We start from the raw sequence: 56155 nt of genomic DNA, 5'->3' as shown, positions 1-56155 counted from the left end.
AGCAGGCTGTATTTAATAATTTTCACAAGCTTGTTATTGAATTGCTAAAATAACAAACTCAAACAACTTGCCATAGGCCCATGGCGGCAATCGACCTTTACCTACGCCCCAAAAGCCTGTTTACCAAAGCCCATGCGTTGGTTATGCTACCTTTGTACAGGCACAAATTGTTGTGTAGGTGTTTATGACTATAGATAGATTGAGGAGATTTAAAGGTTCTCGTTAAGAACCAATCGCCGGCTTTTGGTGCTTCCATCGCCTGTGGCTCCATAGCCAGTAGGCAGGTTCTTCCAAAATGATCTGCTCAAGCAGGCGAACATGGAGCTCGGTGATTTCAAATTCGGCAGCCGCCGCGGGATCTAAACAAAGTGGCACGCACTCTACCTCGTAATATCCTTTTTTGAGCACAGTGGTTTTCAGGTAAAACACCGGTCGATTTGTTTTCTTGGCAATCTTCTCAATGCCCAGCTGCACCGCACTTGGTTGGCCCAAAAAGGTTGTCCAGTAGTTGAGTTCATCTTTAGACGGCGACTGGTCGTTGCCAAAACAGAATACATTGACTTCTGTTTTATTGGCCTGCAAAGCCCTTAGGGTTTGATTCATGGCAATGAGCTTGTTGCCAAACCTGCTACGTACCTTGCGTATCCAGCAATCGAAAACCATATCCTTTAAAGGCTTATAAATGGGATAATTTTGCGCCGAAATAGCTAAGCCAAATGACATTGTACCCCACTCCCAATTGCCATAATGCGCCGAACAAATCAATACGCTTTGACCTTTTTTAAAATATTCTTCCAGCACCTCGATATTCTTAAAACGGAAACGGCGTTGCAGTTCGGCCTTCGAAATAGACCTCATCTTGATGATTTCTACGACCAGTGCCGTGAGATAGGCATAGTACTTTTTCTCGATACACAACAGTTCGGCCTCGCTCTTTTCAGGAAAGACGTTACGCAAATTTGCCCTGACTATCTTTTTTCGATAGCCAAAAACAAGGTAAACGAAGAAATAAAATATCCATGCAATGATATAAAGTATAGATAACGGCAATAAAGACAATAGGGTTAACAGGAATATTCCAAAATAGGACAGGGCCCTTGCAAGCATAGATGTTAATAGTCTAGGTGAATGTTTAGCTTTAAAACCAAAAACAGATTTTAAGCATCATTGCAATTAAGTTACACAATATGATGCATATAAAATCGTTTTAGAAGCTTATGCAATTACCATGCCCAAAAAGCTTAAGGGTAAACGGAGACTAAAACAGGGATAGCGGGTAGAAAGGTTGAAGGTATGATCAAAAGGGCAAAACAGATAGCAGCCTGGTTAATTACGCACTATAACCTCGGTTTTCCGATTTCTAGGCTAAACACGAAGGGCTAACCCCGCTTATATTTCCAGCGGCGATGGCTCCAAAGCCAATAAGCCGGCTCTTCGATGATCATTTTTTCTAAAAAACGGATGTGCAGTTCGGTGATTTCGTATTCGGCTGTATTGGCTGGTTCTAAACAGATCGGCACACAGTCCATTTCATAATAGCCTCTTTTAATGACCTTGGTTTTGAGGTAAAACACCGGCCGGTTGGTTTTTTTGGCTATTTTTTCGATACCCAGCTGCACCGAGCTCTCCTGGTTGAGAAAGGTGGTCCAATAATGCGATTCGTCTTTAGAAGGCGCCTGGTCGTTGGCAAAACAGAATACACTGGCCTCGCCCTTGCTGCCCTGCACAGCCCTTAAGGTTTGCCTCATAGCGATGGCCTTGTTGCCGAACTTGGTTCTTACCTTATAAAACCAATCTTCGAAAGTGGCGTTGTTTAGGGGCTTATAAATGATATAGTTTTGGGCGCTCCCGGTCAGTCCAAGGCTCAGGCCCGCCCATTCCCAGTTGCCGTAATGTGCGGTACAAATCAGCACCCCTTCGTTTTTTTGCCAATAGGCCTCCATCAGGTCGAGATTTTTGAACTTGAAGCGCTTTTGCACCTCCTTTTCAGAAATGCTATCCATCTTCACGATTTCTACCATCAGCGAAACCAGGTAACGGTAGAACTTCTGCTCTATGGCAATGATCTCTTCTAGTTTTTGATCAGGAAATACGTTTTGCAGGTTTTCGCGGGTAACCTTTCTGCGGTAGCCAATTACATAATAAAGCAGCAGATAAACCCCATCGGCCAGAAAATAAAGTACCGACATGGGCAAAAGCGCCAGCAGTTTTAAAAAGAAAAGACCAATGTGGGTAAATGCCTTTTGTAACATGGAACTAAATTCAAGGCCCCAAAATTAAACATTTCTGTTGCCTCGTCCATTGGTTTAGGCCCCATGATGCGGATAACCCTCAATTTTTTACAATTTGAAGAGATTTGCTTAAAAGTTAAATGCTAAGGCGGGGAGGCAGAAAGCGAAATAGAGGATAGACAGCAACGCTGTACCAAGCCCCTGACTTCCGATGATGAACTACTCACTATACACCGTCAACCGGCTTTTTATGTTTCCACCGGCGATGGCTCCACAGCCAATAGGCAGGTTCTTTACGGATCATTTTTTCCAAAAACCGGGTGTGCATTTCGGTAATTTCAAACTCGGCAGTTTCTTGCGGATTTAAACAAAGCGGTACAAATTCTGCCTCGTAATAGCCTTCTTGTACTGCGGTTACATTAAAATAGAAAATTGGCCGGTTCGTTTTCCTGGCAATTTTTTCGATTCCCAACTGGATGGAGCTTTCCTGATGAAGCAAGGTGGTCCAATAGTGCGATTCGTCTCTTGAAGGTGCCTGGTCGCTGCCAAAGCAAAAAATACTGGCTTCGCCTTTGCTGGCCTGTATGGCCCTTAAGGTTTGGCGCATCGAAATGAGCTTGCTTCCAAACCGGCTTCTCGCTTTTTGAAACCAATTGTCAAATACCGGGTTGTTTAAAGGCTTATAAATAGGATAGTTTTGACCCGAAACCGCAAGTCCGATAGCAACCGAGCCCCACTCCCAGTTGCCATAGTGCGCTGCACACAGCAATACTCCTTCTCCTTTTGCGAAGTAAGACTCCATCAATTCCGACCGCTTGATCCGGAAACGTTTTTCGAGCTCTCTTTTCGAAATCGAACTCATTTTAACAATCTCTACCACCAAGGCAGCCAAATATTTGTAGAATTTCTTTTCGATCAGCCTGCGTTCTTCAGGGCTTCGCTCGGGCAGGGCCAGCTGCAGATTTTCCCTAACCACGCTGAGGCGGTAACCGGTTACACGGTAGAGGAGAAAATACATTGCCTTGGCCAAGCCATACAAAATCGGCATTGGCAACAGCGACAGCAAGTTTAAAAAAAATATACCGATATGGTTAAGCGCTCTTCGAAACATAAATGATTTAAGGCCACAAAGTAATGCATTTACTTGCCACATTTGCCAGCTTGTAGGCCCATGATAACATTGCCTCACAATTTTTACATAAAAAAGCCCCAATCGCGATATAAATCAGGATTGGGGCTGATATGGTTTTTTAATCGTTTACTTACGATTGGAACTTTTTAGCATTGATTTTGCGTTCGTTCTCGGTAAGGTAGATCTTGCGTAAACGCATGCTTACCGGCGTAACCTCGATATACTCGTCGGCCTGGATATATTCCATCGACTCTTCCAATGAAAATTTGATGGCCGGAGCGATACGCACGTTATCATCGCTACCCGAAGCACGCATGTTGGTTAGGGCTTTTCCTTTAACCACGTTAACTACCAAGTCATTGTCGCGGATGTGCTCGCCCATGATCTGTCCTTCGTAAACATCAACTCCTGGATCAACAAAGAAACGGCCCCTGTCTTGTAACTTATCAATTGAATAAGCCGTAGTTTGACCTTTTTCCATCGATACCAATACCCCATTCAAACGTCCAGGGATCGTGCCTTTCCAAGGCTCGTAAGCTTTGAAACGGTGCGCCATAATCGCCTCGCCAGCAGTTGCGGTTAATACGTTGTTACGCAAACCGATGATACCACGTGAAGGGATTTCGAATTCTAAGTGTTGCAAATCGCCTTTTGGCTCCATGATCAACAATTCGCCTTTACGTTGCGTTACCAACTCGATTACTTTACCAGCAACATCGCCAGGTACATCAACAATCAGGGTTTCGATAGGCTCGTGTTTCTTGCCATCGATTTCCTTGATGATTACCTGTGGCTGGCCAACCTGGATTTCGTAACCTTCGCGACGCATCGTTTCGATCAATACCGACAAATGCAGGATACCTCTTCCGTATACCAGCCATGAATCTGGAGATTCGGTTTCAACCACTTTAAGGGCCAAGTTTTTCTCCATTTCCTTATACAAACGGTCTTTGATACGTTGCGAGGTTACCAATTTGCCCTCTTTACCAAAAAACGGCGAGTTGTTGATGGTAAACAACATGTTCATGGTAGGCTCATCGATTTTGATTACCGGTAGTTGTTCCGGCGCATCGAAATCGGCAATGGTGTCGCCAATGTCGAAACCATCAATACCTACCACGGCACAAATATCGCCCGAGCCTACTTCGGTTGTTTTTACTTTACCCAAGCCTTCGAACGTATACAATTCTTTTACTCTCGATTTAACCATTTTGCCATCGCGCTTGATCAAAGTAACCGGTTGGTTTTCTTTGATGGTGCCACGGTGTACACGGCCAATGGCAATACGGCCTACAAATGAAGAATAATCCAATGAAGTAATCTGCATTTGCAAAGTGCCTTCGTTTACTGGTGCCGGAGGGATGGTTGCAACAACGGTATCCAATAAGGCAAAAATATCTGTAGTTGGAACTTTCCAATCGGTACTCATCCAACCTTGTTTAGACGAACCGTAGATTACCGGGAAATCCAATTGATCTTCTGTAGCCTCCAAGTTGAAGAAAAGTTCGAAAATCTGCTCGTAAACTTCTTCCGGACGGCAGTTTTCCTTATCAACCTTGTTGACCACCACAATTGGCTTCAACCCTAGCGAAAGTGCCTTTTGGGTTACGAAACGGGTTTGTGGCATGGCGCCTTCAAAGGCATCGCAAAGCAAAAGTACCCCATCGGCCATTTTAAGTACACGCTCTACCTCACCGCCAAAGTCGGCGTGGCCCGGTGTATCAATGATGTTGATTTTTACATCCTTGTATTTTACAGAAACGTTTTTTGATACGATGGTAATTCCTCGCTCGCGCTCCAAATCATTATTATCAAGTATCAACTCGCCTGTTTGTTCGTTATCACGAAAAATTGAACAAGAGTGTAAAATCTTATCAACCAAAGTGGTTTTACCGTGGTCAACGTGTGCTATAATAGCTATGTTTCTAATCTTTTGCATACAATGCGCCTCTAAATTTGGCGCAAAGATAAGGTTTTTTATTGATTTTTTATCGCAAATGCAGGCAGTTTAGCGGATTATCTTTTTGTTAATTTTTGAAAATCAGCGTTTTGTAGCCAGGGCCATCAAGGCAGTTGCTTTTAAGCGCAGCAATACAAGACTGGCCAAGGCTACAATCCAGTCACTAGGCTACATAACAATTCTGATTGGTATCGTCTTCGATAAAATCGCCATAGGGGCCCATGGCTATACATCTACACCAAGTTATAGGCGCACCTTCTTGAATTGATGAGCCACATTGGCCGGCATACTCAATACCCATAAATTCAAAAGAACAGTTTTTAGTTTCGCAAACTCCTCTTCCAATAGAACCGCCAAGCACTTTGCGCAGGTCGGCCTTGCTTAATAGATTTTCTTTTTTCATTGTTCCGGTTGTTTTAGGTTAAATAATGTTTTAGCCAGCCCTTAACTGGCCATCAGTTAAATTACAAATTTCAACCTGTAAAACCCGCAAAAACCTATCAATGAACAAAATAAACAAAAGACTGGCACCATCATGCACCACTCTAAAGGTCACAAAAACAAAAAAAAGAAATCGGAAATTGGCTTTACCTGCCGAAAGCCCAGCTTAGAAAAGCAGGCATAGCCTTGGCCCAGGTAGGCACATCGTGTTTGCCACCCACCATTTCGTAATAGAAAATATCGTTCGGACGCTTGTAGCCTTTCTGCATGAGCTCTTTCACCACGTCGATGGTATCGTCTATCGAATCGATAATGAAGTTATGGTTGCGATCAGCCAGCTCGTCGTCGGTTCCGGTCATGAGCCAAAACTTAAGCGCCGGATTGGTCTTGCTTTCGCGGATCATTTGGTGCAGAATGCGGTCGTTGTCGGTATAACCCGCACTCAGGTCTTTTTTGCGCCACCAGAACGAGCCCGAAAACACACCAACCGCATCAAAGTAATTGTCGTTGTTCCAGGCAATATCAAAAGCAGTTAAGCCCCCCAATGAGAATCCTGCGATGGCCCTTTTACCGTTAATGGTTGCCTTTACTTCGCTTTGCACATAGGGCAGCAACTCTTTGATCACAAAATCGGTATAGGCTTGGGCTTTCGAGCCACGCTTTTTAAAGTCTGGCCGGCCAGCCACACCATATTCTTGCACGCGCTCTGCGCCTGCCTTGATACCCACCACAACCGTTGGCTCGATCTTCCACTTCTCATAAAGATTGTTCAGCATCGGCTCCATTTGCATCTGGCCGAGGTCTTGGCCATCGTTTAGCAGCAAAAGGTTGACCCTTTCGTTGCCCATTAAATGATCGGGGCTGAAAATTTCGATTTCAACCGCCCTCTTTAAATAAACCGATTGGAACTGGTGAAGCGTTTTAATAACAGTGGGTAGTAACAAGGTGGTGTACATGGTCAACAAATAGCGTTCTCACTAAATCAGGCGCAAAAATACGAATCTTGAAAAACAATTAATCCACATTGCCCATTTTTTACTTAACATACAGATTTGCAAGCTTTAATTGATTTTATTTTTTTGTGTTTGGTTCCGATTTTCATATCTTAAAGCAATCTAAATACAATACCGTGAAAGAAGAACTCAAAAAGTGGCATAGTCCTAACCTGAACCTCGACATCGAAACCCTGGTCTTCGGACATGGCGGTTACCCTATCCTGCTTTTTCCAACGAGTATGGGCAGGTACTATGAAAACAAGGACTTTAAATTAATCGAATCCGTACAGGGCTTTATCGATTCGGGCAAAGTAAAAATCTATTGTCCCGATGGCATCGATAAGCAGAGCTGGTACAATAAAGACATCCATCCGGCAGATAGGGTGAAAAACCATATCTGGTACGACAAGTTTCTGCTCGAAGAGCTGGTGCCCTTGGCCAAACACGAAACCGGCCACCACAAGGTGATTACCTCTGGCTGTAGCTTTGGGGGCTATCATGCCGCCAATTTCGCCTTTAGGCACCCTTGGGCAGTAAGCCACTTGTTTAGCATGAGTGGCGCATTCGACATTAAGAGCCAGCTAGACGGCTTTTTTAATGACGACGCCTACTTCAACAACCCGGTTGATTTTCTGCCCAATGACATGAACCCCGAATTATGGCAGATGAAAATCGTATTGGGCACCTCCGACCGCGACATGTGCCGTGCCGACAACGAGCGCCTTTCGGGCATATTGCACCAAAAGGGCATCAACCATTGGCTAGACATCAGGCCCAATGCCGACCACGACTGGCCAATTTGGAGGGAAATGTTCCCCAACTATTTAGCACAACTTTAAAACATAGATATTAACGATCATGATTCCCAAATTGCTCTAATCATGATTTGGCCTGACCACAGGCTCCATCACCATTGAAAATCAAACTATAACAAGATGAAAAAGATTGGAATTTTATTTGGCCAGGAACGCTCGTTTCCACAGGCCTTTGTTGACAGGGTTAACCAAAAAGGCGAAAAAGACATTAAGGCCGAGTTTGTCAACATTAGCAAGGTGTTTCAGGCCGAACAGCCCGAATACGCAGTAATCATCGACCGCATTTCGCAGGATGTGCCTTTTTACCGCGCCTACCTCAAAAATGCAGCCATGGGCGGTACGGCGGTCATCAACAATCCCTTTTGGTGGAGTGCCGACGAAAAGTTTTTCAACAATGCACTGGCCGAAAACATTGGTGTTCCAGTACCCAAAACCGCGCTGATTCCCTCGCGCGAACACCCCGACGACACGACAGAAAAATCGTTCAGCAACCTGGTGATGCCCTTAGATTGGGATGCTATTTTCGAATACACCGGCTTTCCGGCCTATATGAAACCTTTTGACGGCGGTGGCTGGAAAGAAGTATACAAGCTGCACGACAAACAAGATTTTTTTGATAAGCACAGCCAAACCAAGCAGGCCGTGATGATGCTGCAGGAAGAAATCATTTTTGAAGAATATTTCAGATGCTATTGCATTGGCGGCAAGTATGTGCGCATTATGCAGTACGAACCCCGCAACCCGCACCACCTGCGCTATGTAATTGACGGGCCAAAACCTGATGCAAAATTGCTCAAAACCATCGAAGACTACACCCTAAGGCTAAACAAATACCTGGGTTACGACTTCAACACCGTCGAATTCGCCGTTCGCGACGGCATACCTTACGCCATTGATTTCTGCAATCCGGCGCCAGATGCCGCTTTAGAAAGCGTGGGTGCAGAAAACTTTGAGTGGGTGGTTGAAACCGCCGCCACCTACGCCATAGAAAGAGCCAAGGCGCAAAAAACAGGAAAAGACAACCTGACCTGGGGCGAGTACATCAGAACCTCGGCCACAGGAACCCCTTTAACCGGTGCGGCCAAGCCTGCAAGCAGCGCAAAAGCTAAACCAGCCACCAAATCATCCCCTAAAGAAACCACAAAAACAAGCACCGCAAAACCAAAAAAAGCACCAGCAAAAAAATAATTGGGATTTTTTATTTAACAAGGAGATATGATGATGAACGAATTTACGCTCGGAATTGAGGAAGAATACATGGTAGTTGATCCCGTTACCAGAGAATTGACCTCCCACGAACAGAAAATTGTAGAATCGGCACAGAAGATTCACAAAGACCAGGTAAAGGCCGAAATGCACCAGGCCGTAGTAGAAGTAGGCACTGGCATTTGCCACAACACCGCGCAAGCGCGGGAAGAAATTTCACAGCTGCGCTATACCGTATCGCAACTGGCCGGCGAACAAGGCCTGCGCATCGGCGCGGCGGGCACACACCCTTTTTCGCATTGGGAAAAGCAGCTCATTACCGAACATCCACGCTACAGCGAAATTGTAAACGAACTGCAGGAAGCTGCCCGTTCGAACCTCATTTTTGGCCTCCACGTACACGTAGGCTTCCAATCGCGCGAAATGGCCATCCACATCGCCAACCAAGTACGCTATTTCCTGCCACACGTATTTGCGCTTTCTACCAATTCGCCATTTTGGGAATCGAGAAATACGGGTTACAAATCTTTCAGGACAAAAGTGTTCGACAAATTTCCACGCACAGGCATACCCGACATCTTCAACAGCATAGAAGATTATGACAACTATGTAAAACTGCTCATCAAGACCAAGTGCATAGACAATGCCAAGAAAATCTGGTGGGACATCCGCGTACATCCTTTCTTCGACACCATCGAGTTCCGCATCTGCGATTGCCCGATGCTCATTGACGAAACCATGGCTTTTACGGCACTGTTTCAGGCATTGTGCGCCAAACTTTATAAATTGCGCCTCCAAAACATGGAATTTATCAGTTACTCGAGGGCACTGATCAACGAAAACAAATGGCGGGCAGCCCGCTATGGCATTGATGGCAACTTAATCGATTTTGGCAAGGAGATGGAAATCAACTGCCGTAACCTTGTGCTTGAGCTATTGGATTTTGTTGACGATGTAGTTGACGATTTGGGCAGCCGCGAAGACATCAATTATGTACACCAGATCTTGGCCAATGGAACCGGAGCCGACAGGCAACTGGCCGTTTACGAAAAAACAGGCAGCTTCGAGTCGGTGGTAGACTACATCACTACCCAAACTTTAATAGGCGCAAAATAAAAAATGATTAAAAGACAGATAAAAGTAGCAGTTATCGACATGAACAACGGCTTTCCCAATCAGGGAATGCGAGGCATACAAGAACTGCTGCGAACCTACACCAAACAAAACCAGTTAAATTTAACCTTTGATTTATTTGACCTGAGGCAAAAAGGAGAAATACCAGGCACCGAATACGACATCTATATTTCGAGTGGCGGCCCAGGCAGCCCCTTTGATGGAGAAGGCGAAAAATGGGAACATGACTTTTTTACCTTGCTAGACCGCATTGAAACCTTCAATGCACAAAACGAGCATAAAAAGCATGTTTTCCTGATTTGCCATTCTTTTCAGCTGGCCTGTCGCAAATACGGATTAGGAACAGTAACCAAAAGGAAATCGAACGCTTTCGGCATTTTCCCGGTTAGCCTGACCGAAGATGGCATGCACGAACCGGTATTTAACGGCCTGCCCGACCCATTTTATTCGGTTGACAGCCGCGATTGGCAAGTGGTTGAGCCCAAACAGGAAGATTTTGAAGCCAAAGGCGCACAGATTCTGGCCATCGAAAAAGAACGGCCACATGTAGCTTTAGAGCGCTGCATTATGGCCATACGCTTTTCCGAGCAGGTGATTGGCACGCAGTTTCATCCCGAAGCCGACCCGATTGGCATGAAAATGTACCTGCTACAGGAAGAAAAGAAAACAGCGATTAGCAACAACCACGGCGAAGAAAAATACCATGACATGCTGAATAGCTTGGAAGACCCCAACCGGATTACCTTAACCCAAAGCATTATTTTACCTAATTTCCTAACCCAGGCCATCAAGACTTTGCAAGAGGCGTAGAAGATAAACCATAAGAAAGCACACAAAACATTCAATTCTATACACCTACGTGGTCAATTATTACGCATTAGGAGAGTTTTAACCGAACTCTCCTTACTAAAAACCTATAACTGAAACCTGCCAACTGAAACCATGATCCAAAAATATCGCCAAGCATTTAACGCCGCCTTTACGGCCGAAAAATATCAGCAGTTTTTACGGGAGCTCGGAAAAGGATTTCCAGAAATTCCATTCCGGGTAGCAGAAACGCCTGTTTTTATACCAGCAGCGCTTCAACAAAAGCTGATTGCCGCGGGCGAAGAGATTATCGCACTGATTAAGCAACCCAACTTTAAGGAACTGACCCAAAAATCGATTCCTGCCGAGTGGAACGTACCCCATGAAACCGGTCATCCGCATTTCTTGACTTTCGACTACGGCTTATGCAAAGACGAAAACGGTGAAGTGGTACCCATGCTGATCGAAATGCAGGGCTTTCCTTCGCTATATGGCTTCCAGACTCACCTGAGCCATACCTTTAAACGTATTTTCGCACTTGATGAGCAACTGAGCCCTTACTTTAATGGCTTAACCCAGGCTACCTATTTCGAACTACTCAAAAAGGTAATCATCGGCCAGCATGAGCCTCACCAAGTTGCCCTGATGGATCTGGATGCCCCGAACCAAAAAACGGCCATCGACTTTTTTGTAACCGCCGAACATCTGGGCATACCGGTTTTGGCACTGGAAGAAATCAAAAAAGAAGGCAGGCAGCTCTTTTACGAAAAAGACGGGCAAAAAATCCAGCTGAAACGGATCTACAACCGCTTGATTTTTGACGAGATTGGCCAAAATACGGCAATTTTCGAGCAATCCTTCGATCCTCGCGAAGAACTGGACATCGAATGGATTACCCATCCCAATTGGTTCTACCGCATCAGCAAATACACCATGCCTTTCTTGCAGAGCAAGTTTGTACCCGAAACGCATTTTCTCCATACCTTGAAAACCATACCCCCCGATTTGGAAAACTATGTGCTCAAACCCCTGTTTTCTTTTGCCGGCATGGGCGTCATTATCGATGTAACCTCAAACGACGTTGCACAGATCAAAGATCCCGAGAATTGGATACTGCAGCGAAAGGTAACCTATGAACCAGTTATCCAGGCACCCGATGCCGGCGTAAAAGCCGAAATCAGGATGATGTACCTTTGGCCCGAAGGCGAAGAGCCCCAGCTGTGCATTAACCTGGCCAGGCTAAGTCGTGGCAAAATGATTGGCGTCCGTTACAACAAGGATTTCGACTGGGTTGGCGGTACGGTGGGGCTGATGGAAAATCAAGACTAATTGTTTCATTAGCCCTTAGCTTATTACCTACTCAGAATTGCTAACTGAAAACGGGTTCATTCAATCATTCTCTCACCCAAGCCTTCAATCATTAACAAATTTGACAGTAATCTGAACCGGGCTTCATAAATAATCGTAATTTTGCATCTATGGATATTCAGTTTATCTTAATGATCGTGGTTTTTATCGCCGCGCTGTTTTACATCGGCCGATTGATTTACCGTTCCATTTCTCCAAAAGCTGGATCTTGCGCTTCGGGCTGTGGCAAATGCGGCGCCAACTTCTCTAATATTCCCGAGCCTAAAAAATAAGCCACATGCTGGAGAAATTTCAAGCCTACCTGCAAGAACGATTAGCCATTACCAACGAGCAGGCCAAGGAGGCCGTGAGCTGTCTCAAAACCAAAAGCTTTAAAAAAGGTCAGGTTGTTTTAAGTCCGGGCGATTTGAAATCAGATTCCTATTTCATTAACAGTGGTTTGTTGCGCTGCTTTTCCATCGACGAAAAAGGCAAAGAACACATCATTCAATTTGCACCAGAAAACTGGATGATTTCTGAAAGGAACAGCGCCGTGTTTAACGAACCTTCTTTCTTTTATATCGATGCCATAGAAGACACCGAAGTGGTGGTAGTGAAGAAAGATTTTTTTCCGGCCATCCAATACGTCGTGCCCAAAATACTGGAGCTTAACATCCTGATGTTGCACAATTCGATCCGCTTTATGCAGAAAAGGATCAACATGTTGCTGGGCGCAACCGCCGAAGAGCGCTACCTCGATTTCATCAAGCTCTACCCCAACCTCACCCTGCGTGTACCGCAATGGATGATTGCCTCCTACTTGGGCATTACGCCAGAATCGCTGAGCCGCGTACGCAAGGATTTGGCCAAAAAGCATTTCAAATAGTCGGAAGTCTGATTGCTGATGACAAATAGCTGGTGTACCCTAAAACCATCACCTCAAAAACCCCCACCGAACCAACAAACAATCCAACTCCCGAATTACTTAACATACATCAATGTGGGAGCAAACTAGCCACCTTAACTTTGTGTTATCAAATTTAAACAACTTAAAAAACATAAAGTTATGGCAACTACTCAATGGACATTGGATCCAACCCACAGCGAACTTCAGTTTAAGGTAAAACACCTGATGATTACTACTGTTACCGGCAGTTTGAAATCTTTCTCATCAGAATTAACTTCAGAAGGCGACGATTTTTCTAATTCGTCTATATCTTTTAAAGGAGATATAGATTCTATCGATACCGGCAACAAAGACAGGGACAACCACCTAAAAAGCGCCGACTTCTTCGATGCCGAAAAATTCCCAACTATCGAATTTACTTCTACCGCAGTAGAAAAAGACGGCGACGACTACATCGTTAAAGGGGATTTAACGGTTAAAGGCAATACCAAACCCATAAAATTAACTGCCGAATTTGGTGGCATTGCAACCGACCCTTGGGGCAACACCAAAGCAGGCTTCACCTTAAGTGGCAAAATCAACCGTGCCGAATTTGGCTTAACCTGGAATGCTGCCCTAGAAACCGGTGGCGTAATGGTAAGCGAAGACGTAAGAATTTTAGGCGAACTCCAGTTCGTCAAACAAGCGTAAGCAAACGCGTTGAGCGTACCACGATAAGTAAAAGCGTTTGGGGTTTATAACACCAAACGCTCGACGCAAAACTCTAATCTTTTCAATGATGGAAGCAAATGTAAAAAAAGTAGCAGCAGTGTTAAATCCACCTGCACCACACATGGTAGGTGATGGTTTTAGGGTACATAATTTCTTTCCTAGTGGCTATCGACTGAACATGAGTCCGTTCTTTATGCTCGATTACAATGCGAAAATCGAATTTTCTGCCCGTAACGAACCTCGTGGGGTTGGTGTACACCCGCATCGCGGCTTCGAAACCGTAACCATTGCCTATCATGGCGCCGTGGCACACCACGACAGTGCGGGCAACTCGGGTACGATTTATCCCGGCGATGTACAATGGATGACCGCGGCCAGTGGCATACTCCACAAAGAATACCACGAAGAAAGCTACAGCAAAAAAGGCGGTCCTTTTCAAATGGTGCAGCTTTGGGTAAACCTGCCTGCTCAACACAAAATGAGCACGCCAAAATACCAGGGCGTAAAACAAAGCGATATGCAAAAATTGGTCTTGCCCAATGAGCAGGGCATCATCGAAGTGATTGCAGGCGATTACCAAGGCACCAAAGGCAGCGTAACTACATTCAGCCCCATTGAAATGTACAATGCCCGGCTGAACAAGGGAGCCCAAGCCGTTTTCAGCTTTCCGGCCCATTACAACACCGCTTTTGTAGTGATAGAAGGCAGCATTAAAGTAAACGGAACAGAACAGGCCAACACCAACCAGATGGTTTATTTTGAAAACGAAGGCGAAGAGATTGAGCTGGAAGCTTTAGAAAACAGCATCGTTTTGATACTGAGCGGCGAGCCCATCAACGAACCGATTGCGGCTTATGGGCCATTCTTAATGAACAAGCCGGAGGAAATACAACAAGCCATAGCCGACTACAACGAAGGCAAATTTGGCTATCTCGAAGACTAAATTACCTTGATGGTTTTTTAAGAAGTCGGCCATTGCATAGGGCATGGTCGACTTTTTTATGATAGCCGAATTAATCCTCGTCTACAAAGTAGTTGATTTCCAGAAATCGATCAAGCGCGGTTCTGTCGCCTTTCTTGGCCTTCATTTCTTTTAAAACACCTCCAACCTTGAGCTTCTTTTCGGGCAGTTTTTCTTTGCCTTTTTTGTTGCCGATAATGAATGTTTCCGAATGCTGCTCGTCCCTGATTTCGTAAATATCGTATTCGTCAAAAATCGGTACCATCACCAATGCTTTTCCGGCAGGAATAAAGATGAAGCCATTAAGTTCAGCATTCGAATCAATCAGGTGCGGTATGCCGGTAATCACCGTATTTGCACCGGTAATGCCTTTGCTTTTTACCATAGCAGGCAATAGCCATTGCGGCTTATACTTGTTGTAATAGATTTGCAGGTCTTTATCAAACTTCGACACGATGTGCTGCTTGGCATTTTCGTCGAGCGCAGCAATGGCTAGTTCCAAAAACAAGATCGCTTTTTGCTTTTCGAAAAATAGGCCGGCCACTTTCCCTACTTCAGAAAGGCTGACAATCTCATCGTTTGGCTTGGTTAAAACATTATAAAACCTACCGCCATTATCCAAACTGTCAATGGCTTCGGCCGGGCTTTTAAACGTGATGATCTTTTCCATCAATAACAACTATTTTTGCTTAAGGTTTCTGGATCAGGCAAACGGCATAGGCAACCACCCCTTCTTCCCTACCTATAAATCCCATTTGCTCGTTGGTAGTGGCTTTAATAGAAATATCTTCCACATCCATCGCTATTGATTCGGCAATGTTAGCCTGCATCTGCGGGATATGCGGATTTATTTTAGGGGCCTCGAGGCATAGCATGGCATCGATATTGCCGATCTGCCAGCCTTTTTCCTGCAACAGCTTTACCGTTTCCTGCAGCAGTATCATACTACTGATGCCTTTCCAGCGGGGATCGGTATTCTTAAAATGGAAGCCGATATCCCTGAGGTTGGCTGCGCCCAAAAGTGCATCGCAAATGGCGTGCAATAACACATCTGCATCAGAATGGCCATAGGCACCTTTGTGATGCGCCAGGTTTACGCCGCCAATTACAAATGGATGATTGTCTTTTAATTGGTGTACATCAAAACCAAAACCTACCTTGATTTTCATTATTTCGTATTTCCGAAGTTGAACAGCAGGCTAAACCTCAAGGTATTAGCCAGCGGACTTTTTTGTGGATTGGCCAGCAAATAGGCGAAATCCATATTGAAGATATTATATTTTAAACCAGCGCCCAAAGTTACATAACGACGATCGCCCTTTTGCGGCGACTCGTAAAAATAGCCTGCACGAAGGGCAAACTGCTGGTTATACCAATATTCTACGCCGGTGCTAATGCTAATTTCCTTCAGTTCCTCGCTAAAACCACCTGGCGCATCGCTAAAAGAACCAAATATGCCAGCCGGAACCGAACGGTCGGGATCGCGGCCCGAAATAATCTTGCCGTTCGAATCTCTGATTGGCTGGGTAGGCACCATCAGTTTATTGAAATCGAGTGCCAGCGTAAATTGGTTATAATCGTCGATGATCAATGTAGAAGCACCTCCAATTTTCATGTTGGTAGGCAAGAAAAATTTCTCTCCGCCATCAACATAGCCGATCTTGGTTCCGATATTGGAGAAATTGGCGCCTGCCCCTATAATGGCATCCTTGCCAAACATCACGGTCTGTTTTCTGTAATAGGCCGAAACATCAACTGCAAAGGCTTTGCCCGCACGCGTCTGCTGTCCGGCGGCAAACTGGCCCGACGAGAGGTTGGAATAGATAAAGCGGCCTGTGGTGCCCAAGGCAAACTCGTCGCCAAAGCGCCTCGAATAAGTGGCATCAAATGCAAACTCATTCGGGCTGTAAATGCCTAGATCTTGTTGGTTAGCGTCGGTTAGCTGAATTTGGCCCAATGAAAAATAACGCAAAGAACCTCCCAACGTACTCTGGTCGTTGATTTTATAAAAACCACTGATGTAGGCGAGATTGATATCGGGAACCAGACTTTTTAACCATGGACTATAAGAAGCCGAAAAGCCGTAAGGCAATTCTAAAAAGGCCAATTTGGAAGGATTGATGCTCATCGCGTTGGCATCGGGCAGCGCGGCCACACCGGCCTCGCCCATACTGCCCGCCCTGGCATCGGGCGTAATCAGCAAAAAAGGAACCGCTGTTATGATATTGTTAGACTGACTACCATTAGTTTGCGTACCCGGTTGCACTACTTGTGCCTGTAGCCCGGCGCTAAAAAACATGGTTAAAGAAAACATGCCTAAAGCTGTTGCACTAAAGTACTTTAATTTCATCAGTTGAAACAGATATATCAGGCATGCAAGTTAACATAGTGTTTACTAATTTCAAAGCATTAATATATTATATGACTTCTAGCGGGGCAACTTGTTAGCAAACAAACGTATTTTTCAATTAAATGTTGTTATAGCCAATTAAACGCATCAAAATAGGCAAAAAAACCTTCTCGCTTATACTATAAAGCATCGGGGCCGGCACGTGTCCAGACGGGAAGAAAACACCTAATACATTTAGCCACAATAAATTAAGGAAGTTTACGTTTGTAGGTATTGTTCTATTATTGGAGCAAAGGGTTATGCCTGTTTTTTGGAGTTTAACTTATAGGCAACTAAAAAGTAAGATTTTTTTTGGTGGCCCGCCCTTTTTACGTAATTTTAACGGTTAAGTGTTACAAAGGCACATTTTATGAAAAAAACATACTTTTACTCTTTTGCATTCTTGATCAGTCTTACCGTTTTTGCTTCTTGCAAGTCTAAAAACAGCAGTGCGGTATCGAACAAAACCGGATATGCCTACAACAAAAAGGAAAACGGCGGATTCGAGGTGGCAAATAAGTACAAACGTGGCCCAGGGCCAGGATTAGTAGAGATTGAAGGTGGCGAGTTCATCATGGGTGGCAGTGCGGTTGATATTCCGGGCCAAGACATGAGCAACTACAACTACAAACGCGAGGTTACGGTAAGCTCTTTTTATATGGACGACACCGAGGTTTCGAACACCAACTGGTTAGAATACCTGAACTGGATCAAAAGGAACTTTCCTACCGATGCGCAATACTACTATGAAGAACTTCCTGATACTTTGGTTTGGCGTAGTCCGCTTTCGTTTAATGAGCCCTATGTAAACAACTATTTAAGACATCCGGCTTACCAAGACTATCCGGTAGTTGGCGTAAGTGCGAAACAAGCCGAAAGATACTGCGCCTGGAGAACGGATATGGTAAACGAAAAGCTTTTACGCGACAAAGGCTATATGAATTCCTTTGCCATGGTTAATGGCACAGCCAAAAATTCTAACGCCGCTACTGTAACCAAAAAAGACAAGCCTTTCAATACTGATGTTTATTTGAATGGTCAATATGACGATAAGGGACCGAAAGCCATGAAAGATCTAAATCCAGCTGCTACTGGCGCAACAAATGCCACTAATAGCAAAAACGGCCCGACCAGAAACGTAAGATTGGAAGACGGTGTAATTCTGCAGCCTTTCCGCTTGCCTACAGAAGCCGAGTGGGAATACGCTGCTTTGGGCCTCATTGGCAACACCCAATATGAAAACGTAAACGAGAAAAAAATCTATCCTTGGAATGGTTTGGGCATCACTTCAGCCAAGAAAAAAACCAGGGGATTGATTTTGGCCAACTTTAAAAGAAGCAAAGGCGATTACATGGGTGTTGGTGGTTCTTTGAACGATAAAGCTGCTTTTACCCAAAACGTAAAAAGTTATATGCCTAACGATTTTGGCCTTTACAACATGGCTGGAAATGTAAACGAGTGGGTAGCCGACGTATACCGTGCCGCTACTTTCGAGCAGGCCGATGCCTTAAACCCATTCAGGGGTAACCAATTCCAAAACAAAGACAGAGATCCTGTAAACAGCCAATTGAAACAAAACAAATATGGCAAGCCTGAAATGGTAAAAGCCAACTCTGGCGTTAAACAAACCTGGGAAGAGCTACAGGCCGGAAAAGCAGCAGGCACCAACGGCAGCGCGGCCTACAACGCCGATCAACGCGGTTACCGCGACGAGCAAAGTGCTTTGTACGGCATTACTACTTTGGTAAACGATAAATCGAGAGTTTACAAAGGTGGCTCGTGGAACGACCAGGCACAATGGCTAAATCCGGCAGCAAGAAGACACTTGCAGGAAGACGAATCGACCGCGGATATTGGTTTCCGTTGCGCCATGACCATGTTGGGCCCATCAGAAATCAAATCGAGTGGCAAGCCTCAATTCAAGTCAGGCAGGTAATCCTCAAAAAATAACAGGAAGGCCCGAAAATCTAGGATTTTCGGGCCTTCCTGTTCATACACTTACGAAGCTTTTTGAAACTTCGAGAGCGGTCCTAGCTAAAGCTAACGAGCAATTCATTTTTCTCTACTTTATCGCCTTGTTTTACCGCGATCTTCTTAATTACCCCATCGGTAGGCGATTTGATCATATTTTCCATTTTCATGGCTTCGAGTACCAAGAGGCTATCGCCTTTCTTTACCTCATCGCCTTCGCTGGCCAGTACGTTTAGCACTAGCCCTGGCATTGGTGCTTTTACCTGCTGTATTTTATGGGCTGCCAGGTTGTCCATACCCAATTGCTTAAGCAACTGGTCAAACTGATCTTTGATGCTAACCGTATACAAGTTGCCATTTACTTTAACCGTAGCGGTTTTTTCTTCTTTGTTCAGTTCTACAAGTTCTGTAGTATAAGATTTGTTCTGATAAAGCACATGAGCGGTGTTCCCGTTCAAGGGAAAACTATCCAATGTAACTACCTCATGATTGATTTTTAGCGATTGGTTAGTTGCCTCGATCTCAAAATCATACTTGTTGTTTACTTTTACTTGATACATGTTTATTGGGTTAAAGCATATTGCACTAGATTTGCGCCCATTTTTAGCGCCTTGGTCCTACTTTCTTGCGTATCGCTGGGATATGTGCCGTAATCTTCCCAACCATTGCCCAGATCGCATTCGTAGGTATAATAGCAAACCACCCTGCCTTGCCAGATCAGCGCAAAGCCTTGCGGCCGTTTGCCATCGTGTTCGTGTATTTTGGGCAGGCCTGCCGGGAACTTGAATTTCTGGTTGTACAGCTTATGGTCGGCGGGCAGTTCTACAAAGCTCAGCTCAGGAAAAACCTTTTTCATTTGGGGCCTGATAAACTTGTCGAGCCCATAATTATCGTCGATATGCAAGAAGCCCCCACCGATTAAATATTTTCTCAGATTAGCCGCTTCCTGGTCGTTAAAAATCACGTTGCCATGGCCGGTCATGTACACAAAAGGAAAATTGTACAGTTCGGCACTGCCCACTTCCACAATGCCTTCGTCTGGCGCAAAATTAGTATTGATATTTTTATTGCAGAATTCGATGAGGTTAGGCAAAGCTGTTCGGTTGCCATACCAATCGCCACCCCCACTGTACTTCAGCTTACCCATTTTATAGGTTGGGGCGTTGAAGCCGGTAAGGGAAACCAAGACCGAAAAACCCAAGATTAAAGGCAGAAGGTTGAAGGTTGAAAGTTTAAAGTTTAAAGCGGAAGGGCCAAAGACCAAAACCCAAAGTGAAACCGCAATGCGCTTAAGTGACTTGCCCAAATCGTAAATCGTAGCTCGTAAATCGTAAATCAGGTTCATCGGTTGATATAGTTAAGCTCGAAACAGGCATACAAGGCTGCCGTTTCCGTTCTCAGGCGCGTTTGTCCTAAAGTTACGGGTTTGTAGCCATTTTGCAAAGCGAGCTCCAGCTCTGCAACCGTAAAATCACCTTCAGGGCCAATCAGCACCACATACGATTGGTGCGGCTGTACCAAATCTCTAGTGTAGGTTTTATCGCCATCCATGCAATGGGCAATCAGTTTATTGGCCGAGGTTTCCTTGTTGAGGAAATCGGCCAGCGCCATAGTTGGATTTAGCCGCGGATGATAGGCTGTAAGCGATTGCTTGACCGCCGAAGTAATTACTTTATCGAGCCTTTCTTCCTTAACCACACGTCGTTCGGAACGATCACAGATGATCGGTGTAATTTCGTCAATGCCAATTTCTGTTGCCTTTTCCAAGAACCACTCCAAACGGTCGATGTTTTTAGTAGGCGCGACGGCAATATGCAGGTGATGGTTACGTTTGCCATAATCCTGCTGGCTGCTGATTACTTTTAAATCGACATGCTTTTTGTTGACCGAACTAATTTCGGCTTCGTAAAAACCACCACGACCATCGATAAGCTGCACAACATCGCCTACACCCAACCGAAGCACCTTGCTGCAATGTTTGCTTTCTTCTTCGTTAAGCGTATAATGGGCCGATGCAATATCTGGTGTATAGAAGATATGCATAATGTGGGGGATTAATGGTTATCAACCATGTCGCTTTTGCCAATAACCAGCTCGAGCTTGATGGTTTCGATATTTTGTTCCGTTTTTTTAAGGATGGTGAAAAGGTAGCCATAGCATTCTTCGCTATCGCCAACCTCCGGAATTTTGCCAAAGGCATGCGAAACCAAGCCACCTACGGTATCAAAATCTTCGTCTTCGGGCAAATCGTGTGGCAAATGCTCGTTTACGTCGTAAACCGTGGCATAGGCATTAATGATAAATTCGGTATCTGAAATCTTTTCAACGGTTGGCTTTTCCTCGTCATACTCGTCTTGGATCTCGCCCACAATCTCTTCCACAATATCTTCGAGCGTAACCATGCCTGCCGTACCGCCAAACTCGTCGATGACGATGGCAATTTGGATGCGTTTTTGCTGCAGTTCGCTCAACAGGTCGTTGATTTTCTTAGTTTCAGGCACAAAGTAAGGCTTCCTGATGATATCGGTTAAAGCCCACTCCTTTTTACCCGCCAACAATGGCAAAATATCTTTGGCATGCACAATGCCGATAATCTTATCGATGATCTCATCGTAAACCGGCATACGTGAATAGCCTTCGGCAATGATCTTTTGTACGACTTCTTCTTTCGGCGTATCCAGCTCGATACTCGATATTTTGGTCCGGGGCACCATGATGTTTTTAACCACGCGCTCGTTAAAATCGAATACGTTTTTAATCAGTTCGTGCTCATTGGTATCTAAGGCGCCGCTTTCCTTGCCCTGATCTAACAGGTACTGCAGCTCTTCGGTACTGTGTAAAGATTCGTGCCCATCAGCCGTATTGATGCCAAACAGCTTAAGTACAATCCTTGCAAAACCATTGAGCAACCAAATGAAAGGCCTACCAATAAAGTAGAAACCCTGTAAGGGCAAGGCAATAAACAAGGTGGTAGCCACCGGTCGCTGGATAGCCAATGATTTTGGCGCCAACTCGCCAAATACGATGTGCATAATGGTAATGATAGAAAAGGCAATAACCGTTGATGCCGAGCTGATAAAGGTTTCGCTCATGCCCAAGTTTTGCAAGCCATCGTGGATCAAGTCGTGCATCACACGTTCGCCCACCCAGCCCAAGCCTAGCGAAGCCAAGGTAATGCCCAATTGTGTAGCGGCCAGATAGCCATCCAAGTTATGGATGATATGCTTGGCCATTTTGCCTACACGGCTTCCAGATTTTGCCTTGATCTCAATTTGGGAACCCCGAACCTTAACGATAGCAAATTCTGCGGCCACAAAAAAGCCGTTCAGCGCAACTAAAAAGAAAGTCCAGAATAGATCCCAGCCCATTAAGCTAATTTTCCAAATGTTTTGTTATATAATTCGATGCTCTCATTAATTACCTTATGAGCGTATCGCACCCCTAGCAGGTGTTCAATTGTTACCTTTTTCTCTTCTAAAGCCTTATAATCCTGAAAGAATTTTACAATTTCCTTCATGGTATGTGGTGGCAGTTCGTGCAAGTCGTTGATATAGTTTACCGACATGTCATTTTTGGCTACTGCGATAATCTTATCATCCTGTTCGCCATTATCCACCATGTGCATCACACCAATTACCTTGGCTTCGATGATGGTCATTGGATACACATCTACCGAGCACAGCACCAAGATATCCAGGGGATCGTTATCATCGCAATACGTCTGCGGAATAAATCCGTAGTTTGCCGGATACATCACCGAAGAGAACAACACCCTGTCTAGCTTGATCAGGTTAGACTCTTTATCGATTTCGTATTTTGCTTTGGAACCTTTAGGAATTTCTATAATTGCATTCACAACCTCCGGTGCGTTTTTGCCCGGAGAAACACTATGCCATGGATGATAGCCGTCTTTACTCATTTTTCTTCTTCATTCTCTGTTTCATCTGTCTCTCCAGCGCCCAAAACCTGCTTTTTCACAAAGGTAATAATCAGCGGAATGGTGGTGATGACAATGAAACCTATTATAATATAAACCAAATATTCTTCAATTTGTGTGGCAAACTTCCTGCCCAAAAAATATCCCAACAAAGTTAAGGATGCTATCCATAATATTGCGCCAACAATGTTATAAAGTGCAAACTTTTTTACATCGAGCTTAACAACGCCTGCAAAAATAGGTGCAAACGTGCGTACAATCGGCACAAACCTGCCCATGATGAGGGCAAAAGCACCTTGTTTGCGGTAATAGCGTTCGGCGGCAACCAAATACCTTTTCTTAAAAAAGAAGGTATCTTTGCGGTTGTACAAAACCGGACCTGTTTTGCGACCGAACCAGTAACCTGTAAAATTGCCAAGGATGGCTGCGGCACAGAGCCCCAGCACCAGCACGGTAATATTGACATCGAGCCTGCCTGTAGCTACAAACATGCCTGCCAAGAACAACAGATAATCACCAGGTAAAAAGAAACCGAAGAAAAGCCCGGTTTCGGCAAAAATAACGAACAATACCACATAAAATCCCCCCTCTTTGAGCAGTTTTTCAGGGTCTATAAAATGCTGTACTGAATTCCAGAATTCTTGCATAGTTCAATTATTCGTAAAACTACAAATAATAATCTATATCGTTATGCTATATCAAATTTAAAATAAGCGATGGATAAACGCCTAATAGCAAGGTTACGATAACGGCAAGTACCAATACGATTTTATACTGCGACGGCGCTTCCAAAGAAATTTCTTCGCCTTCTTTAAAGTACATGGCAATAATTACCCTAAAATAGTAGTAGAAACCTACCAAAGCGTTTAAAATGGCAATAACCACCAAAACTACCTGATAGTTGTCCATTACGTTCATAAACATGAGGTATTTGCCCATAAAGCCGGCGGTTAGCGGTATACCTGCCAGCGATAGCATGGCAACCGTTAAGGCAAAAGCCACCAAAGGGTTCTTTTTGCCCAAGCCATTAAAGCTGTCGAAAGTATCGCTGCCTGTTTTTTGCTTCACCATGATCAGCACGGCAAAGGCAATGATGCTGGCAAAAGTATAGGCTGCCGCATAAACCAATACGTTATTGGCCGAGTTTGGTGTCAATACCACCAAAGAAAACAGCAAATAACCGGCATGCGAAATACTCGAATAAGCCAACATGCGCTTGAAGTTCTTTTGGTAAAGGGCGGTGATGTTGCCGATAAATAGGGTGAGCACGACAATGCAGGTTAGCACAGGCGTCCAGAAATCGTGCAAAGGCTCAAAAGCATTGCTAAACAACCTCAAGAAAGCCGCAAAGCCAGCGGTTTTTACCACGGTCGACATGAAGGCGGTAATGAGCGATGGTGCACCCTCGTATACATCCGGTGTCCAGAAATGAAAAGGCGCCGCACCTACTTTAAAGCATAATCCAATCATGATCAGGATCACACCCGGGTAGAATAGCGTAGAAACCGCATTGTGCTCTACCAAATATTTGTTGATGACTTCGATATCAAAAGATCCGGTAGCGCCATAAATCAGGGTAATGCCGAACAACAAAAATCCGGTCGAAAAGGCACCCATCAAAAAGTACTTCAGCGAAGCCTCGTTAGAGGCAAAATTAAGCTTGCGAATACCTGCCAGGATGTACAAGCTTACCGACATGATTTCCAAACCGATAAACAACATAGACAGGTTCTGGTAAGATACCATGATGATCATGCCCGACAAAGCGAACAAAATCAGTGTGAAATATTCGGCTACGTTATCGCTGCCTTCGGTAAAATAGCGTTGGGTAAGCAAAAAGATCAAGAAAGTACCAATAATGCTGATGGCGCTAAAGGCCAGTGCAAAATTGTCCATTTTCATCATGCCAAAATAAGTTGTCGGATTATTCCAGGCACACAGGGTAAAGCCCAAGGCTACAAGCAAACCTACCAAGGTTAATGGCAACAAGGCTTTTTTTGCTTTGAACAAACCTGCATAAAGTACTACTAATGCCGTTACGGCAATGGTTATAATAATGTTCATGTTTAGTTTAACCCTGTTAATTTTTGATTGACTTGTTCTAATAAATGTTGTACTGAAGCTTCCGATAATTGCAATATTGGCTTAGGATATACGCCCATTACAATGATAAGTGCACAAATGATATACAACACCACTTTTTCTGTTCCTTTAATATCTGTAAAGTCGATGGTGAGGCTGTTGGTTTCGCCCAACATTACCTTTTGATACATCCTCAGCATATAAACAGCGCCGAAAATAATAGTCAATCCGGCTACAGCCACCATCCAAACATTATATTGGTAAACAGACATCAGTAATAAAAACTCGCCCACAAAACCATTGGTTCCTGGCAAGGCTACCGTGCCCAAAACAATGATGAGGAAAGTAATGGCTAGTTTTGGAGCCACTTTGGCCAAACCGCCTAGTTCATCCACCTTGTTGGTTTTCAATTGCGACGAAATGATGTCCAATACAAAGAACAAACCTACTACGTTGATACCGTGGCTCAGCATCTGTACCATCGAACCTTGCAAACCTTGCGTATTTAGTGCAAAAATACCTGCCGCAATCAAGCCTACGTGGCCAATTGACGAATAAGCGACCAAACGTTTGGCATCTTTTTGCGTAAAAGCTATTAAGGAGGCATAGACGATACCGATAACAGACAAAATCATGGCCAGATTGGTCCAGTCTTGTACGCCTTGCGGCACAACCGGCAATAGCCATCTGATGACGCCATAAATACCCATCTTCAGCATGATACCTGATAAGAGCATCGTACCGGTTGCCGGAGCTTCGGTATAGGTATCTGGCTGCCAGGTATGGAATGGGAAAATAGGCATCTTAATGGCAAAAGCAATAAAGAAGGCCCAGAATACCCAGCCCTGCTGCGTAGCATCGAGTTGGAGCTTATAAAAATCGGCGATAGCGAAAGTATGTGCCGGATTTTGCAGGTACAGGTAGATCATGCCCAAAAGCATGAACAATGAACCCGCAATGGTATACACAAAAAACTTCATGTTGACCTTGATGCGGTCTTTGCCGCCCCACATGGCGCAGATGAAATAAATCGGGATCAAAGCCGCTTCCCAGCCGATGTAAAACAAAAATGCATCAAGCGAGGTAAACACCAGTAAAAGTCCGCTTTGCATAAAAAGCACCAAAGCATAAAAAGCGTTGCTGTTTTTATAGTCGTGCTTAAAGCTGGCCAAAATGATCAAAGGCATCAAAATATTGGTCAGTAGCACAGTAATCATACTGATGCCGTCGATGCCTACATGAAAACTGATTCCAAACTCTTTAATCCAAGCACAGTTGATTACAAACTGTGTACTGGCATCGGGCGTAAATTTGCACAATAAACCTATGGTTGTTGCCAGCGAAAGGATGGAAAACACCAAGGCCGTTTGCTTAGCGGTTTTTTTGGCTAAAGCAGCTGTGACAATGGCACCAATTAGTGGTAAAAATATAAGTATTAAAAGTTCCATTTATTTTGTTTAGCCAATGTTAAGAGATGGATAAATAGGTGTACAACAATAAGGCAATGATACCGAACACCATCATAAAGATATAAAAGCCTACATTTCCAGATTGCAACAGGCGAAGGTTTTTGCTGCCTTCGGTAGCCGTCCAGCCCAAGCCGTTTACCAAACCATCGATTACTTTTTTATCTACAATACGGTAGAAGAACTTGGACAAAGCATCCAATGGTTTTCTGATGATCGTATCATAAATCTCGTCCAGATAAAATTTGTGGTAAGACAATTTGGCCAATACCGATCTTTTGCCCTCATCGGCAACAGGGATATCAGCATTTTTCACATATTTTACATAAGCAAAAATCAAGGCAATAACGGCAGCGCCTACAGAAGCGCCCATGAGGCCGATTTCTGTGCCATGATCTAAGCCCAATTCTTGTGGGGCAATACCTGCACCAGCCAACCAATGCGCCAACCATTCGTTACCTCCGGCAAAATGCGGCAAGTTGATCAGTCCCCCGATGGCCGCCAAAATGGCCAACACAATTAACGGGAAAGTCATAACACCTGGCGACTCATGCACATGGGTTTCTTCGTGGTGCGTGCCCCGGTATTTGCCAGAGAAAGTCAGGAACATCATCCTGAACATGTAGAACGAAGTTAGGAAAGCGGTAAGCAAACCTACGCCCCAAAGTATCGGACTGTGCTCGAAAGTATGGGCCAAGATTTCGTCTTTAGAGAAGAAACCCGAAAACGGTGGCAAACCTGCAATGGCAATGGTACCGATCATCATGGTAGCAAAGGTGATTTTCAATTTCGACCTTAAGCCACCCATGTGGCGCATATCTTGCTCGTGGTGCATGGCGTGGATAACCGAACCAGCGCCCAAGAACAGCAAGGCTTTAAAGAAAGCATGTGTTAACACGTGGAAAAACGAGCCGGTGTAAGCACCAACGCCCAAACCCAGGAACATATAGCCCAATTGCGATACGGTTGAATAGGCCAATACTTTTTTGATATCTGTTTGGGTCAAAGCAATCAACGCCGCGATCAAAGCAGTTGCGGCACCTATAATGGCGATAATATTTTGGGTAATTGGGGCCAAATCGAACAATACGCTCGAACGGGCAATCATGTAGATACCAGCAGTTACCATGGTAGCGGCGTGGATCAAAGCCGAAACTGGGGTTGGACCAGCCATCGCATCAGGCAACCAGGTAAACAAAGGCAACTGTGCCGATTTACCGCAGGCACCGATAAACAATAAGATGGTAATGGTAATTATAGTCGTATCGTTAGTAACAAATTTAGAGGCTTGGGGGAAAATCTGTGCAAACTCGGTGCTGCCAAAGGCGTTTACCAACATAAATACGCCAATCAAAAAGCCCAAATCGCCAATACGATTCATTACAAAAGCTTTTTTGGCCGCGCTTGCATAGCTTTGGTTGGTGTACCAAAAGCCGATAAGCAGGTAAGAACACAAACCTACGCCTTCCCAGCCGATGAACATCACAATATAGTTTGAACCCAGCACCAAAATCAACATGAAGAAGATAAAGAGGTTCAAATAGCTGAAGAACTTGCCAAAACCGGCATCTTCGTGCATATAGCCAATCGAATAAATATGGATCAGAAAACCGATACCGGTAATGATCAGCAGCATCACCGAGCTCAACGGATCGAGCAGGAAAGCCAATGGGATGTGTACCTTGCCCGCGCTGATCCAGTCGAAAAGTACTACATTAATCTGTTTTTCGGCACTGCCGCTCAATTGAAAAAATAAAACTACGCTGAGTACAAAAGAGGCCAATACCACACCGCTTCCGATCAAGCCAACCAGGCTTTTGCTGAACGTATTTCGGCCAAGGCCATTAATTACGAAGCCTAAAAGCGGAAGCAAAGGAACCAGCCAAAGTAAATTATTCATCATTCCTATTCTATATAATTACCACTTAAGGCGATTTAACACATTAATATCTATCGACTGCGTATTGCGGTAAACCATGACGATGATACTCAATCCTACAGCAACCTCGGCCGCGGCCAAAGCCATAATAAAAAACACAAAAACCTGGCCCGATGGGTCGTTATGGTGAACCGAAAAGGCAGTTAACAACAAGTTTACGGCATTCAGCATCAGCTCTACCGACATAAAGATGACGATGGCGTTTCTGCGGGTTAATACCCCGATTACACCAATGGTAAAAATAATGGCGCATAACCAAATGTAATGGTTAAGCGGCACAACCTTCATATTTTGAAACAAACTATCCATTTTGCTTTTCTTCCTTTTTAGTTAACAATACGGCACCAACCATTGCGGTAAGCAATAAGATGGACGACAACTCAAATGGCAACATAAACGGGCCAAAAAGTTCCTTGCCCAGATTTTTGACCAAGCCCAGGCTCGGGTTCTGCAATACCAGCGGGCTATTGATCGAAACTGCTTTGAACGAACCGATTAAGGTTACGGCCAAACAGCCTCCGGCAATTACGCCCACAATTTTAATGAGGTTCGATTTGTTGGGTTCATTCTCTTTGTTCAGGTTCAGCAACATGAGCACAAAGAGAAACAATACCATAATTGCCCCCATATAAACGATAAAGTTTACAACGGCCAGAAACTGGGCGTTCAACAATACATAGTGCACGGTAAACGTAAAGAAGGTAAGTATCAGGTATAGCACGCTGTGGATGGGATTTTTAGAGAAAATCACCAGCAGCGAGAAAATGACACTCAGTGCAGCTACAAAATAGAATACTTGTGTACCCATTAATTCTTTGTTTAGTTATTAGTTGCCATCGCTATTGCGGGGCACGAAGCAATCTCATTTTTTAAACCGTTGCTTGGGATTGCTTCTTTCCTTGCAACGGCTGTTTTTTATTTGGTCTCCAACGGAGCTTCTACCAATTTATCCTTGCCATAAATAAAGTCTTTGCGCAGATAATCAGACGGCACGATAGGTCCATCCAGGTAAATGGCTTCTTTAGGGCAGGCTTCTTCGCACAAGCCACAGAAAATGCAACGCAACATATTGATTTCGTAAACGGCGGCATACTTCTCTTCGCGATAAAGGTGTTTTTCTTCCGCTTTGCGCTCGGCCGCGATCATGGTTATGGCTTCTGCAGGGCACGATAAGGCGCACAAACCGCAGGCTGTGCAACGCTCTCTGCCCTCTTCGTCTCTTTTTAAAGAGTGCATGCCACGCCAGTTGATCGAAAATTCGCGCTCTACCTCTGGGTACCTGATGGTTGCACTTTTCTTAAAAAAGTGGCTCATTGTAGTACCCAAGCCTTTTACAATAGCCGGCAAATACAAACGCTCGGCCAAATTCAACGGCTTTTGTTCCAGTACTTTTTTCTTATTGCTTAATGATTCCATTGCTCTCCCTTTTAAAATTGACGTAAGGCAATCCAAATTCCTGTAATGATGATATTGACAATAGCCAACGGGATCAATCCCTTCCATCCTAAATTCATCAACTGGTCATAACGGAAACGTGGAATGGTCCAGCGTACCCACATGAAGAAGAAGATGAACATAAATATCTTCATAAAAAATATACCCGTTCCGAACAAGACTGCCGCATTTGGAGCCCAATGTGCCGCAATATAGTCCATACCCGGATAGTTATAGCCCCCAAAATAAAGCGTAACCATTACGGTTGACGAAACGAACATATTGATGTACTCAGCAAACAGGTAGAAACCCAGTTTCATCGACGAGTATTCGGTATGGTAGCCGCCGATCAGCTCGGTTTCGCACTCCGGCAAATCGAAAGGTGCACGGTTGGTTTCGGCAAAAGAACAAACCATAAAAATGATAAAGCCCAATGGCTGATAAATTACATTCCAGTGCCAGCTATGTTGCTGCGCTACAATTTCTTTTAGGCTCAACGAGTTGGTAACCAAAAGCAAAGCGATGATAGAAAGGCCCATAGCCACCTCGTAACTGATGTTTTGGGAAGCGGCACGGATCGCGCTTAGCAACGAGTATTTGTTGTTAGAGGCCCAGCCACCAATCATTACGCCATAAACACCTAACGATACCACGCCGAAGATGTACAAAACGCCTACGTTGATATCGGTTACCTGCAAAGGCACTGTTTTGCCACCAATGGTTAGGTCTTGTCCCCATGGAATAACCGCCGTGCCAATACAGGCACAAAGCATGGCCAAACCCGGACCAACCATGAACAACCATTTGTTTGACGTAGCTGGAACGATTTCTTCTTTCATGAACATCTTTACCCCATCGGCCAATGGCTGTAAAATACCAAAAGGTCCGGCTCTATCCGGTCCAAGCCTGTCTTGTAAAAATGCAGCCACCTTGCGCTCGGCATACGTAGAGTACATGGCAATAACCAAACTGATGGCAAATAAAATGGTTACCAGTATAAATTTCTCGATTACAAAGTTGATATCCATTAGAATTTAGCAGTTTTTTCTAGTTCTATTTGATTTGCTTTTTGCAGGGCCAGATTTTCTTTGATCACCGGTAGCGGCTTAAAAGTTTCGTAGTGGTTTGAGGCAATTACCGAAGTATCAGGAATGTGCGTTGGGTGCTCGATTACCCAGTCGGCCGTATTTTTCTTTTCAAAACGGCAGGTATTGCAGATGAATTCCTCCACCTCGCCAAACTGATCTTTGCGGGCAGTTACACGCAACACGTCTTCGCCTTTGTACCATAGCGTTACCTTACCATTGCATTTTTCGTGGTCGCAATTGCGATGTGCATCAACAGGTTTGGTAAACCATACCCTGTTTTTAAACCTGAAAGTTTTATCGGTTAAGGCGCCAACCGGACAAACATCGATTACGTTTCCTGAAAAATCGTTGTCAACCGCAGTTTGGATATAGGTAGAAATCTCCGAGTGGTCGCCACGGTTCAAAATGCCGTGTACGCGTTTGTTGGTAATCTGATCGGCCGTAAACACACAACGGTAGCACAAAATGCAACGGTTCATGTGCAACTGGATTTTATCGCCAATATCTATCCTTTCGAAAGTACGGCGCTCAAACTCGTACCTGGTTTTTTGCAAGCCATGCTCATAGCCCAGGTTTTGCAAATCACATTCGCCCGCCTGGTCGCATACCGGGCAATCTAAAGGGTGATTGATCAGCAAAATCTCTACTACGCCACTTCTCGCCTCCAAAACCTCTGGCGAAGTGATGTTCTGTACTTCCATGCCATCCATCACTGTGGTACGGCACGAGGCTACCAGCTTAGGCATTGGGCGAGGGTCTTTTTCAGAGCCTTTGCTTACCTTTACGATACAGGTACGGCACTTGCCGCCGCTGCCTTCCAGCTTAGAATAATAGCACATGGCAGGAGGAACAATATCGCCGCCTATTTGCCTTGCGGCATTTAAGATGGTGGTTCCCGGAGCTACCTCTACTGTTATTCCGTCTATAGTTACTTTAACTAAATCGCTCATGGTTAAAGATTATCCTGTTTAACTTCCACTGCTTTTTCTATGGGCACTGCATAATTGGCTATGCCATAGTTCTGTTGCTGGCTCTTCACCGGCTCTTTGATATGCCATTCAAATTCTTCTCTGAAGTGTCTGATGGCACTGGCTACCGGCCAAGCGGCTGCATCGCCTAGTGGACAAATTGTATTTCCTTCTATTTTACGTTGTACATCCCATAGCAAATCGATATCGTCCATCGTGCCATGTCCGTACTCAATTTTATGCAAAATTTTCTCTAGCCAACCTGTTCCTTCACGGCAAGGCGAACATTGTCCGCAGCTTTCGTGATGGTAAAAACGCGAGAAGTTCCACGTGTTCCTTACAATGCACTGGTCTTCGTCGAAAGCGATGAAACCGCCCGAGCCCAACATCGTTCCAGTGGCAAAGCCACCCTCGGAAAGAGATTCGTAACTCATTAAACGAGGCTCGCCGTTGGCATATTTCAAGGTGAGGTTGGCTGGCAGAATGGGCACCGACGAACCACCGGCTACCGTAGCTTTTAGTCTTTTGCCATTGGCAATACCGCCACAGTACTCGTCAGAATAGATAAATTCTTCAACCGGCAAGCCCAATTCGATTTCGTAAACACCCGGTTTAACCAAGTTGCCCGAAGCCGAAATCAGTTTGGTACCTGTACTGCGACCGATACCGATTTTGGCATATTCATCGCCACCATCATTGATGATTGGCACTACAGCCGCAATCGACTCAACATTGTTTACTACCGTAGGACAGCCATATAAACCCGCAATAGCCGGAAAAGGTGGCTTGATACGGGGATTTCCACGCTTGCCTTCCAACGATTCCAATAAAGCGGTTTCTTCACCACAAATGTAGGCACCGCCACCTGGCTGTACGTACAATTCGAGGCTATAGTCTGTTCCCAATATTTTTTGGCCCAACAATCCGGCAGCTTTGGCTTCGGCAATCGCTTTTTCCAAAATGCGGATCTGAGGCATCATCTCGCCACGCACATAAATGTAGGAAGTGTTTGCACCCAAGGCATAGCTTGCTACAATCATCCCCTCGATTAAGGCATGCGGAATATAAGTCATGAGATACCTGTCTTTGAAAGTTCCAGGTTCAGATTCATCGGCATTGCATACCAAATAACGCGGAACACCTTCTGGCTTGGCCAAAAAGCTCCATTTCATCCCGGTAGGGAAACCCGCACCGCCCCTGCCACGCAAGCCCGATTTTTTCACCTCTTCCACTACCTCGTCGGGGGTCAGCGTTTTCAATGCTTTTTCAACGGCTCGGTAACCGCCTTTTTGGCGATAAACCTCTAGCGTGTTAATGCCAGGTACATTGATATGTTCTAATAATAGTTTACGTGCCATTTGCTATAGATATGAGATGTGAGATATGAGATAAAAGCCAAAATGCTCCGTTCTCAAGCCTCAAATCTAAGGTCTCAAATCTTATTTTTTAAATCGTCTATCAATTGATCAACCGACTGTTCGGTCAGGTTCTCATAAAAAGTATACTCAGGGCCAATTTGCAACACCGGTCCAAAGCCACAGGCGGCCAAACACTCTACGCCTCTCCAGCTAAACAAGCCGTCTTCGGTTACTTGGCCTTCCTTAACGCCCAATTTCTGTTCAATTTGGTCCATAATTTTTTCGGCACCCACCAGGCAGCAAGGGCCGGTACGGCAAACCTCCAATACATATTTTCCTTTAGGCTCCAAGAAGTACATGGTATAGAAAGATGCTACTTCATACACTTCGATGGGCTGAATCTGTAAATATTCGGCCACTTTATCCATCGCAGGAACGCTGGTCCAGCCAAACTCGGCCTGTACCAAATGTAAAATAGGCAAGAGTGCCGATTTCTGTCTTCCGGCAGGATAACGATTTACGATCTCGTCGAATTGGCTGATCAATGCCGACGAAAACTCTACAGGTTGTTGTTCTTCTACTCTAAGCATCTAATTCTCCTGCAATAATGTTCATGCTACTCATGTTGATGATGGCATCTGACAACAACATGCCTTCGCTCATTTTGGCAAACATAGAATAATTAATAAAACTTGGTCTTCTGAAGTGCAAGCGATAAGGCGTACGGCCACCATCGTTAATCAAATAGAAGCCCAGCTCGCCGTTACCGCCTTCTACGGCATGGTAAACTTCTGCTTTTGGCGCATCGATTTCGCCCATCACAATCTTAAAGTGATAGATCAATGCTTCCATATTGTTGTATACTTCTTCCTTTCCTGGCAGATAGAACTCCGGAACGTCGGCATGGAAAATGCCTTTGGGCTCCGATTTTATTTTCTCCATCGCTTGCTCGATGATGCGTACGCTTTGCCACATCTCCTCGTTGCGCACCAGGTAACGGTCATAAATATCGCCACTGGTACCTACCGGAATTTCGAAGTCGAAGTCCTGGTACGATGCATAAGGCTCGCTGGTACGTACGTCGTAATCAACGCCGGTAGCACGCAGCAATGGGCCCGTCCAGCCGTAGCTCAGCGCATTTTCCTGCGTTACTTCAGCAACGCCGGCAGTACGGTCTATGAAAATACGATTACGGTTCAACAAGCTTTCAAACTCTTTCAGCGCTTTAGGGAATTCTTTTAAGAATTTATTGATCTTGGCAAAGGCAATATCATTAAAATCTCTTTCCAAGCCGCCGATACGACCAATATTAGTGGTTAGGCGTGCGCCACAGACCTCTTCGTAGATTTCGTAAATATGCTCCCTGAACTGGAAAAGATAAAGGAAAGTAGTGGTTGCTCCGGTATCTTGTGCAATAATGGTATTGCAAATGATATGATCGGCAATCCTCGAAAGCTCCATGATGATGACACGCAGGTAATCCACGCGTTTCGGGATCTGGATATTCAAGAGTTTCTCTACCGTCATGTGCCAACCCATGTTGTTAATGGGCGACGAGCAGTAGTTTAAACGATCGGTTAAGGGCGTTATCTGATAAAAAGGCCTATGTTCGGCAATCTTTTCGAATGCACGATGGATATAGCCAATGGTAGAAACACCACTGACGATACGCTCGCCATCCAGCTGCAAAACATTTTGGAAAACGCCGTGCGTAGCCGGGTGGGTTGGCCCCAGGTTAAGGGTTACCAATTCACTCTGCGGATCGTTGTCTGTATATACTGGTTGATTGTGATTCATGGATTTATCTACCAAAATATTCGTCTTTTTTATCAACTCTGTTCGGATCTTCCAATGGATATTGCTTCAGCATCGGGTGTACGCCCAAATCGTCCATATTCAGGATCCTCCTCAAGTCGGGATGGCCTTCGAATTTTACGCCAAAGAAATCGTAGGTTTCGCGTTCCATCCAATTGGCCGCATTCCAAAGCGTACTCGCCGTTGGAATGGTTGGCTCGTTTTCATGGATGAAAACCTTTAGCCTCACCCTAATTCCTCTTACCATGCTGTGCAAGTGATAAACTACCGCAATATGGTTTTTCTCAGGGTAATGAACCGCAGTAATATCAGTTAAGAAGTTGAAATCGATTTTGCCGTTTTCTTTCAGGAAAGAAAGCACAGCAATCACCTTGTCTTTGGTGGTCGAAAAGGTTAACAGTCCGTAAGGCTCTGTTACATCGAAAAGTTGCTCGCCAAATCTTTCGCCAAGCAATTCGATAATTTCTGTATTGGTTGCTTTGGCCATTATTCTATTCCGTAAGAAGCTAACATTTTTTTGTATTGCTCAGAATGCCTCCTTCTGCCCGATTCGTTCTTCACCAGCTCCTGAATTTTGTTGAAGCCGTCTAAAATAGCCTCCGGACGAGGCGGACAGCCCGGCACATACACATCAACAGGAATAATCTCGTCAATGCCTTGCAGCACCGAATAAGTATCGAAAATACCGCCGCTAGAAGCGCAGGCACCCACTGCCATTACCCAACGAGGCTCAGCCATCTGCAGGTAAACCTGCTTCAATACCGGACCCATTTTCTTGGCTATGGTACCCATTACCATCAGCAAATCGGCCTGACGAGGCGAAAAGCTTAAACGTTCGGCGCCAAAACGCCCAAAATCGTAATGAGAACCCATGGTAGCCATGAACTCGATGCCGCAGCATGAGGTGGCAAATGGCAATGGCCATAAGGAATGCGAACGAGCCAAACCAATGACCTTATCTAAAGAGGTGGCAAAAAAACCAGATCCTTCGATACCTGGAGGCGCATCTACTATGTTGATTTCACTCATGTTTTTAAACAAAAAATGCTCATTCAAATAAAGAATGAGCAACAAATTTACAATATTTTAAAAGCAATTAGCCTAAGCTATTAGCATTTAGAACCGTTCTAAATAAATAGTTTTCAACCTGCGGCTCTCGGTTTTCAGTATTATCCTCGAGCACCCGTAAAATGCCAACTGCTAACCGGCAGCTGATAACTGACTACGCCCAGTCCAGCGCTTTTTTCTTGATGATATAAATGAAACCCAATAGCAAGGTGCCCATGAAGATGAACATTTCGATGAGGCCGTTCCAGCCAAGCTCCTTAAAATTAACTGCCCATGGGTACATAAAAATTACCTCTACGTCGAACAGCACAAAAAGTATGGCTACTAGGAAATATTTGATAGAAAACGGCTGACGCGCATTGCCGATTACTTTGATACCGGCTTCAAATGTAGAAAGCTTGTCTTTGGTTTTACGTCGAGGGCCTAAAATGTGCGTTACAAACAATGTACCCACTACAAAACCCAAGGCTACGATAACCTGAAAAATAATAGGCAGAAAATCCTGTGCTGTACTTTGCGTTTCCATATCAATAATTTAAGGCAAAATTAAAATAAAAAGGCAGGATTACAAACCCTGCCTTTCGTTTATCTATTCAGAAAGAAACTTATTTCTTAATTGGAGCCTTCTTAGCCGGCGCAGGAGGCGCTGTCAATGACTTCAAGCTCTCTGTAGCATAGGCATTCTGAGGATCGATAGCTAAAGTCTTGTTGAAATATTCTTTAGACTTTTCTTTATCCGAGCCAGAATAAAATGCACCTAACCAATTATAAGCTTCTACAAGACCTTTCATGTTGGTCGATGAAGTTGCCTTCTCCGGTTTTGTTACAGTTACCAATTGAATGTACTTTTCGTAGAAAGGAACCGCTAAACCAGTAGGGGTTTCGGCATTATCCATCAATTTATTGATACGGGCTTTGTACAACCAACCAATTTCTGTTTCAGGGGCTACACTTAACATTCTTGAAAACGCGGTATCAGCCTCCACTAACATTTTCTTATCTGGATTTTTCTTTTCGCTATTAGCGATAGCATATGCAAAATAATCAGCACTACCTAACCAATAGTTATTCATTGCCATTGATGGGTTTTTAGAATTCAAGCTAATTACTTTTCTATATACGTCCGCTGCTTGTTGATATTTTCTGCCTTCGAACAGTTTTTTGCCTACAGCCGCCAATTCCTCAACTTTTGTCGAATCAAGCTTAACAGCTTTTTCAATATTTAATACAGCCAAGCTGTCGTTTCCTGTTGCAGCATAAGCTTTCCCCAAATAAAGGTAGTCATCACCCAAGATGCGCGACTCGTCTTGCTTGCGTGCAAACAATTCGTTCATGTATTTTAAGCCTTGCTCATAGTTTTTATTTTCTATCGCCGAATAGCCACGCATACGGATTACCACAAACTCTTTTGGATTATTTGCCTCTGCATTCAACGTAGCTACTTCTTTTTCCAAAGTAACGAAGTCGCCGGCATACACCAAGAACTGTGCATAACGCAAACGAGATTCAAAAGATTTATCGGTCAAATCCAAGTACTTTCTCATGTTAGCTAATGCTTCTGCTCTTTTTGCCTCTGCATTTTTCACATCGGCACGTGACCATTGCATTTCATTTTCGGCCAACTCACGGTAGGCTGGTCCGTAGTTAGGATCGCTTTCCGTTGCTTTTTTCAATTCGGTTTCTGCCTCAGGAAAGGCGAAAGCCATTTTATACATCCTGCCGATCTGTACGTGTGCACGGTTCAGGTTTGGATTAATATCTAAAGCCCTGAGGTACATCGGATAAGCCTCTGTGTTTTTAGTCTGCATGGCATAAAAATCGCCCAAAGCCAAAAAGGTTTCGGCATCTTTATCTTTCGCATCTAGTTCTTCTGCTTTTTGCAGGTTAGGCAAAGCGGCTGCATAGTCAGGTTTTGCCTGATCGGTATAAGCCCTGCCGATTGCCAAATAGGTTTGGTAATCTTTAGTGCCCAGCTGCAAAGCTTTGTCGAAATTTGTTTTTGCTGAAGTTGGGTTGCCCGATTTCAAATCGGCATGTCCCAAACCTACATAGTTTAGGGCGTATTTTGCATCGGCAGCGATACCTTTTGTAAACACTGCTCTAGCCGAATCGATATCGTCAGTCCGTAAATATACTTCACCAAGGTTAAAAAAGTTTTCGCCCTTTGTTCCTTGGGTGTTTACTAATGTCTTAAGCATCGCGCCCGCCTTTTGGTACTGTTCTGCATCCATGGCCTTCTTCGCATCGGCTAAACTCTGAGCAAATGAGGCAGTACCACCCATCATTACCAAACCTAAACTTAAGGTTATTGCTTTCTTGATCATTTTCATTGTCATCATTTGTTTTAAACTGAAATAAAATTTTCCTATGCCTTTATCTGGTTCTGCATTAAGAATATTATTTCCTTAGTTGAATATTAAAATTTAGTTCGTGTTCTTTATGTTTAATTCTCTCGGTGCTAATTTATGAGGACCTAGTCCTGATTTGAGTACAATTAACTGTCCACGTTGACTAGTTAACCAATTTGCAAATCCTGTGCCTAAACCATCACTGTACTCGGCATTAATGATGTAAACATTCCTTAAAAAAGGATATTTTGCGTTGATCAGGTTCTCCTGGATAGGTTTATAATACGAGTCGCTCCCCTTTTTTCCAGGCAAATTCTTCACGCCCATCATTTTAACTTGTGGCAAATATGCCAAAATATCTTTATTGTTCTCCAACAACCAATTCACGCCCACTACCCCAATGTAATCCTTGTGCTCAGCAATATACTTAATCACATCATTGTTCGACTGTAGGGTATATACGCCACTTTTGGGCAGTTCCTTAACCTTTGCCGAGTCGATAAAGTACCTGATCGTGCTGGAGTTGGCGTTATCAAACACCAGTTTTTTTCCTGATGTTGAAGTGCCCTTCATGATATCGAACACTTCGGCTGCGGTAATGTTCGTATCTATATTGGCGACATTGGTAATTAGGGCAATGCCATCAATTGCAAATCGGTCTGTATACACCGGAACCTGTCTTTGCTTGTAATAGTATTCTTCTTCTGGTTTAAGCATCCTCGACAAAACGATCATCTTTGTTTTGCCGTTCAGAAAATCGGGAAGGATCTGGTTCTCATTGCCCAAGGTAGTCGTCACAGTGGCATTCGGATAATCGCTTTTGAACACAAGGATCTGGTCGTCCAAAATTCTGGCAAAAGATGCATCAACCAGCAGCTTGGTGGTACCCGAAGTCCTGGTTTCCTTAACCGCGTCCTTTTTGTCCTTTCTGCGGCATGCGCCGAACAAAAGCACCAAAAGCACCAAGATCAAACTTATTCTTTTCATTTATACGGACTCTTTTTTATTGATTAAGCGGCTAAACCTGATGGCTGCATAAACAATCAAAACCACCCCAAAGGCGATCCGGTATTTTTGCGGAAACCTTTCCGGATCCAGGTTAATTAAATCGCCGAAAAAAATAACGACGATGCCTATACCCAAATAGATGAGCATCATGGTAAGCCCTAAAATAAACAGAAATCGCTGCTGAGGCGATTTCTGTTTAAAGTAATTCAGATTAAACATGTATGCTTATTGTTGTAAGCTAAATTTAATAGGAATGTTGTATTTTACACGCACTGGTTTACCGTTTTGCATACCTGGGTTCCAGCGTTTAGCCAGTCTTAATACCCTTAATGCTTCTTCATCGGTTCCGTAGCCTAATTTACGATCGATTTTAAGATCGGTTAATGAGCCGTCTTTCTCTACTGTAAATGAAACGAACACGTTACCTTGAATATTGTTCTCTGCTGCCATTGGCGGATATTTGATATTCGCGCCCAAGAAAGCATAGAACTTTTCGATACCGCCTGGATAGGTTGGCGGGTTCTCCATACTCACGAAGTTATAAACCGTGTTATCCTCTACCACTACCGCTTGTTTCGGACCTTCGCCTGCTGGTGCAATCTGAACGATTTCCGCAGTTGGATCTCCTTCGATTGTTTTTTGTCCAGGATCGGCTTTTTTCAAGTCTTCCAGTTTTGGTGGCTCCTCGTCTTTTACCTCGTTATCGGGTTTTACGATCGGAGGAGGGAATTTCACCTGATCTTGTTTCGGTGGAGGAGGCTCTACCGGTGGAGGTGTTTTCACTTCCGGATCGATCGGCGGCGGTGGCTGCACAATTACCTCTACCGCTTTTTCGGGAGGAGGTTCTGGCGCAAGGCCTTTGATTAAAGCGTAAATTCTTGGCCCCAAAAACAGCAATATGAATACTGTTGAGGCAATCAATAATGATTTGGTTGTATTCCAAGAATTTGTTTGGCGAAGCTCATAAGCTCCGTAAGCTTTATTCTTTTTGGCAAATACAATCTCAAGCCATTCTTTGTCAAATAAATCTATTTTTTTTCCAAACATTGTTCAAGTATTTTTATTATTCGCTAATTCTCGTTAAAGGATGCCCTTTGCTTTCATGAAAGCTATTTCAGCTTCAAGCAAGTGCTTAGGGTCGTCATCAATTGCCGGAGCACTGATGTTGGTTTTGGTTACATTGATTTCATCCATAATGTCTACAAAGTTTTTGTAGTTGGCACCCGAAGTCGGTTTGACCAAAATGATGATATCTCTGCCTGTCTTATCCTTTACTTCTTTTTTGTTTTTTAATAAAGATGCCCTGATGTCTGAAAATCCTTCGATAGTTGGCGCCGTGCTACCAGCTTTTCCCATGTACCAAGCAATCCTATCGTTCTTTCCTAAAAGAATTGTCATGGTCTGAGATTCTCTCACCTCTAATCTATTTTCATCTTTCGCATCCTTATCTGGTTTTGCAATATCCATTGCAAGTGGCTTTGATAGCGAAGTGGTCAACATAAAGAAGGTAATCAATAAGAAAGCCAGATCCACCATCGCGGTTAAGTCAACCTTGGTTGATTGTTTCTTGCTTCTTACTTTGCCACCTTTTTTGCCACCCCCGCCGGAGGTATCTAATTCTGCCATAGCTCTTTTTTATTGTGCACCGGCTTCGGCCGATGTAATTAAACTAAATTTGTTGACTTTTTGCTCCTGAAGTACGTCTACGATCTTTTTGATCACCGGATATTCTTCTTTTGCGTCGCCCTTGATACTTACGCGCATCTCGGTTTGGTGCAATTCGGCCGTAGCTCTACGGGCTTGTTCAATCCATCTGAACAAATCGTTGTTTCTCGTACTGTCAACCGGAACACCTTGAAACTGCGCCTCGAATTTGGTACGCTCCTCGCCGTTCATTTTAATGAACTGCTTCAGGTTGCCGAAAGGTACGCCGAACGATGAGATCACACCAAAACGGTTGATTTCTTCTGGGGTGAACTTCATGCTGTACAATTCAGCCATTTTCTGCAAAGTCAGCATTTTCACGTCCTTACCGATAATCTCGACAAAAACCTTTCCTTTACCGATGCTCAAGATTGTCAAATCCTTATCTGGCACTTTAAACTGTACCGAAGAAGAAGGCGTCTTGATTTCCAGTGGGTCTGGCTGACGTGAAGTTGCCGTTAAAATAAAGAAAGTCAACAGCAGGAAGGCTACGTCGCACATGGCGGTCATATCTACTGCGGTACTCTTTCTTGGAACTTTTACTCTAGGCATAATATAAAAATTATAATATTTTAATTAATGATGTTAATTCTTCCGGTTTTCCATAAAGCCGGTAAAAAAAATTAAAATAATTCTTATTTATGGGTACTAGCGTAAGTTTGGATGATGCTGAAACCAGCTTCATCGATAGCATAAGTCAATTTATCGATTTTCGAAGTTAAGATGTTATACATGATGATCGCAAGCGTAGAAGTACTGATACCAGTAGCTGTATTGATCAATGCCTCAGAGATACCTGTTGCCAAAGCCGCTTGATCTGGAGCACCTGAGTTAGCCAAACCACCGAAGGCCTTGATCATACCTGTTACCGTACCCAATAGACCCATTAACGTACCTACTGATACCAAAGTAGCAATGATGGTTAGGTTTTGCTCCAACATTGGCATTTCCAATGAAGTAGCTTCTTCGATGTCTTTTTGGATAGCCAAGCATTTTTGATCGGTGTCCATGTTGGCCTCTACTTCCATCTCGCCATATTTTTTAAGACCAGACTTGATTACGTTTGCCACAGAACCTTCTTGTTTATCGCACTCTGCAGCTGCAGCTTGGATATTACCAGCGCTCAAAAGCGATTGGATTTTTTTAACGAAAGAATCCAAGCTTCCTTTACCTGTAGCTTTGCCAATAACAATTAAACGCTCAATTGAGAATACAAACACCATTAAAAGCATACCGATTAGGATAGGTACGATGAAACCACCTTTGTAAGCCATACCGCCATAGTTTCCTGGGTGTGGTAAAAAGCTGTGGGTATCATCATTGTAGAAAGCCAATGATACAGCGCTGTTGTTTTTGGCCACATCAGGTGGAACATTGAAGTTTGAAGGCTTTCCTAATACAAAGATGAAAAGTGAAATACCGATAATAAGACAGATAGGGATTACCAGCGTTGCAAATAGATTAGATGCAGTTGAGCTCTCTTTTTTAACTGTTGTTGGTTTTGGTGCGTTTGCCATTTTTTTAGTTTTTTAGTTTTAGTACTTGTTTTTTAAACTTTAGATAAATTATTAAATCTTTTAGTAATACACACAACGCGTATCGACACTAATTGTTGCGTTAACAAATTTATAACTTTGATTTAAATTACAAATTAAATAATCGTTACACAATTAATTCGTTACGTTTTGCTATCCATCTTCACCAAGCGAACAGGGCATATAACTAAAAAAGATTGCCTATGGTTAGACAATCTTCCGCAATTAAAACTAAAAATTTAATTAAAAGCAAATTTTATGTAAAAAAAATACCTTAAACCACAGGCTCAACCACCTTGGGAAGCGCTTTTATGATGGCTTCATCAGCAAATTCCTCAAATTGCTTAAAGTTTTGCAAAAAGGCCGTAGCCAATTCGTTAGCCTTATGGTCATAAGCCTGCTTATCGTTCCAAGTATTGCGTGGGTTTAAGATTTCGGCTGGCACTTCCGGACAAGCATTTGGCATCAGCAAGCCAAAAACGGGATGTTCTACAAACTCGGCGTTGGCCAAACTGCCATTTAGTGCCGCGGTAATCATCGCCCTTGTGTAACCTAGCTTCATCCGTTGGCCAATACCGTAAGGTCCGCCGCTCCAGCCCGTATTAACCAGCCACACATTGACCTGATGCTTCTCCATCTTTTGGCCAAGCAGTTTGGCATACCGAGCCGGATGCAAAGGCAGAAATGCTTTGCCAAAGCAAGCCGAGAAAGTAAGCTGGGGTTCGGTAACCCCGGCCTCAGTACCCGCTACCTTGGCCGTATAGCCAGAAATAAAGTGGAACATGGCCTGCCCGGTAGTTAGCTTTGAAATAGGAGGCAACACGCCGAAAGCATCGGCAGTTAAAAAGAATATGTTCTTGGGCCCTTTAGCCACCGATGGCAATTGGGCATTGTCTATATAATGTATTGGATAGGCAACCCGTGTATTCTCTGTTTTCTCGATATTCGAAAAATCTACCTTGCGCGTACCCGGAAAGTAATTGGTGTTTTCGAGCAATGCTCCAAACTTGATGGCATTGAATATTTGAGGCTCCTTCTCGGCCGTAAGGTCTACGCACTTGGCATAGCAACCTCCTTCGAAATTAAATACGGCATCTTCGCTCCAGCCATGTTCGTCATCGCCAATGAGTGCCCTTTTTGGGTCGGCAGAAAGGGTAGTCTTACCAGTTCCCGACAGGCCAAAAAAGATGGCGGTATCTCCATCTGCACCTACATTGGCCGAGCAATGCATAGATAAAGTTTGCTTTTGTTGTGGCAAAACATAATTGAGCACAGAAAAAATACCCTTTTTAATTTCGCCAGTATAGGCCGTGCCACCAATAAGAATAATCTTTTTGGCAAAATTCAGGATCGAAAAATTGGCCTGCCTGGTTCCATCTGTAGCTGGATTGGCTTCGAAGGAAGGCGCAGCAATAATAGTCCATTCAGGCTGTGCAGGTGGCTCTTCCTGATCGTACCTTAAAAACAGGTTATTGGCAAACAAATTCTGGAAGGCATGTTCGGTAACCACCCTGATGCTGGTGCGGTAAGGCTTGCTGGCGCAGGCATAGGCATCGCGAACATAGATCTGCTTGGTGTTGAGGTGTGCCGTAAGGCGGTTGAACAAAGAATCGAAATGCGCAGGGCTGATCTTGATATTGATATCGCCCCACCAAACCGTATCTTCGGTAACTTCATCGCAAACGATAAAACGATCTTTTGGCGAACGGCCAGTAAATTTTCCGGTATCCACTGCCAAAGCGCCGCTATCGGCCAGCGTACCCTCTCCATTCTTTAAAGCTTCCTGCACCAACTCTGCTACACTAAGCTGGTATTTAACTGTTTTGGCGTCTAATTTAAGATAGCTCAAATCAGGCTGCTGTACACTATTGTTGCTCATACATTTGGTTAATATGCTGCAAATCTAAACAGTTATTAACGCAAAAAACAACGCAATTTGGATAAAAATTTTACTTATTGTGGCAAATACACTAACAATTAAATAGCTAATTATCAGTTATTTAAAACCCAATTAACCGCCAGATTTTTTTACTTTGTAGCCTTCTTTTTGGAGTAGTAAAACGATCTTGTCGCGGAAGTCGCCCTGGATCAGCACTTCGCCATCTTTGGCACCTCCGCCAACCCCGCATTTGGTCTTCAGCATTTTGGCCAATATTTCCAGTTTTTCGTCGCTGCCCCTAAAACCGGTAACCAGGGTAACGGCCTTGCCCCTCCTGTTCTTACGGTCGAGCATTACCCTCAAATCTTGCTGGGCATTGGCTAATTCGCTGTTTTCCTCTGGCTCGTTGCTTTCAAAAACGAAAGACGGATCTGTGGAGTACATAATGCCTCCCAAATCGCTTAGTGTATTCTTCTTCGGCTTCATTTTTTCGATTCGCTACTTGGTAATGACATTCAAAGATAAAGGCAATATTTCAATATCGATGTCTTTGCCCATAAATGAGGGTTCGCCATCTAAATGGATTGCATCTTCCTTGCTTCTCCTGATTTTGATATGCTGCCCCCGGATAATTTCGACCATATCTGACCGATGGGTGCGCGCGCGCAACATGTGGTAGGCTAGACGCGGAAGCTTATACAATGGAAACGGCTTGACGATACAAACATCTAAAAGACCATCGGTTATTGACGATGTGGGCGAAATGTAAACGTTATTGCCATATTGCGAAGAATTAGCGATGCTGATTACAAAGGCCTTGCGTGCATAGGTTTGGCCGTCTATTTCTATTTCGTAGGCCTGCGCCTTATAAGAAGCCATTTCTTTAAGCCCCATTTCGATGTAACCTTTGAGGCCACGGCTTTTATTGCCGGCAAAAACGGCGCTAAGCTGGGCATCAAAACCCATTCCGGCCATGTTAAAGAAAGGCCTTCCGTTAAGTTTGGCTGTATCTATCTGTTTTACGTTAAGCGTATTGAGCAGCTGAATGGCTTTTTTGGTCTGCAAGGGTATCTTCAGGAAGCGCGCCAAACCATTTCCCGAACCCAAGGGAATGATCCCCAGCGTCTTGTCTGACTGAACTACCTTTGCTGCCACTTCGTTAATGGTACCGTCGCCACCAACGGCTACAATGACATCGAAATTCTTATTCGCCGCCTCTTCGGCCAATTCTGAGGCATGGCCTACATACTCGGTAAAACTGTAATTGGCATTGAACTTTGTCTTGTCCAGACAACGATCTACCAAAGCAGGTATCTTGAGTTTCTTTTTACCGCCCGAAATGGGATTAATGATGAATAAGATATTCGTTTTTAACAAATTGCTAGAATTAGGTTGGCACAAAATAATTGATATTTTTTGACTATTAATAATATATATAGTAATTTTGCAGCTGTTAAAAGTGGACTGATTTGCGATGCTATGCAAGTAGCGGGATTGCAACCACGTAAAAAAAAGTGCTAAAACCTTACTTCAATCGTTTTACCACCTGTTTACAGGACCATCAATCCATTTTACATAATAAGTTTATTTAAAAATTTAATTATTTAAAATGTCGTATTTATTTACATCAGAATCTGTATCTGAAGGGCACCCAGATAAAATCGCAGACCAAATCTCGGATGCGTTAATTGACAATTTCTTGGCATTCGACACAGAATCAAAGGTAGCTTGTGAAACGTTGGTTACCACTGGACAGGTAATTTTGGCCGGAGAGGTAAAATCTCAGACCTATTTGGATGTACAACAAATTGCAAGAGACGTGATCAAGAAAATTGGCTATACCAAAAGTGAATACATGTTTGAAGCCAATTCTTGCGGTATTTTATCGGCTATACACGAACAGTCTCAAGATATTAACCAAGGCGTAGACCGAAGCAACAAAGAGGAACAAGGTGCTGGCGACCAAGGTATGATGTTTGGCTATGCCACGAACGAAACCGACGACTATATGCCTTTGGCTTTGGATCTTTCGCACAAGTTGCTACAAGAGCTTGCCGCCTTGAGACGCGAAAACCAAGCAATCACTTACTTGCGTCCAGATGCAAAATCGCAGGTTACCTTAGAATATGATGACAACAATAAGCCAGTTCGTATTGATGCCATCGTAATTTCTACCCAACACGATGATTTTGACGAAGAAGGCAAGATGTTGGCCAAAATCAAACAGGATTTGGTCAGCATCCTTATTCCAAGGATTATCAAAAAATATCCGCAGTATGCGCACTTGTTCAACGACAACATCCAATACCACATTAACCCAACGGGCAAATTTGTAATTGGCGGCCCGCATGGCGATACTGGCCTAACCGGAAGAAAAATCATTGTTGATACTTACGGAGGCAAAGGGGCGCACGGCGGTGGTGCCTTCTCGGGCAAAGACCCAAGCAAGGTAGACAGAAGCGCGGCTTATGCTACGCGCCACATTGCCAAAAACCTGGTGGCTGCAGGTGTAGCCAGCGAAGTTTTGGTTCAGGTATCTTATGCTATCGGTGTAGCTCAGCCTATGGGCATCTACATCAATACTTATGGCACCAGCAAAGTGAATAAAACAGACGGGGAGATTGCCAAGATTGTTGAAGGCATTTTTGATATGCGTCCTTATTTTATTGAGCAACGCCTAAAATTGAGGAATCCGATTTATAGCGAAACCGCCGCCTACGGACATATGGGCCGTAAGCCTGAAACGGTAACCAAAACCTTCAAATCGCCAAACGGTGAAGAAAAAAAGGTTACGGTTGAATTGTTTACATGGGAGAAACTCGATTTTGTTGACCAAGTTAAAGCCGCTTTCGGCTTATAAACATCAAAAAGGGGCTAAAAAATAGCCCCTTTTTTTATACCATCTTTTTCATTAAATGGGAACGTCATTGCAAGGCCTTCCTTGATCGGGGTCGAAACAAACTGGGGCTGAGCCAAAATCACGACAGGCATAGCCCGAACAGCAACCAAATGCGTACGCATCAGGATTGTGCCCATTAGGTGCGCACCTTTCAATAGGTCCACCACCCCAAATTTTCTTCATTTCAGCTTTGCTGATTAGGTTATTTTTCCTCATAATTTCATGGTTTTATAAGTTAAATAACTAATATACAATTATTTCAACTTTGCTGCGTATTCACCTAACCCTATTTTAGCTATACTTTAGCTACAACAGTTACTCACTAGTTGATTGTTGTAGCTAAAGACGATCCATTTGAAACTCGATTTTGTTGACCAAGTTAAAACCGCTTTCGGTTTATAGTGGAAGCCTCCGGAGTTAAATCGGGGGCTTTTTGTTTTTGTTCAATATTTTATCAACCGAACTAAAGCCGAAGCGAATCGCTTATCTTTAAAATAGCCTCTTAACCAAAGGTTACAATCGTCCTTATTTTTAACCAAAAAATTAAATCATGAAAAAGACCCTAAATCTGGGCAAAGCCCTAAGCAAAGCTGAACAAAAATCTATTCTTGGCGGCGGCAACGAATTTGTTGTAATCCAATGCAGCAATGGAGCCGTAGTTTGCATCTCTTGCGACGAAGGCGATGACTGTGGCGCCATAGCCGATGCGGCTTGCGCTGCAGCCGGCAACAGCGAAAGCTGAGTCCAACTCCATCCTTAAATCAGAACCGGCATGTATAAGCAGTGCCGGTTCTGTTGTTTCAGCTACATTCCGTTTGCTTTCATAAAAGCACGTTCTTGCGCCAAAACGTTCCTATCGTCTATAAAATAAGACTTCACATCGGCGACGTGCATTTCATCGATCACATCTACAAAATTTTTATAGTTGGCCGAAGGGGTAGGCTTAATCACGACGACCATAAACTTCGATGCATCATGCTGATGCTGCTGGGCCACCTGTTGCTTACCTTGCAAAATATATTTTTGAATAGTAGCCAGGCTTGCGGTATGCATAATCGCTTTAGATGCTTCGCCCATGTAATAAACCGCTTGGTTGTTTTTGCCCAAAAGAATGGTCATGGTTCGCGATTGTGCCAGGGTAATCGGCTCATTACTATCAACCGGCTTTACAATTTCCATCGCTTTCATTTTAGCCAGGGAAGTAGTGAGCATAAAAAAAGTAATCAGCAGAAATGCCAGGTCGACCATGGCGGTCAGGTCTACATTTGGGGCTTGTGTTTGGGTTCTTCCTTTTACGGCCTTGCCGTTTTGTGGAGCAGTAAGTGTTGCCATATCGTGTTTAGTTTTAAACAGGATGACAGCCTGGCAAAAATTGCATAAAAAAAGCGGCTAAAAAATTAGCCGCCTTTCTATGTATCATTTTTGGGTTATTTAATGGCTTCAATCACGCCACACCCTACCCGAGGCCCCGAATTACCAGTTGGCTGGGTAGTATAATCGTCGGTACCACCATGTACAATGATACCACGGCCAATGATATTCTTCACATCACCTTCTTTTACGCTCCATCTATCTGTACTTACACTGATGCTGCCATGGCCTTTGGCATCGAGCTTGATATTGCCAATATCACCAGAATGATAGGCTGCCGAGCCCCATTTGCCATGCATCTCATTGGTTGGGTTCCAATGTCCGTGGGTATTTTCTCCCATGTTGCCGCAATCGCCATGCTCATGAAAATGCACGGCAACATTGCTATCGGCACGGGCTGGATAATTGATTTCTAAATCCATCTTGATCTTTCCATCGGCCAAACTGTAAAACTTGGCCGTCCCAATAGGTTTATTATCTGCGGTTGTATTTAAGGTTGCTTGGGCAATTTCCTTGCTTGCGTTGTTGCATGAGCTCCATGCTATTACAAAGCACAGCGCCAGCGGTATGAGGTATTTTTTCATCATGATATACTTTAGGTTTTATCAAGAACAAATGGAGTAACGCTTTGGTTTCGAATACTTAAGAAAGAATATATCGAAATCCAAAACCAATTTGTTGCGCCTTTGTTTTTACGGTATACAAACTTCAACCATCATGGAACAGCCAGTAGAAATGAATACCATGAGCCAGATTTTGGAAAAACTGAGGCTCAAAGGAAGAGACAACGAAATCAGGATGTCGGACCACGGAAAAATGCAATCGGCAAGCCTTAACAAGATATACAAACCAGAAGACCTAACCATTGTAAAGACTTACCGTTTTGAGGGCATGTCTGACCCTGCAGATAACTCTGTACTTTATTTGGTAGAAGATGCCGACCAAAACATCGGGTATATTTTGGATGCCTATGGCATTTATTCTGATAACGAAGGTCCGGCTTTTGACGATTTTTTAAAAAAAATACCTGTGGCCGATCGCGACGAGCAAGAACTCTTCAGTTAAGCTCAAAGCGATCAAAAAAGGCTTCCTTTAAACGGGAGCCTTTTTTACGTTCGCTTAAATGACTATGTTTGGCCAGATAAATCTTCAAGTGATGTGGACCTGTCCCTTATGTAACCGACCATTTAAGCAAACCAATCAGCAACACTATTGTGGGGACAGGACAGTGGGCGATTTTCTAAAAGGGAAAAGCGATGTTTCATTGGCCTTATTTGATCAATTGCTGGTAAAACTAGCCGAGATCGGCCCTATTCAGCTCCATGCAACCAAATCGATGATCGTGCTATCGGCTGTTACCCGCTTTGCCTTTGTAATTAACCTGGGCAGAAACTTTGTCGATATTGTATTGCCTTTTAGCGAACCTTATTACGACAACCTGTGTTTCCGCAAGATCGGACAAGTACCCGGAAGCAATCAATACAACCATCACCTGAGGCTCATGTTTGCCGAAGATCTTAACGAAGAAGTATTGGGATATCTACAAAAAGCCTATGCCAACGGAAAAAACGTATGAGCTCAACGGATTTAGCCTGCCGGTGATCTTTAAAGATGGGCTAATTCAGATTGACGGCTCAGCAGAACTGCAACGCTTCTTATCAGAAGACATTGACAATAGAACCTTAGTTTTGGTGACGCTCATCAAATCAGACTACCTGTTGTGCACAAACCAGGCTTTGGCTATTGAGGATGATTCGATGATCGTGGAAATCTGGGGACACGTTTATGCCAGCCATTTTGCCGAAGCCTTAAAAAACCTCGTTCAACTGCAGCTTATTGAAAATATGGCCGATTTTGTGATCAACCGCGCAGATACAATTGATTGTGGCGAAAGGACAATTGATAGCAACCGTTTATTTTGGGACTTGCTTTCGAATTTTAAGGGCTTGATCTTGGGGTTTTTGCCTAAAGAGCTAAAAGCATAAGTTTAGCATCGCAATGCACACCGATCTTCAAACATTTTATTCATTACCGCTAGCCAGTTGCGCCACTAAATCTACTTCCAATTTGGCTGTTGCTTCATACAGCCTGCTGACCTGTACCCATGTAGCTGCCGGAAAATCTCCTTTATAAAATTCTTTCCTCGGATCGTTGTACTTTTTCATGGCTTCTATGTCGGTAGTATAAAGCGTTTCTTTTACCACATCGTGGGGCGTGGCACTAAAGGCTCCCAGGCATTTTTCCAATGTTTTATAGAGCTCGGCTATACCCTTTGGGCTCAAATCGCTTGTTGGAACACCCGAAATGTAAATGGTATTGCCCATTTTAACAACTTGAGCATAACCTGCACTTTCATTTTGCTTTTGGCTATTGCCCCAATGCCATTTTTCTTTAACAATGGCCACCTTTTTATGGCCAGGCTTATTTACATGGTCTTTTGATTCGCCGCTGTTTTTACAGCCCGCATGGGCGAACAATAAGGAAAACAAACAAAATATTATCGCTGGTTTAGCCATATGAAGTTTATGATGAACAACAGTAAATATAATGCTTTACAGCGCTTACTTAAAGCCGTCCGGGATAAATTCATTAAAGGAAGACTAATAAGGCCTATTTGGCAGAAGGAAAACAGATTGTCTTCTTGATGGCTTAAATGCAAAAGCCTATAAACCGAAAAAGCACCACCTTATTGGGTGATGCTTTTTGCGGTCTGGACGGGACTCGAACCCGCGACCTCCGCCGTGACAGGGCGGCATTCTAACCAGCTGAACTACCAGACCTCTCAACCAAAATCTCTTTCGGTTTGGGATTGCAAATATAGCTCCTTTATATTACTTTGCAATAAAAATTTTAAAATAATTATAACTCATTAATTTACAGCACCTTCTTTCATCTTCTCTGCGTTCTCTGCAAACTGTAAGGCATCAATCAGTTCTTGCACGCCTCCATCCATAATGCCACTCAGGTTGTAAAGTGTTAAACCAATGCGGTGGTCGGTTACCCTTCCCTGCGGATAGTTATAGGTACGGATCTTGGCCGAACGGTCGCCGGTTGACACCATTGTTTTACGCTTGGCAGCAATATCTCCGTTCTTTTTCTGTACTTCCAAGTCATAAAGTTTGCTTCTCAGCATTTCCATCGCTAATTCGCGGTTGGCCAGCTGCGAACGCTCTACCTGACAAACCACCACAATACCCGACGGACGGTGCGTTAGCTGCACCTTGGTTTCTACCTTGTTTACGTTCTGTCCACCGGCACCACCCGACCTTGAAGTTTGCAAGTCAATATCGGCTGGATTAATGTATAGATCGATTTCTTCGGCTTCTGGCAATACCGCTACCGATGCGGCCGAAGTATGTACACGACCCTGTGTTTCGGTATCAGGCACACGTTGTACGCGGTGCACACCCGATTCGTATTTCAGCTGACCATACACATCGTCGCCGCTCACCTTTAAAATCACCTCCTTGTAGCCGCCAGCCGTACCCTCGGTAACGTCCATGGTTTCTACGCGCCAACCTTTGGTTTCGAAGAAACGGGTATACATGCGGTATAAATCGCCCGCAAACAAGGCCGCTTCGTCTCCGCCGGTACCGCCCCTGATTTCGAAAACTGCATTTTTGGCATCTTCAGGGTCTTTCGGAATCAGCATCAAACGGATATCTTCCTCCATTTTCTCCTGTTGCACCAAAAGAATATCCAATTCTTCCTTGGCCATCTCGCGCAACTCTTGGTCCTTTTCGTTGCTTAAGATTTCCTTATTGGCCTCGATATTGCTCATCACATTCTTGTAGATTTTGTATTCGTCTACAATCTTGCCCAAGTCTTTGTATTCTTTATTTAAAGCCGCAAAACGCTTCATGTCCTGTATCGTATCAGGATTGCTCAGTTGTTCTTCAACATCTTCCCAGCGTAGCTTAATTGCTTCTAATTTCTCTAACATAATTTTGTTTTTTTGAAAATATGCCCTGCTGCAGGCAACAGCGCCAGTCCCGCTATCCGCTTCAACTTCAAATAAGTTTTCGCTGCTATCGGGTTTATTTAACGGCCACCTGTGCCGTAAAGGATGCAAAAATACGATTTTAAGACCAAACGTGAAAGTTTAATGACCAAAGCAAAGACCTCTTGACCGAGCATATTAACTCGCTTAAATGGGCTTATAATATTCGAGCTTCAGGTTTTGGCCATCAAAAACGCCATACGAAGAATAATTAATCCATTCGCCAATATTTACATAACGGCTGTTGTTGCCCAGATCTATATCTAAAGGCAAGTGTCTATGCCCAAACACAAAATAGTCAAAATGTTCTTCCTGCAGCTTTTCTTTGGCAAAGATGGCCAGCCACTCGCCTTCATTACCTAAAAAAACCTCCTTTTTGTTGCTGGCCACCCTGCTGCTACTCGACCAGCCATTGGCAATAAACATACCTATACGTGGTGGCAAAACCGAAAACAGCCATTGGCAAAACGGATTCCTGAACACCTTGCGCAAAAATTTGTACTTCCTATCTCCCGGGCCTAAACCATCACCATGGTGCAAAAAGAATTTTTTGTCGGCACGTTCTATGATCAGCTCGTCGCTGATAATTTGCAGGCCAATTTCCTTGGTAAAGTAATCGTCTACCCACATGTCGTGGTTACCCTTAAAAAAATAAATCTTAATGCCCCTATCAGCCATTTCGGCGAGCTTACCTTGCAAGCGGATAAATCCTTTGGGTATGACCTTACCGTATTCGAACCAAAAATCAAACACATCGCCCATCAGGAACAATTCGCTGCAAGTGGGCTCGATAAAATTTAGCCAGTCTACAATATGGGCTTCCCTTTTGCGGCTCTCGGTATAGTTCGGCGCACCTAAATGAAAATCAGAAGCAAAATAGATGCATTTATCCATAGTTATTGCAAAGATAGCAAATTTTCATGGTCCTGTGAGCTAGCCATTAAGCCCTTAAAACCGCTTAGTCTATCAAAATCATAGACTTTTTTAAGTTTTTATGTAGAACGCGTCTAAATAAGGTCTATATTTAAAGTTTAATTGCTAAATTTGCAAAAATTTAAAATATGATTTCAACTGACATAGCCATTATTGGCGCCGGCCCCGTAGGTTTATTCGCGATTTTTGAAGCAGGATTATTAAAGATGCGTTGTCATTTAATCGATTATTTACCCCAAGTGGGCGGCCAGTTGTCTGAAATCTACCCTAAGAAGCCTATTTACGATATTCCTGGTTATCCAAGCGTATTAGCCCAAGAGCTGATCGATAATTTGGTAGAACAAGCCAAACCCTTTCATCCCGGCTTTACTTTAGGCGAGCGTATCGAAGGCCTTGAAAAACGTGGCGAAGCCGATTTCGTGCTCACCACCAATATGGGAACCATTATTGAGGCCAAAGTAGTAGTTATTGCCGGTGGCCTAGGTTGCTTTGAGCCCCGCAAGCCTGCAGTTGCCGGTTTAGAGCAATTTGAAAATGGAAGAGGCGTAAATTACATGATCCTGGATCCTGAAAAATACCGTGGGCAAAAAATGGTGATTGCCGGTGGCGGAGATTCTGCCTTGGATTGGACCATTTTCTTGGCCGATGTGGTATCGGAACTTACGTTGGTACACCGTAGCGAAAGCTTCCGCGGTGCACCTGATTCGGTAAACAAGGTGATGGAATTAGCTGAAAGTGGCAAAATCAACCTCGTACTCAATAGCAATTTAAATGCAGTTAACGGAAACGGCAAGCTCGAAAGTGTAGAGGTGATCCATAATCGAACCATGGAAACTACCACTTACGAAGCCGACCACCTCATTCCGCTATTCGGATTAAGCCCTAAATTAGGCCCTATAGAGCAATGGAACCTCAACATCAGTAAAAGCGCCATTGAAGTAAATACAGACGACTACAGCACAAATATCCCAGGCATTTACGCCATTGGCGATATTAATACATATACTAACAAATTAAAGTTAATTTTGTGCGGATTCCATGAGGCAGCCTTGATGAGCCACAGCGCCTATCAATACATCAATCCTGGAGTTAAATACACCATGAAATATACGACCGTAAACGGAGTTAGCGAATTTTAAGCATGGAAACAAACGATATCTCTATACAAGTTGAGGACCGTCAAGGCAACATTGCCACTTTAACAGCTCCTACCGACATGGGCTTAAGCCTGATGGAATTTTTAAAGGCCAGCGAATACGACATTCTGGCTACTTGTGGCGGCATGGCGCTTTGTGCCACCTGCTGCGTAGATGTACTGGAAGGCGAAGAAAAGCTAAACGAAATGACAGACGATGAGTATGCCATGTTAGACACCTTGCCTGACTTGCTACCCAACTCTAGGCTAGCTTGCCAATTACAGCTAAGTCCGGCTATGGACGGTTTAAAGGTCAGGTTGCACGCTGAGCAATAAGCGCACAATACTTACAACCTAAAAAGCCACAAGATCTATCTTGTGGCTTTTCTTTTTTATTTGCCTACAAATAGGCAATAAAAAAGGCGCTTCGTTATGAAGCGCCTTTTCGTTATTCAGGCTTAATTATCTTGCACCTGAGTATTTGTAGGTCTCGTCAACAGTATACCTACCTGCACCAGCTTTCCATTTGGCATTCAATGTACCTGCGCCACCTGAGAACACCATGGTGTTTCCAGTTACGTCAAGTACAGCACCACCTTGGAATGCACCACCAGTTTGGGTAGTAATTGTTAGCAATTTGTCTGTAGCTGTATCGAATTTGAAGCGTAAGCTACCACCATTCAAATAGGCATCATCAGAAATCCTATTGAAAATGTAATAGTTACCGCCAAAATCTCTGTTGTACACGTTAACAGTTTGGGCATCAATTGTTCTGAACTCAACCTCGGTTGGGTAGAAGCCACGATAAACACCGTTGGCATCAGTTAACGAACCCGTTACTTTGTATACGCCATCATATTTGTTCTTAGCACCGATAGCCAAAATGATGGTACCGAAGTTAGAGCTGATATTAGCACCCGTAGCCGACTTGATCCTTACCGCTAAACCATAAGTTTTGGTAAAATCGAACGACTGTGGGCTAAATGTAAATGAAACGGTAGTAAAGAACGTTCCCTTAGCAATAGTTGCTGATGGTGTGTTCAAAGTATACAATGAAGTAGGCATAATCGTTAAGCTAGACGACTGTTGTGTATTATAAGCCGTTACAGCAGCATCATAGATATCAAATGTTAATGGGATATCTTGAGGTGCGCCTGTAGCTCCAGTATAAGCAACTGTAA

General features: G+C 43.9%; 63 protein-coding genes and 1 tRNA gene (2 of these 64 cut by a window edge). 17 read left to right on the top strand and 47 right to left on the bottom strand.

All coding sequences use genetic code 11. The features are described from left to right. From AC6H1S_RS01065 to AC6H1S_RS01035, 7 genes are all read right to left on the bottom strand, one after another. On the bottom strand, window positions 1-26 hold the 5' end (the start) of the coding sequence (locus tag AC6H1S_RS01065; protein ID WP_497564801.1) for a serine hydrolase domain-containing protein. It extends 1171 nt beyond the left edge of the window; only the first 26 of its 1197 coding nucleotides appear in the window; it begins with the start codon at window positions 24-26; the stop codon falls past the left edge of the window. A 196-nt stretch (window positions 27-222) separates the two neighbouring features. Then, window positions 223-1107, bottom strand: a complete 885-nt coding sequence (locus AC6H1S_RS01060) for a lysophospholipid acyltransferase family protein (protein ID WP_199138147.1) — start codon at window positions 1105-1107, stop codon at window positions 223-225. A 272-nt stretch (window positions 1108-1379) separates the two neighbouring features. Continuing rightward, complete coding sequence (locus tag AC6H1S_RS01055; protein ID WP_497564800.1) at window positions 1380-2252, bottom strand: lysophospholipid acyltransferase family protein; 873 nt, start codon at window positions 2250-2252, stop codon at window positions 1380-1382. A 205-nt stretch (window positions 2253-2457) separates the two neighbouring features. Beyond that, a complete protein-coding gene (locus AC6H1S_RS01050) occupies window positions 2458-3342 on the bottom strand; it encodes a lysophospholipid acyltransferase family protein (protein WP_199138151.1) in 885 nt (294 codons plus the stop codon). A gap of 151 nt (window positions 3343-3493) precedes the next feature. Further along, complete coding sequence (typA, locus tag AC6H1S_RS01045; RefSeq protein ID WP_199138153.1) at window positions 3494-5302, bottom strand: translational GTPase TypA; 1809 nt, start codon at window positions 5300-5302, stop codon at window positions 3494-3496. A gap of 184 nt (window positions 5303-5486) precedes the next feature. Further along, window positions 5487-5726 (bottom strand): hypothetical protein, encoded by a 240-nt coding sequence (locus tag AC6H1S_RS01040; RefSeq protein ID WP_199138155.1) that lies wholly within the window; start codon window positions 5724-5726, stop codon window positions 5487-5489. A 184-nt stretch (window positions 5727-5910) separates the two neighbouring features. Beyond that, complete coding sequence (locus AC6H1S_RS01035) at window positions 5911-6720, bottom strand: alpha/beta hydrolase (protein ID WP_497564799.1); 810 nt, start codon at window positions 6718-6720, stop codon at window positions 5911-5913. Between the two features lie 173 nt (window positions 6721-6893). Here AC6H1S_RS01035 and AC6H1S_RS01030 point away from each other — a divergent pair, with 173 nt between their 5' ends. The 9 genes from AC6H1S_RS01030 (at window position 6894) to AC6H1S_RS00990 (ending at window position 14629) form a co-directional block, all read left to right on the top strand. Further along, the gene (locus AC6H1S_RS01030) at window positions 6894-7598 is read left to right on the top strand and encodes an esterase family protein (RefSeq protein WP_199138159.1); all 705 of its coding nucleotides are present in this window, start codon (window positions 6894-6896) and stop codon (window positions 7596-7598) included. A 96-nt stretch (window positions 7599-7694) separates the two neighbouring features. Continuing rightward, a complete protein-coding gene (locus AC6H1S_RS01025; protein ID WP_199138161.1) occupies window positions 7695-8762 on the top strand; it encodes an ATP-grasp domain-containing protein in 1068 nt (355 codons plus the stop codon). A 27-nt stretch (window positions 8763-8789) separates the two neighbouring features. After that, a complete protein-coding gene (locus tag AC6H1S_RS01020; protein ID WP_497564798.1) occupies window positions 8790-9896 on the top strand; it encodes a carboxylate-amine ligase in 1107 nt (368 codons plus the stop codon). Between the two features lie 3 nt (window positions 9897-9899). Further along, window positions 9900-10724 (top strand): type 1 glutamine amidotransferase, encoded by an 825-nt coding sequence (locus AC6H1S_RS01015; protein ID WP_497564797.1) that lies wholly within the window; start codon window positions 9900-9902, stop codon window positions 10722-10724. 132 nt (window positions 10725-10856) lie between these two features. Further along, complete coding sequence (locus tag AC6H1S_RS01010; RefSeq protein ID WP_497564796.1) at window positions 10857-12050, top strand: hypothetical protein; 1194 nt, start codon at window positions 10857-10859, stop codon at window positions 12048-12050. 149 nt (window positions 12051-12199) lie between these two features. After that, window positions 12200-12361 carry a FeoB-associated Cys-rich membrane protein gene (locus AC6H1S_RS01005; protein ID WP_199138167.1) on the top strand — a complete coding sequence of 54 codons (162 nt, stop codon included), beginning with the start codon at window positions 12200-12202 and terminating at the stop codon, window positions 12359-12361. A 5-nt stretch (window positions 12362-12366) separates the two neighbouring features. Further along, on the top strand, window positions 12367-12954 hold the full coding sequence (locus AC6H1S_RS01000; protein ID WP_199138169.1) for a Crp/Fnr family transcriptional regulator: 588 nt from the start codon (window positions 12367-12369) through the stop codon (window positions 12952-12954). Between the two features lie 180 nt (window positions 12955-13134). After that, on the top strand, window positions 13135-13665 hold the full coding sequence (locus AC6H1S_RS00995; protein WP_199138171.1) for a YceI family protein: 531 nt from the start codon (window positions 13135-13137) through the stop codon (window positions 13663-13665). Between the two features lie 85 nt (window positions 13666-13750). Next, window positions 13751-14629, top strand: a complete 879-nt coding sequence (locus AC6H1S_RS00990; protein ID WP_497564795.1) for a pirin family protein — start codon at window positions 13751-13753, stop codon at window positions 14627-14629. A gap of 70 nt (window positions 14630-14699) precedes the next feature. On the opposite strand, the gene AC6H1S_RS00985 is transcribed toward AC6H1S_RS00990, so the two are convergent. From AC6H1S_RS00985 to porV, 3 genes are read right to left on the bottom strand one after another with little or no spacing between them, the layout of a single operon-like run. Then, entirely contained in the window at window positions 14700-15317 is a 618-nt protein-coding gene (locus AC6H1S_RS00985) for a hypothetical protein (RefSeq protein WP_199138175.1), read from the bottom strand. A 19-nt stretch (window positions 15318-15336) separates the two neighbouring features. Then, a complete protein-coding gene (ispF, locus tag AC6H1S_RS00980) occupies window positions 15337-15816 on the bottom strand; it encodes a 2-C-methyl-D-erythritol 2,4-cyclodiphosphate synthase (protein ID WP_497564794.1) in 480 nt (159 codons plus the stop codon). Next, a complete protein-coding gene (gene porV, locus AC6H1S_RS00975; RefSeq protein WP_497564793.1) occupies window positions 15816-16997 on the bottom strand; it encodes a type IX secretion system outer membrane channel protein PorV in 1182 nt (393 codons plus the stop codon). The genes ispF and porV overlap by 1 nt, the downstream gene beginning before the upstream one ends. Window positions 16998-17406: 409 nt before the next feature. On the opposite strand from porV, the gene AC6H1S_RS00970 reads away from it, so the two are divergent. After that, on the top strand, window positions 17407-18972 hold the full coding sequence (locus AC6H1S_RS00970; protein ID WP_497564792.1) for an SUMF1/EgtB/PvdO family nonheme iron enzyme: 1566 nt from the start codon (window positions 17407-17409) through the stop codon (window positions 18970-18972). Between the two features lie 94 nt (window positions 18973-19066). Here the strand turns inward: AC6H1S_RS00970 and AC6H1S_RS00965 are convergent, their stop codons facing one another. The 30 genes from AC6H1S_RS00965 to AC6H1S_RS00820 form a co-directional block, all read right to left on the bottom strand. Next, a complete protein-coding gene (locus AC6H1S_RS00965; protein WP_199138179.1) occupies window positions 19067-19567 on the bottom strand; it encodes a biotin/lipoyl-containing protein in 501 nt (166 codons plus the stop codon). A gap of 2 nt (window positions 19568-19569) precedes the next feature. Continuing rightward, entirely contained in the window at window positions 19570-20352 is a 783-nt protein-coding gene (locus AC6H1S_RS00960; protein ID WP_497564791.1) for a DUF4159 domain-containing protein, read from the bottom strand. Beyond that, window positions 20349-21050 (bottom strand): 16S rRNA (uracil(1498)-N(3))-methyltransferase, encoded by a 702-nt coding sequence (locus tag AC6H1S_RS00955; RefSeq protein ID WP_497564790.1) that lies wholly within the window; start codon window positions 21048-21050, stop codon window positions 20349-20351. Before AC6H1S_RS00955 ends, AC6H1S_RS00960 begins: the two co-directional genes overlap by 4 nt. An 11-nt stretch (window positions 21051-21061) precedes the next feature. Further along, on the bottom strand, window positions 21062-22375 hold the full coding sequence (locus AC6H1S_RS00950; protein ID WP_199138183.1) for a hemolysin family protein: 1314 nt from the start codon (window positions 22373-22375) through the stop codon (window positions 21062-21064). Then, entirely contained in the window at window positions 22375-22926 is a 552-nt protein-coding gene (locus tag AC6H1S_RS00945) for an inorganic diphosphatase (protein ID WP_199138185.1), read from the bottom strand. Before AC6H1S_RS00945 ends, AC6H1S_RS00950 begins: the two co-directional genes overlap by 1 nt. Beyond that, window positions 22923-23591, bottom strand: coding sequence for a DedA family protein (locus AC6H1S_RS00940; protein ID WP_199138187.1), 669 nt, complete (start codon window positions 23589-23591; stop codon window positions 22923-22925). The genes AC6H1S_RS00945 and AC6H1S_RS00940 overlap by 4 nt, the downstream gene beginning before the upstream one ends. A 46-nt stretch (window positions 23592-23637) precedes the next feature. Continuing rightward, window positions 23638-25008, bottom strand: coding sequence for an NADH-quinone oxidoreductase subunit N (locus AC6H1S_RS00935; RefSeq protein ID WP_199138189.1), 1371 nt, complete (start codon window positions 25006-25008; stop codon window positions 23638-23640). A gap of 2 nt (window positions 25009-25010) precedes the next feature. Then, window positions 25011-26474, bottom strand: a complete 1464-nt coding sequence (locus tag AC6H1S_RS00930) for a complex I subunit 4 family protein (RefSeq protein ID WP_497564789.1) — start codon at window positions 26472-26474, stop codon at window positions 25011-25013. Between the two features lie 19 nt (window positions 26475-26493). Then, entirely contained in the window at window positions 26494-28392 is a 1899-nt protein-coding gene (nuoL, locus tag AC6H1S_RS00925; protein WP_497566012.1) for an NADH-quinone oxidoreductase subunit L, read from the bottom strand. Between the two features lie 18 nt (window positions 28393-28410). Next, on the bottom strand, window positions 28411-28740 hold the full coding sequence (gene nuoK, locus AC6H1S_RS00920; RefSeq protein WP_199138193.1) for an NADH-quinone oxidoreductase subunit NuoK: 330 nt from the start codon (window positions 28738-28740) through the stop codon (window positions 28411-28413). Next, window positions 28733-29239 carry an NADH-quinone oxidoreductase subunit J family protein gene (locus AC6H1S_RS00915; protein ID WP_199138195.1) on the bottom strand — a complete coding sequence of 169 codons (507 nt, stop codon included), beginning with the start codon at window positions 29237-29239 and terminating at the stop codon, window positions 28733-28735. The genes nuoK and AC6H1S_RS00915 overlap by 8 nt, the downstream gene beginning before the upstream one ends. 107 nt (window positions 29240-29346) lie before the next feature. Then, window positions 29347-29847, bottom strand: coding sequence for a NuoI/complex I 23 kDa subunit family protein (locus AC6H1S_RS00910; protein WP_199138196.1), 501 nt, complete (start codon window positions 29845-29847; stop codon window positions 29347-29349). 11 nt (window positions 29848-29858) lie between these two features. Then, window positions 29859-30893 carry an NADH-quinone oxidoreductase subunit NuoH gene (gene nuoH, locus AC6H1S_RS00905; protein WP_497564788.1) on the bottom strand — a complete coding sequence of 345 codons (1035 nt, stop codon included), beginning with the start codon at window positions 30891-30893 and terminating at the stop codon, window positions 29859-29861. Further along, window positions 30893-31903: an NADH-quinone oxidoreductase subunit G gene (locus tag AC6H1S_RS00900; protein ID WP_199138198.1), complete on the bottom strand. Its 1011-nt coding sequence runs from the start codon at window positions 31901-31903 to the stop codon at window positions 30893-30895. Before AC6H1S_RS00900 ends, nuoH begins: the two co-directional genes overlap by 1 nt. 2 nt (window positions 31904-31905) lie before the next feature. Further along, complete coding sequence (gene nuoF / locus AC6H1S_RS00895; RefSeq protein ID WP_497564787.1) at window positions 31906-33279, bottom strand: NADH-quinone oxidoreductase subunit NuoF; 1374 nt, start codon at window positions 33277-33279, stop codon at window positions 31906-31908. Between the two features lie 74 nt (window positions 33280-33353). Beyond that, window positions 33354-33869, bottom strand: a complete 516-nt coding sequence (locus AC6H1S_RS00890) for an NADH-quinone oxidoreductase subunit NuoE family protein (protein ID WP_497564786.1) — start codon at window positions 33867-33869, stop codon at window positions 33354-33356. Next, window positions 33862-35076 (bottom strand): NADH dehydrogenase (quinone) subunit D, encoded by a 1215-nt coding sequence (gene nuoD / locus AC6H1S_RS00885; RefSeq protein WP_199138201.1) that lies wholly within the window; start codon window positions 35074-35076, stop codon window positions 33862-33864. Before nuoD ends, AC6H1S_RS00890 begins: the two co-directional genes overlap by 8 nt. A gap of 4 nt (window positions 35077-35080) precedes the next feature. Continuing rightward, window positions 35081-35581 carry an NADH-quinone oxidoreductase subunit C gene (locus AC6H1S_RS00880; protein ID WP_199138202.1) on the bottom strand — a complete coding sequence of 167 codons (501 nt, stop codon included), beginning with the start codon at window positions 35579-35581 and terminating at the stop codon, window positions 35081-35083. Further along, a complete protein-coding gene (locus AC6H1S_RS00875; RefSeq protein WP_199138204.1) occupies window positions 35581-36123 on the bottom strand; it encodes an NADH-quinone oxidoreductase subunit B in 543 nt (180 codons plus the stop codon). Before AC6H1S_RS00875 ends, AC6H1S_RS00880 begins: the two co-directional genes overlap by 1 nt. A 193-nt stretch (window positions 36124-36316) precedes the next feature. Continuing rightward, on the bottom strand, window positions 36317-36688 hold the full coding sequence (locus AC6H1S_RS00870; protein ID WP_199138205.1) for an NADH-quinone oxidoreductase subunit A: 372 nt from the start codon (window positions 36686-36688) through the stop codon (window positions 36317-36319). A 79-nt stretch (window positions 36689-36767) separates the two neighbouring features. Then, window positions 36768-38492 carry a tetratricopeptide repeat protein gene (locus AC6H1S_RS00865; protein ID WP_199138207.1) on the bottom strand — a complete coding sequence of 575 codons (1725 nt, stop codon included), beginning with the start codon at window positions 38490-38492 and terminating at the stop codon, window positions 36768-36770. A 93-nt stretch (window positions 38493-38585) separates the two neighbouring features. Beyond that, window positions 38586-39497 carry a PstS family phosphate ABC transporter substrate-binding protein gene (locus tag AC6H1S_RS00860; RefSeq protein ID WP_497564785.1) on the bottom strand — a complete coding sequence of 304 codons (912 nt, stop codon included), beginning with the start codon at window positions 39495-39497 and terminating at the stop codon, window positions 38586-38588. Further along, the gene (locus AC6H1S_RS00855; RefSeq protein ID WP_199138211.1) at window positions 39498-39737 is read right to left on the bottom strand and encodes a hypothetical protein; all 240 of its coding nucleotides are present in this window, start codon (window positions 39735-39737) and stop codon (window positions 39498-39500) included. Between the two features lie 6 nt (window positions 39738-39743). Beyond that, complete coding sequence (locus AC6H1S_RS00850; protein WP_199138213.1) at window positions 39744-40565, bottom strand: energy transducer TonB; 822 nt, start codon at window positions 40563-40565, stop codon at window positions 39744-39746. A 33-nt stretch (window positions 40566-40598) separates the two neighbouring features. Further along, window positions 40599-41144, bottom strand: a complete 546-nt coding sequence (locus tag AC6H1S_RS00845; RefSeq protein WP_199138215.1) for an ExbD/TolR family protein — start codon at window positions 41142-41144, stop codon at window positions 40599-40601. A 9-nt stretch (window positions 41145-41153) separates the two neighbouring features. Next, window positions 41154-41774: an ExbD/TolR family protein gene (locus AC6H1S_RS00840; protein WP_199138217.1), complete on the bottom strand. Its 621-nt coding sequence runs from the start codon at window positions 41772-41774 to the stop codon at window positions 41154-41156. An 83-nt stretch (window positions 41775-41857) separates the two neighbouring features. Then, complete coding sequence (locus AC6H1S_RS00835; protein WP_199138219.1) at window positions 41858-42739, bottom strand: MotA/TolQ/ExbB proton channel family protein; 882 nt, start codon at window positions 42737-42739, stop codon at window positions 41858-41860. A gap of 292 nt (window positions 42740-43031) precedes the next feature. Then, entirely contained in the window at window positions 43032-44636 is a 1605-nt protein-coding gene (pckA, locus tag AC6H1S_RS00830) for a phosphoenolpyruvate carboxykinase (ATP) (protein ID WP_199138221.1), read from the bottom strand. A 132-nt stretch (window positions 44637-44768) separates the two neighbouring features. After that, entirely contained in the window at window positions 44769-45122 is a 354-nt protein-coding gene (locus tag AC6H1S_RS00825; RefSeq protein WP_497564784.1) for a translation initiation factor, read from the bottom strand. Between the two features lie 12 nt (window positions 45123-45134). Continuing rightward, a complete protein-coding gene (locus tag AC6H1S_RS00820; RefSeq protein WP_497564783.1) occupies window positions 45135-46013 on the bottom strand; it encodes a diacylglycerol/lipid kinase family protein in 879 nt (292 codons plus the stop codon). A 232-nt stretch (window positions 46014-46245) separates the two neighbouring features. Between AC6H1S_RS00820 and metK the strand changes: the two genes are divergently transcribed. Then, window positions 46246-47496: a methionine adenosyltransferase gene (metK, locus tag AC6H1S_RS00815; RefSeq protein WP_199138227.1), complete on the top strand. Its 1251-nt coding sequence runs from the start codon at window positions 46246-46248 to the stop codon at window positions 47494-47496. A 589-nt stretch (window positions 47497-48085) separates the two neighbouring features. Beyond that, window positions 48086-48277: a hypothetical protein gene (locus AC6H1S_RS00810; protein WP_199138229.1), complete on the top strand. Its 192-nt coding sequence runs from the start codon at window positions 48086-48088 to the stop codon at window positions 48275-48277. Between the two features lie 62 nt (window positions 48278-48339). Here the strand turns inward: AC6H1S_RS00810 and AC6H1S_RS00805 are convergent, their stop codons facing one another. Together AC6H1S_RS00805 and AC6H1S_RS00800 are read right to left on the bottom strand one after the other, a co-directional pair. Beyond that, a complete protein-coding gene (locus AC6H1S_RS00805) occupies window positions 48340-48867 on the bottom strand; it encodes an ExbD/TolR family protein (RefSeq protein ID WP_199138231.1) in 528 nt (175 codons plus the stop codon). A gap of 95 nt (window positions 48868-48962) precedes the next feature. Continuing rightward, a complete protein-coding gene (locus AC6H1S_RS00800; RefSeq protein ID WP_497564782.1) occupies window positions 48963-49493 on the bottom strand; it encodes a superoxide dismutase family protein in 531 nt (176 codons plus the stop codon). Between the two features lie 130 nt (window positions 49494-49623). Between AC6H1S_RS00800 and AC6H1S_RS00795 the strand changes: the two genes are divergently transcribed. From AC6H1S_RS00795 to AC6H1S_RS00785, 3 genes are all read left to right on the top strand, one after another. Beyond that, window positions 49624-49971 carry a hypothetical protein gene (locus tag AC6H1S_RS00795; RefSeq protein WP_497564781.1) on the top strand — a complete coding sequence of 116 codons (348 nt, stop codon included), beginning with the start codon at window positions 49624-49626 and terminating at the stop codon, window positions 49969-49971. Between the two features lie 199 nt (window positions 49972-50170). Further along, window positions 50171-50482, top strand: coding sequence for a DUF5655 domain-containing protein (locus AC6H1S_RS00790; RefSeq protein WP_497564780.1), 312 nt, complete (start codon window positions 50171-50173; stop codon window positions 50480-50482). After that, window positions 50460-50891, top strand: coding sequence for a hypothetical protein (locus AC6H1S_RS00785; RefSeq protein WP_497564779.1), 432 nt, complete (start codon window positions 50460-50462; stop codon window positions 50889-50891). Before AC6H1S_RS00790 ends, AC6H1S_RS00785 begins: the two co-directional genes overlap by 23 nt. Window positions 50892-50927: 36 nt before the next feature. Here AC6H1S_RS00785 and AC6H1S_RS00780 read toward each other — a convergent pair whose 3' ends face one another. From AC6H1S_RS00780 to AC6H1S_RS00765, 4 genes are all read right to left on the bottom strand, one after another. Next, window positions 50928-51395, bottom strand: coding sequence for a RidA family protein (locus tag AC6H1S_RS00780; RefSeq protein WP_497564778.1), 468 nt, complete (start codon window positions 51393-51395; stop codon window positions 50928-50930). Window positions 51396-51612: 217 nt separating this feature from the next. Next, a tRNA-Asp gene (locus tag AC6H1S_RS00775) sits at window positions 51613-51686 on the bottom strand. Between the two features lie 89 nt (window positions 51687-51775). Continuing rightward, window positions 51776-52849: a peptide chain release factor 1 gene (gene prfA / locus AC6H1S_RS00770; protein WP_199141845.1), complete on the bottom strand. Its 1074-nt coding sequence runs from the start codon at window positions 52847-52849 to the stop codon at window positions 51776-51778. 204 nt (window positions 52850-53053) lie between these two features. After that, window positions 53054-53800, bottom strand: a complete 747-nt coding sequence (locus tag AC6H1S_RS00765) for a UDP-2,3-diacylglucosamine diphosphatase (RefSeq protein ID WP_497564777.1) — start codon at window positions 53798-53800, stop codon at window positions 53054-53056. Between the two features lie 167 nt (window positions 53801-53967). Here AC6H1S_RS00765 and AC6H1S_RS00760 point away from each other — a divergent pair, with 167 nt between their 5' ends. Both AC6H1S_RS00760 and AC6H1S_RS00755 read left to right on the top strand, forming a co-directional pair. After that, window positions 53968-54978, top strand: a complete 1011-nt coding sequence (locus AC6H1S_RS00760) for an NAD(P)/FAD-dependent oxidoreductase (RefSeq protein WP_199141843.1) — start codon at window positions 53968-53970, stop codon at window positions 54976-54978. Between the two features lie 2 nt (window positions 54979-54980). Further along, complete coding sequence (locus AC6H1S_RS00755) at window positions 54981-55310, top strand: 2Fe-2S iron-sulfur cluster-binding protein (RefSeq protein WP_199141842.1); 330 nt, start codon at window positions 54981-54983, stop codon at window positions 55308-55310. Between the two features lie 126 nt (window positions 55311-55436). Here the strand turns inward: AC6H1S_RS00755 and AC6H1S_RS00750 are convergent, their stop codons facing one another. Next, on the bottom strand, window positions 55437-56155 hold the 3' portion of the coding sequence (locus AC6H1S_RS00750) for a DUF1735 domain-containing protein (RefSeq protein WP_497564776.1). 211 nt of this gene lie beyond the right edge of the window; the window shows 719 of its 930 coding nt (coding positions 212-930); its start codon lies beyond the right edge, outside the window; the stop codon is at window positions 55437-55439.

Source organism: Pedobacter sp. TM02 (assembly GCF_059705275.1).
This window is presented reverse-complemented; position numbering and strand designations above follow the sequence as displayed.

What these genes read in the sequence shown, in the direction of transcription:
- AC6H1S_RS01060 (WP_199138147.1), bottom strand. Translation starts at nt 1,107, where the DNA reads ATGCTTGCAAGGGCCCTGTCCTATTTTGGAATATTCCTGTTAACCCTA.
- AC6H1S_RS01055 (WP_497564800.1), bottom strand. Translation starts at nt 2,252, where the DNA reads ATGTTACAAAAGGCATTTACCCACATTGGTCTTTTCTTTTTAAAACTG.
- AC6H1S_RS01050 (WP_199138151.1), bottom strand. Translation starts at nt 3,342, where the DNA reads ATGTTTCGAAGAGCGCTTAACCATATCGGTATATTTTTTTTAAACTTG.
- typA (WP_199138153.1), bottom strand. Translation starts at nt 5,302, where the DNA reads ATGCAAAAGATTAGAAACATAGCTATTATAGCACACGTTGACCACGGT.
- AC6H1S_RS01040 (WP_199138155.1), bottom strand. Translation starts at nt 5,726, where the DNA reads ATGAAAAAAGAAAATCTATTAAGCAAGGCCGACCTGCGCAAAGTGCTT.
- AC6H1S_RS01035 (WP_497564799.1), bottom strand. Translation starts at nt 6,720, where the DNA reads ATGTACACCACCTTGTTACTACCCACTGTTATTAAAACGCTTCACCAG.
- AC6H1S_RS01025 (WP_199138161.1), top strand. Translation starts at nt 7,695, where the DNA reads ATGAAAAAGATTGGAATTTTATTTGGCCAGGAACGCTCGTTTCCACAG.
- AC6H1S_RS01020 (WP_497564798.1), top strand. Translation starts at nt 8,790, where the DNA reads ATGATGATGAACGAATTTACGCTCGGAATTGAGGAAGAATACATGGTA.
- AC6H1S_RS01015 (WP_497564797.1), top strand. Translation starts at nt 9,900, where the DNA reads ATGATTAAAAGACAGATAAAAGTAGCAGTTATCGACATGAACAACGGC.
- AC6H1S_RS01010 (WP_497564796.1), top strand. Translation starts at nt 10,857, where the DNA reads ATGATCCAAAAATATCGCCAAGCATTTAACGCCGCCTTTACGGCCGAA.
- AC6H1S_RS01005 (WP_199138167.1), top strand. Translation starts at nt 12,200, where the DNA reads ATGGATATTCAGTTTATCTTAATGATCGTGGTTTTTATCGCCGCGCTG.
- AC6H1S_RS01000 (WP_199138169.1), top strand. Translation starts at nt 12,367, where the DNA reads ATGCTGGAGAAATTTCAAGCCTACCTGCAAGAACGATTAGCCATTACC.
- AC6H1S_RS00995 (WP_199138171.1), top strand. Translation starts at nt 13,135, where the DNA reads ATGGCAACTACTCAATGGACATTGGATCCAACCCACAGCGAACTTCAG.
- AC6H1S_RS00990 (WP_497564795.1), top strand. Translation starts at nt 13,751, where the DNA reads ATGATGGAAGCAAATGTAAAAAAAGTAGCAGCAGTGTTAAATCCACCT.
- AC6H1S_RS00985 (WP_199138175.1), bottom strand. Translation starts at nt 15,317, where the DNA reads ATGGAAAAGATCATCACGTTTAAAAGCCCGGCCGAAGCCATTGACAGT.
- ispF (WP_497564794.1), bottom strand. Translation starts at nt 15,816, where the DNA reads ATGAAAATCAAGGTAGGTTTTGGTTTTGATGTACACCAATTAAAAGAC.
- porV (WP_497564793.1), bottom strand. Translation starts at nt 16,997, where the DNA reads ATGAAATTAAAGTACTTTAGTGCAACAGCTTTAGGCATGTTTTCTTTA.
- AC6H1S_RS00970 (WP_497564792.1), top strand. Translation starts at nt 17,407, where the DNA reads ATGAAAAAAACATACTTTTACTCTTTTGCATTCTTGATCAGTCTTACC.
- AC6H1S_RS00965 (WP_199138179.1), bottom strand. Translation starts at nt 19,567, where the DNA reads ATGTATCAAGTAAAAGTAAACAACAAGTATGATTTTGAGATCGAGGCA.
- AC6H1S_RS00960 (WP_497564791.1), bottom strand. Translation starts at nt 20,352, where the DNA reads ATGAACCTGATTTACGATTTACGAGCTACGATTTACGATTTGGGCAAG.
- AC6H1S_RS00955 (WP_497564790.1), bottom strand. Translation starts at nt 21,050, where the DNA reads ATGCATATCTTCTATACACCAGATATTGCATCGGCCCATTATACGCTT.
- AC6H1S_RS00950 (WP_199138183.1), bottom strand. Translation starts at nt 22,375, where the DNA reads ATGGGCTGGGATCTATTCTGGACTTTCTTTTTAGTTGCGCTGAACGGC.
- AC6H1S_RS00945 (WP_199138185.1), bottom strand. Translation starts at nt 22,926, where the DNA reads ATGAGTAAAGACGGCTATCATCCATGGCATAGTGTTTCTCCGGGCAAA.
- AC6H1S_RS00940 (WP_199138187.1), bottom strand. Translation starts at nt 23,591, where the DNA reads ATGCAAGAATTCTGGAATTCAGTACAGCATTTTATAGACCCTGAAAAA.
- AC6H1S_RS00935 (WP_199138189.1), bottom strand. Translation starts at nt 25,008, where the DNA reads ATGAACATTATTATAACCATTGCCGTAACGGCATTAGTAGTACTTTAT.
- AC6H1S_RS00930 (WP_497564789.1), bottom strand. Translation starts at nt 26,474, where the DNA reads ATGGAACTTTTAATACTTATATTTTTACCACTAATTGGTGCCATTGTC.
- nuoL (WP_497566012.1), bottom strand. Translation starts at nt 28,392, where the DNA reads ATGAATAATTTACTTTGGCTGGTTCCTTTGCTTCCGCTTTTAGGCTTC.
- nuoK (WP_199138193.1), bottom strand. Translation starts at nt 28,740, where the DNA reads ATGGATAGTTTGTTTCAAAATATGAAGGTTGTGCCGCTTAACCATTAC.
- AC6H1S_RS00915 (WP_199138195.1), bottom strand. Translation starts at nt 29,239, where the DNA reads ATGGGTACACAAGTATTCTATTTTGTAGCTGCACTGAGTGTCATTTTC.
- AC6H1S_RS00910 (WP_199138196.1), bottom strand. Translation starts at nt 29,847, where the DNA reads ATGGAATCATTAAGCAATAAGAAAAAAGTACTGGAACAAAAGCCGTTG.
- nuoH (WP_497564788.1), bottom strand. Translation starts at nt 30,893, where the DNA reads ATGGATATCAACTTTGTAATCGAGAAATTTATACTGGTAACCATTTTA.
- AC6H1S_RS00900 (WP_199138198.1), bottom strand. Translation starts at nt 31,903, where the DNA reads ATGAGCGATTTAGTTAAAGTAACTATAGACGGAATAACAGTAGAGGTA.
- nuoF (WP_497564787.1), bottom strand. Translation starts at nt 33,279, where the DNA reads ATGGCACGTAAACTATTATTAGAACATATCAATGTACCTGGCATTAAC.
- AC6H1S_RS00890 (WP_497564786.1), bottom strand. Translation starts at nt 33,869, where the DNA reads ATGCTTAGAGTAGAAGAACAACAACCTGTAGAGTTTTCGTCGGCATTG.
- nuoD (WP_199138201.1), bottom strand. Translation starts at nt 35,076, where the DNA reads ATGAATCACAATCAACCAGTATATACAGACAACGATCCGCAGAGTGAA.
- AC6H1S_RS00880 (WP_199138202.1), bottom strand. Translation starts at nt 35,581, where the DNA reads ATGGCCAAAGCAACCAATACAGAAATTATCGAATTGCTTGGCGAAAGA.
- AC6H1S_RS00875 (WP_199138204.1), bottom strand. Translation starts at nt 36,123, where the DNA reads ATGAGTGAAATCAACATAGTAGATGCGCCTCCAGGTATCGAAGGATCT.
- AC6H1S_RS00870 (WP_199138205.1), bottom strand. Translation starts at nt 36,688, where the DNA reads ATGGAAACGCAAAGTACAGCACAGGATTTTCTGCCTATTATTTTTCAG.
- AC6H1S_RS00865 (WP_199138207.1), bottom strand. Translation starts at nt 38,492, where the DNA reads ATGAAAATGATCAAGAAAGCAATAACCTTAAGTTTAGGTTTGGTAATG.
- AC6H1S_RS00860 (WP_497564785.1), bottom strand. Translation starts at nt 39,497, where the DNA reads ATGAAAAGAATAAGTTTGATCTTGGTGCTTTTGGTGCTTTTGTTCGGC.
- AC6H1S_RS00855 (WP_199138211.1), bottom strand. Translation starts at nt 39,737, where the DNA reads ATGTTTAATCTGAATTACTTTAAACAGAAATCGCCTCAGCAGCGATTT.
- AC6H1S_RS00850 (WP_199138213.1), bottom strand. Translation starts at nt 40,565, where the DNA reads ATGTTTGGAAAAAAAATAGATTTATTTGACAAAGAATGGCTTGAGATT.
- AC6H1S_RS00845 (WP_199138215.1), bottom strand. Translation starts at nt 41,144, where the DNA reads ATGGCAGAATTAGATACCTCCGGCGGGGGTGGCAAAAAAGGTGGCAAA.
- AC6H1S_RS00840 (WP_199138217.1), bottom strand. Translation starts at nt 41,774, where the DNA reads ATGCCTAGAGTAAAAGTTCCAAGAAAGAGTACCGCAGTAGATATGACC.
- AC6H1S_RS00835 (WP_199138219.1), bottom strand. Translation starts at nt 42,739, where the DNA reads ATGGCAAACGCACCAAAACCAACAACAGTTAAAAAAGAGAGCTCAACT.
- pckA (WP_199138221.1), bottom strand. Translation starts at nt 44,636, where the DNA reads ATGAGCAACAATAGTGTACAGCAGCCTGATTTGAGCTATCTTAAATTA.
- AC6H1S_RS00825 (WP_497564784.1), bottom strand. Translation starts at nt 45,122, where the DNA reads ATGAAGCCGAAGAAGAATACACTAAGCGATTTGGGAGGCATTATGTAC.
- metK (WP_199138227.1), top strand. Translation starts at nt 46,246, where the DNA reads ATGTCGTATTTATTTACATCAGAATCTGTATCTGAAGGGCACCCAGAT.
- AC6H1S_RS00810 (WP_199138229.1), top strand. Translation starts at nt 48,086, where the DNA reads ATGAAAAAGACCCTAAATCTGGGCAAAGCCCTAAGCAAAGCTGAACAA.
- AC6H1S_RS00805 (WP_199138231.1), bottom strand. Translation starts at nt 48,867, where the DNA reads ATGGCAACACTTACTGCTCCACAAAACGGCAAGGCCGTAAAAGGAAGA.
- AC6H1S_RS00800 (WP_497564782.1), bottom strand. Translation starts at nt 49,493, where the DNA reads ATGATGAAAAAATACCTCATACCGCTGGCGCTGTGCTTTGTAATAGCA.
- AC6H1S_RS00795 (WP_497564781.1), top strand. Translation starts at nt 49,624, where the DNA reads ATGGAACAGCCAGTAGAAATGAATACCATGAGCCAGATTTTGGAAAAA.
- AC6H1S_RS00785 (WP_497564779.1), top strand. Translation starts at nt 50,460, where the DNA reads ATGCCAACGGAAAAAACGTATGAGCTCAACGGATTTAGCCTGCCGGTG.
- prfA (WP_199141845.1), bottom strand. Translation starts at nt 52,849, where the DNA reads ATGTTAGAGAAATTAGAAGCAATTAAGCTACGCTGGGAAGATGTTGAA.
- AC6H1S_RS00765 (WP_497564777.1), bottom strand. Translation starts at nt 53,800, where the DNA reads ATGGATAAATGCATCTATTTTGCTTCTGATTTTCATTTAGGTGCGCCG.
- AC6H1S_RS00760 (WP_199141843.1), top strand. Translation starts at nt 53,968, where the DNA reads ATGATTTCAACTGACATAGCCATTATTGGCGCCGGCCCCGTAGGTTTA.
- AC6H1S_RS00755 (WP_199141842.1), top strand. Translation starts at nt 54,981, where the DNA reads ATGGAAACAAACGATATCTCTATACAAGTTGAGGACCGTCAAGGCAAC.